Below are 46,645 nucleotides of genomic sequence, written 5' to 3'. Positions count from 1 at the left end.
TCACCAAGATGATAACAACTGATGGGATAATTATCCAAATATTCCTTTTAAAAAAAGACCGAATTCCGTAGTCATTCGAGCTCCTTTTATTACTAAATCCCAATCTCTGCTAATGATATTCCCTGTCTTCTTAACTGTCCAGCGACGCCTCTTAATTCGTAAAGCGACTTTTTGCCCACGGATTGGAAAGTCTTGGATGCTTACCTCTGGAAAGAAACCTTTGGATTCAAGGTCTTCTTTCTGATAACCCGAGGGTACAGTATTCTTTTCTTCAAGATAAATCTGAAGCTCTTTGTGCTCCTTTTCAACTTTGGTCAATTCGAAATATTCCAGAATACCTTCTGGTAAGAAAAAACTAATGAGACTTTGTTCGGATGGATTCAAGGGAAATTAGTATTGGTTGAGAATGCAAAGAAAAGAAATTATTCGATGCCCCCAACTATTTGACTTGACCCGAAAAATGCCTTTTCCAAACTGTTCCAAAATTCTTGGAACAATTACGGAATAGTGTTCCAACAAAAAAGCCTTCATACGTTGCGTATGAAGGCTTTTTGTGATTAATTGCTCCCTCTCCTGGGCTCGAACCAGGGACCCCATGATTAACAGTCATGTGCTCTAACCGGCTGAGCTAAGAAGGATTGTTGTTAATCGTGATGCAAAAGTAGTCCGTTTTTGAATATCATGCAAGTGTTTTCTATGAAAAAAAATACAAGATTTTAAATAAAATTGATTATTCCTTGATTTTCAGATTATTACAAAAAACATTTTTTTTCATTTTAATCGATTTAAAAACCACTTTTTACTTCATCGGAACGTGAACTACCATCTTTGTCTCGAAAAATTCTTCTTCAAAATAATCAGACAATTCAAATACTCTCGTCTTTTTCCCTAATTCTTTCAACTCCTCTTTCATATCGCCTCCTTTCAAATAAAGAATGCCATTATTCAATTTATTATAATTATTGATGTTTATCTTCCCTTTTACCCATCCGTAAAATGGTAGAAGGCGTGTAACGGCACGACTTACAATAAAGTCATATTCTCCATCTATTTCTTCTGCTCTGATTTGTTCTGCACGAACGTTTTCTAATCCTAACGCTTTTGCTACTTCATTGACTACTTTTATCTTCTTGCCAATACTATCTACCAAATGAAATTGGCAATGAGGAAACATGATGGCTAAAGGAATGCCTGGGAAACCTCCACCTGTACCTACATCTAGTATTTCACTGAAATCTTTAAAGGTTATTACTTTGGCTATAGCCAAGGAATGTAAGATATGTTTTTCATAAAGATTGTCCATATCTGTTCTCGAAATCAAATTGATTTGAGCATTCCAATGCGTGTATAATTCTCCCAACTGAGCAAACTGTTGTTTTTGCTTTTCTGTAAGCTGTGGAAAATACTTTTCTATTAATGTATGGTTGTTTGTCATGTTCATAATTTATTGTGTGATTGAGCGAATTGATTTTTACCCGCTGATTTTCAGAGATTTGTACGCAGATTTTTGGAGACAAATAGCTTCAGTGAAAATCTGCGATATTAATCTGTCATATCTGCGGGTAAAAAAATAATTTAATCGAAAAACTCATCATTCAAAACTCAAAACTCCCTCATTTCCATCTCATTTTTTTCTTTCTAGGAATCAAATTATTGGTTCCCATAATCAAAAAATAACTGGTAAATATAAAATCCCAAAAGGGTAATGTTACTGTATTGAGTGTCTTATCTAAACGATTGTTGGCCTTGGCAAATACAATCCACTGTGCTAATAATCTTATTCCAAAAACACCTAATACTCCATATAAAAGTACTGAGTGAAATGTAAATGGAATTAATACACCTAATAAAACCCAAGAAAATATCTGGGTAGAAGCTAGGCTTCCTAACACTAATTTGTTTTCAAAACGATAATATTTACTAACTGAAAGATGTCTTGTTTTTTGTCGATACCAAGTTTCCCACGTTGTTTTGGGTACGGAATACATAAATGTATCAGCGTTTAAACAAATAGCGGTGTTTTCAGCAGTCGCTACGTCGTTCATAAATAAATCATCATCGCCACCTACTATGTTTGTATGTTTTGCAAAGCCTTTGTTTTCAAGAAACAGTGATTTGCGGTACATCAAATTTCGTCCAACACCCATATAAGGTTGCCCTTTTAAAGCCAATGAAAAATATTGTACAGCCGTAATAAAGGTTTCGTAACGAATCAGCTTATTCAAGAAAGATTTTTCGGAATAATAAGGCGAAAAACCTAGCACAATCTGTTTTTCTGGCAATAAACATTCCGCCATTCCTTTAATCCAAAATTCATTCTGTGGGCGACAATCAGCATCTGTTAGCAATAATACATCATATTTTGCCGATTTGATGCCTAATGTCAACGCATATTTCTTGGCTGAAAGATGGTCAGGCGTTTTTTCTATTTGAATAAACCTTACGTGCTGAAACGCTCCACATTCGTGCATTAAATATTCGTGCGTACCGTCCCAAGAACGATCATCCATGATGATTACTTCAAAAGTAGGATAAGCCTGATTATCCAATAGCGGAATTAATGCTTTCAAATTTTCTAATTCATTCCATGCGCAAACAATTACTGATACGCCTTCGGAAGTATTTGCTTCATGAATTGGTGTTTCGTGCGTATTGACTTTGGCAAAAACGAACAAAATAAAAAATAGTTGAAGGCCAACAGAAAATATGTATATGCTAAATAGAAAGGGTATCAAGGTATTAAATATCAGTTGGTTAATCTTTTGGGAGTGCAAAGATAAGTAAAAGCCTAAAGGCTATGAGTAAAAGAAGAAAGATTTGTTGAGAAAACTCGTAATTTTGTAATCTTTTCGGTAAAATAAATTCAGAAAGGATCATTAAACGCAAAATCAATCAGTTTTGAGTCTTTTAAAAAATCCTTTTTGTTCAGCAAATGACTTTCGATATACTTAACAATGACCCTAATTCTAAAGCCCGTGCAGGCGTTCTTCAAACTGATCACGGACAAATAGAAACACCTATATTTATGCCTGTGGGTACAGCAGGCTCGGTAAAAGCTGTTCATCAGCGTGAATTAAAAGAGGATATCAATGCCCAAATCATTTTGGGTAATACCTATCACCTTTACCTCCGCCCTGGCTTGGATATTATTGAAAAAGCAGGTGGTCTGCATAAATTCAATGGATGGGACAGACCGATTTTGACAGATTCAGGAGGCTATCAGGTATATTCTTTGGCAGATACTGGTCGTAAAATCAAAGAGGAGGGCGTTACCTTCAAATCTCATATTGATGGCTCTAAACATTTTTTTAGTCCAGAAGGGGTGATGGATATTCAAAGAACGATTGGCGCAGATATTATCATGGCTTTCGACGAATGTACGCCATACCCTTGCGAATATGGTTATGCACGCGAGTCGATGGAAATGACGCACCGTTGGCTAAAACGCTGTTGCGACCATTTCGACCGTACCGAACCTAAATATGGTTATAGCCAAACGCTTTTCCCCATTGTTCAAGGCAGTGTTTACAAGGATTTAAGAGTAAAATCGGCGGAGGTAATCGCTAGTTTTGAGCGTGAAGGAAACGCCATTGGCGGACTTTCAGTTGGAGAACCTGCCGAAATGATGTACGAAATGACGGAATTGGTAACGGATATTTTGCCAAAAGACAAGCCTCGTTATTTGATGGGAGTGGGTACACCAGCCAATATTTTAGAGAGCATAGCTTTGGGTATAGATATGTTCGACTGTGTAATGCCTACTCGTAATGCCCGAAATGGTATGTTGTTTACTACCGAAGGGACTATCAATATGAAGAATGAGAAATGGAAGGATGATTTCTCGCCGATTGACACGGGGTTAGACTGTTATGCCAGTAATTTTTATACAAAGGCTTATGTTCGCCATTTGTTGAAAGCAGACGAAATGCTAGGGGCGATGATAGCGAGTGTGCATAACCTAAGTTTTTACTTATGGTTGGTAAAACAAGCCAGAGAACACATTATCGCAGGTACTTTCAAGCCTTGGAAAGACAGTATGGTTGTGAAATTAATGCAACGTTTATAATAACATTATGATAAAAATATTAAACATCGTTGGTGCAAGACCAAACTTTATGAAAGTAGCACCTTTGCACCGTGCTTTTGAACAACGTCCAGAGATTGAATCGAAAATTGTTCACACTGGTCAGCATTTTGATGCCAAGATGAGTGACGTTTTCTTCGAGCAACTTCAAATGCCAAAGCCTCATTATTTCTTGGGTGTTGGTGGTGGTTCGCATACGGAAGTAACAGCCAAAACGATGCTTGAATTCGAGAAGGTTTTATTAGTAGAAAAACCTGATTTAGTGTTGGTCGTAGGCGATGTAAACGCTACGTTGGCTTGTACGTTGGTCGCAATCAAATCTCATATTCCTGTGGCACACGTAGAAGCAGGTTTAAGAAGTGGCGACCGTTCGATGCCTGAAGAACTGAACAGAATCTTAACTGATAGTGTATCAGAATATTTATTTATTACTGAACAGTCGGGTGTGGATAATTTAAAGCACGAAGGTGTACCCGACGAAAAAGTATTTTTTGTAGGCAACGTGATGATTGATTCGTTGGTGCATTATTTAGAAAAAGCGAAGCAAACTAGCGTTTTGGATGATTTGAATCTGCAAAAAGATAGTTATGCAGTAGTGACTATGCACCGCCCTGCGAATGTAGATACACCAGAGGGTTTAGAAGCGATTTTGAATGTAATCGAAGATACTGCTCGTTATAAAAAAGTAGTGTTGCCTATTCACCCTCGTACGGCTAATAATTTCAAGAAATTTGGTTTATCTGAAAGACTTGAAGCTATCGAAGGCTTAGTTTTAACTGAACCACAGGGATATTTAGAGTTTTTGCAGTTGATGCAAAATGCCACTATTATTATTACAGATTCGGGAGGGATTCAAGAAGAAACTACTTTCTTACAAATCCCATGTTTGACTTTTAGGGATTCTACTGAAAGACCTATCACGGTTGAAATTGGTACGAACCAACTTTTAGCTGATTTAAATCCTGTAACAGTCCATGAAAAGTTCTTAGAAGTTTTAGCAGGAAAAACGAAAAAAGGACAAATCCCTCCACTTTGGGACGGACATACTTCAGAAAGAATTGCTGATATCTTAATTGAGAAATTAGCGTAAAAATAAGTACTTTAGTGAATCTTTTCTACGGATTCACTAAAGCACCTTTCATTATCCATTTATTCTAGTGATAAAAGCCCTTCTACTCTCTCGCTCAACATAGGAATTCATGCAATTTTACGCAGAAAAGGAAAAACCCATCTACCGTATAATAAAAATATTCAGTAATATATTGCTTAAAATTAAAAAGAAACTATATTTACCATCATATCTTAAACTTAACTTCCGATGAAAACAAAAACTACCACTAGTTTATTGCTTTTGTATTTGTTTCTAATAAGCAGCAATATCTTTGCTAAAGATATTACCATAGCTGACTCTTCAAAAACAAAAAACAATCATAAACTAGGTCTTTCTTTGAATCTTGGCACAACGCCAGGAATTGATTTAGCCTACGCATTAAGTCCTAAAGTTACTGCCCGTCTGGGTTTCAGTTATTTCAAATACAATGTCAATACCACTACTAATGCCTCTGACGAGGATGTGAAATTAGCAGGGGATGCAGACCTAGCAATGGCAGGTTTATCTTTTGAATACCACCCCTTCAAGAAAAGTAGTTTTAAGCTATTTGGTGGTGCATCGTATATCGACAAAGGAAAAGTATCGGTAGTAGTTACTCCCACAGGTACTTATACTTTTGGAAGCACGAGCTTTACGCCCGACGAAATTGGAAATGTTAAGTTGTCGGTAGATTATGGTAAAAGCATTGCTCCATTTGCTGGCTTAGGTTTTGGACGTACCATCCCAAAAAGTAGAATAGGCTTTGGCTTTGAGTTGGGTACTTATTACACAAAAACACCAGAGGTGATAATAACTGGTGAGAAACGACTCAGTAGCATGAGTGAACAACAAGCTATAGTACAAGAAAACATGAAAGATTGGCACTATTGGCCAGTTATTAATCTAAGACTAGCCATAAGATTAGACTAATTGAAAATTATTTAAACTTTATTCTAAGAAAATGAACATAAAATTTACTTCCTTCTTTCGCCCAATGATATATGTATTGTTTGGACTTACCTTAATTGTAGCTTGCCAGAAAATAAACCCTTTAGATGGTGTTGAGTTAGTAGTGAATGCCGATATTTATACCTCTCCAGTATTAATTAGATTTGTCAATGCCAAAAGTACAGCAACGAATCAACCTACAAACTTCTCTATTAAAGTCAGCGGTAAAGATGCTGGTTTAGTTGTTATGAGTGAAGGGGGCAAAGATTACAAAGCTGCAAATGGGCTAGTAACACTAGCATTGGACACCAAAACAATACCTACTCCTGCAAATCCTCTTTCATTTACAGTTTCTGCCGAAATTCCGGGTTTTACACCAGTAACACAACAAATAACCGTTACTGGAACCGATGCTAATGAATTTCAAGTTCAGGCAGTTGAATATGCAAACCCTGCAGAGGGAACCTCTGCAACAATCCAACAATCTCCTCTGACTGGAAACACAACTCCTGAAATTAGTCTTGTAACACCTAAAACATCAACCATGACTGAGGCATCAAAGGTTGCTATTGCAGCAGGAACACAGTTGTTAGATGCGTCAGGGAGTGTTTTAACAGGCACACAGCTTGAGTCTAGGGTTGCACATTATGGCACAGGCACAGAAAGTTCAATTTTGTCTTTCCCAGGAGGCTTCTCTGCTCCTAATGTTATTGGTACTGACGGAAAAGCTATTGATGGTGGAGTTGTTTTCCAAACGGCTGGCTTTATGGCAATCGATATGTTTGTTGGTGGGAAAGAAGTTAAAAGCTTCTCAAAGCCAGTTGGTGTGAGTATGGATTTAAATAATAGCTTAGTTAACCCAACAACTGGAAATGCAGTAAAGTCTGGTGAAACTATTCCTGTTTGGAGTTTAAATGAAGAAACTGGACAATGGCAATATGAAAGTTTAGCCACTGTTACAACAGGAACAGATGGTAAATTGAAAGCTGATTTCAATGTAACACACTTATCAGCTTGGAATGTGGACTGGTGGGTGAGTACTTGTTATAAACCCTTTACAGTGACGGTTAGAATGCCTAATCCAAGTGCAAGGAAAGTATATTGGGTTGAAATATTAGACGCTCGTGGGCAATATCTTAGTGGTTTATATTCTAATACTACTTGGAGTGCAGGGGTAGAATTATATGACGGTTTCACAACTACAATACCGAAAGTTCCAAATACTAGCGTCAAAATAGTAGTATTTAATGGACGCGGATACGATAAAGTAGCTGAAACGGGATTCTTTAATCCATGTAATACAAGCTCTATTACTGTTAATGTTGCCCCAGTTATAGTACCAGAAAAAATCAATGTAAATTTTGTAATGGATGCTAAATGTAGTAACAAAAGCCTTACTATTAAATATACAGGGTATGTATCTATTTATAAGCAGAGTGAAAATATTAGTAAGGCTATTAACATTTACGCTACTTCTGGAACAGCTACCGCTGTATTAGAAAACAATGTTCCTTATGTGGTGGTAGTTCCTTACGATGGTAAAAACTATTCTACAACGTTTACTCCGAGTAAAGGTACTACTACTTTCCCTCCAGAAAAGAGTATTACAGCTACTGCAAGCTATACTTCATCTACTAATACATTGAAGATTAGTGGAAAAATCACTATTGATAATTGTAAGTAGAGATTTAAATTAACTTGAAATAGCGTATAAATAATACTAGCAGTTAGTATTATTTATACGCTATTTCTCTATTAAGGGAGGATAAATCTTTAAGATTCATTGAACACAACATTAACCAATATAAATCATAAGATTATTAATGTCAAATCGTCTTTAAACCTTGGTTTTATTCATTTAATCAATCTTAACAACTAATCAATCCTCTGCTGCCTTCGTCTCTCTCAAATACAACTGTACTGTATTCTCTAAACCCAAATAAAGGGCATCGCAAACTAGTGCGTGACCGATGGATACTTCTAAAAGATTAGGAATGTTTTGTTGAAAATACCTAAGGTTATCCAAACTCAAATCGTGTCCTGCGTTCAAGCCTAAACCTAATTCGTTGGCTCTGGTAGCGGCAGTTACAAAATCACGAATGGCTAATTCTTTGTTTTTAAAGTAATGTTCTGCATAAGGTTCGGTATAAAGTTCGATGCGGTCTGTACCTGTTTCTTTTGCACCTTCTACCATTCTTACATCGGCATCTACAAAGATGGATGTTCGGATACCTGCTTCTTTGAACTGAGCAACTAAATCAATTAACTGACTTTTGTATTTTATGGTATCCCAACCTGCATTAGATGTCACTGCCCCTAAGGCATCGGGCACTAAGGTTACTTGCGTTGGCTTGTTAGCTAACACCAATTCTACAAACTTTTTCTCTGATGGGTTTCCTTCAATATTAAATTCCGTTGTGACCACTTCCTTTAAATCAAATACATCACGATAACGGATATGGCGTTCGTCTGGTCGGGGGTGTACTGTAATGCCTTCTGCACCGAAACGCTCGCAGTCTAAAGCTACTTTTACTACATTGGGGTTATCGCCTCCTCTTGAATTTCTTAAAGTAGCAATCTTATTGATATTAACACTTAATTTAGTCATACTGAAAAATGATAAAAGCTCCATATTTATGTATTTTACACCCATGATGGATAAAATACTGATACGCTAAGCCAAATAACTGATAACTGTTTTATTACCTTTGTAAAAGAACATTTATCCAAATAATAATGTTCTGTGAATGGGCCAAAGATACGTATTTTGAAAAAGAAACATTTTCAAAATTACATATTTTCAAAATCTCAAATAAAATCATGTCATTAAAAACCAATATTGAAAGCGGCATTAAAGATGCCATGCGTGCAAAAGACCAAGACCGTCTTCGCACTTTACGTGCTTTAAAAGCATTAATTCTGTTAGAAGAAACTTCTGGAAACAATGCCAGTGGAGACTTGCCAGCAGATGTTGAATTAAAATTATTGACAAAAGCTGCTAAACAAAGAAGAGATTCTTTAGATATATTTACAACACAAGGTCGTGCGGATTTGGCTGAAAAGGAACAAATCGAGCTTGCAATTATCGAGGAATTCTTACCAAAGCAATTAACAGAAGACGAACTTCGTGCTAAATTAGAAGAAATCAAAGTACGTGTAGGTGCTTCTGCTCCGTCTGACATGGGTAAAATCATGGGTGTTGCTACGAAAGAATTAGCTGGACTAGCAGACGGTAAAGTAATTTCTGCGATGGTGAAAGCTATTTTGAGTTAGTTTTTTGTTTTAAGGAAATCTTATCATAACAAAACGACCAGTTTTGCATAACCTTATCCGTAGGCACAGCACCTCTAACCGAGTATCTGTTGGGCTGTTAAATCAATTTTCTATTACTAGCAAGGGACTTAAGTCCCTCGCTAGTAATAGAAAATTGAGGATGAGGTAATTAATATAGGAAGATTCCTGTGTTACTCAATCTCGTATCTATGCAACCAATCGATATTTTCATACTTCTTCCAACCCTCTGGGGAGCTTATATTGGTTATCAACGAGGCATTATCATTGAAATCATTTCTATTATCGCTTTTGTAGTTTCTGTCATTATTGGTTTTCGTACATTAGGCTTTGCTAGCGACCTGGCTTCGCCTTATATAAGCAATAGCGTAACGAACAAAATCATGCCTTATATTGGTTTTGGAGCTGTTTTCTTCCCTATTGTCTACCTTATTAATAAACTAGGATGGACCTTACGAAAATCTATCCGTTATACCGTTTTAGGAAATTTTGATTCTTTTGCGGGTGCTGTTGTCGGAGCCTTCACTTGGGCTTTTGGTATCAGTATCTTCATCTGGTTAATTACCGCCATTGGCATTAAAATTCCCGCAAGTGATGCTGAAAAAGTTTATCTTTACCCACTGGTACAGCCACTCGCTCCGAAAGTAGTGGAAAAAGCCATCGATATAGTACCCAAACAAATTGATAAATTAAGCAAGTAAATTTGAGCCTGATTTAAGGATGAACACAATACTTATTCTGAATGCCCAAGTAGTTAACGAAGGCAAAATTCAATCGGTAGACGTTTTTGTAAAAGACGGATTCATTGAAAAAATTGACAACAATCTAGCTGGCTTAACTGCCGATACTGTCATTGATGCTAAAGGAAAATACCTTTTCCCTGGCGTAATTGACGACCAAGTGCATTTCCGTGAGCCTGGATTGACCCACAAAGCCTGTATTCATTCAGAGGCTCGTGCTGGGGTAGCGGGTGGTGTTACTTCCTTTATGGAAATGCCTAATACTGTTCCCAATGCTTTGAACCAAGATTTATTAGCTGACAAATACGATATTGCTGCTCGTACATCGTTGGCCAATTACTCTTTTTATATGGGTGCTTCTAATGATAATATTGAAGAGGTTTTGAAAACCAATATCCAGAATGTTTGTGGCGTTAAGGTATTCATGGGTTCTTCAACGGGCAATATGTTGGTAGATAATGAGAAAACTCTTGAAAATATTTTCTCTAAAAGTCCGATGCTGATTGCTACACACTGCGAAGACGAAGCAACGGTTCGCGCCAATACTGAGATTTATAAACAACGCTTTGGTGATAATCCACATCCGAGAGTACACCCTGAAATCAGGAATGTGGAGGCTTGTTATAAATCGTCATCAATGGCGGTTGAATTAGCCAAACGTCATAATGCTCGCCTGCATATTCTGCATATTACTACTGGCGAGGAAACAGCATTGTTTACGAATGAGATTCCTTTAAAAGAGAAAAAAATTACGGCGGAGGTTTGTGTGCATCACCTTTGGTTTGATGCGCGCGACTATGAAACCTTGGGGAATCAGATAAAATGTAATCCTGCCGTAAAAGCCGATGGACACAAACAGCAATTGTTAAAAGCGTTGTTAGACGATAGAATAGACGTAATTGCTACCGACCATGCTCCGCACACTTGGGCTGAAAAACAAAATCCTTATTGGTCTTCGCCATCGGGTTTGCCTTTGGTACAGCATCCTTTGAATTTGATGTTAGAGTTTTATAAAGAAGGTAAAATCTCTTTAGAGAAAATTGCAGAGAAGATGTCGCACGCTGTGGCAGATTGTTTTCAGATTGCTAAAAGAGGCTATATCCGCGAAGGCTATTGGGCTGATTTAGTCTTGGTAGATTTGAATGAAAGCACTACAGTTACCAAAGAAAATGTTTTCTACCAATGTGGATGGTCGCCATTAGAAGGACAGACTTTACATTCAAAAATCACGCATACAATCGTTTCAGGGCATTTAGCATTCCAAGACGGTACATTTGACGAAAGTGTTACAGGCAAAAGAATGTTGTTTGAAAGATAAGATTTGCTTTAGGCAATAGGCTGTAAGCTTTAGGCATTTTGTTTAGAGCTTACTGCCAAGATTGTACTATTAAAGAGTTTATTCCTTATTATATTATTAGTATGGCGTCAGCATATTTCAAAATTCCGCTGTTTGAGCGAAGCGAGTTTCGGAATTTCTTGACTTTCTTTTGTTACTTTTCTTGTGTCAAGACAAGAAAAGTAAGGTCTTACGAAAGGGAATATTATTTTTGAAGAAACAAACTTGGTATAGCAAAATTTACTTAATGATACTCATGGCATGACTACCAAGTTATTTTCAGAAGAAATAATATTATGTTAGTCATGCCATGAGTGTATATTAATATTTGCCTAAAGCCTACTTTTTGCCTTCTCCATATAATATCTACGAGTTCTTCCAATAATTATTCCACCTATTACACCCGGTGCAATCCAAACTACTAAACCTGGAATATAGGGAGGATTATTTACTACTAAAAATGCCGTTACGGTAGCGATATAAGCACCGCCCATTCTGGAAATATGGTTTTGAAACCAATATCTTGCTTGTACAGCTCCTGTATTATTGACAACCTTCTTCCCTAAAAATACCCTTAAATCTTCCGTTGCCATCAATAAAGAAAATACACCAAAAATAGTAAACAAAATAGCATAAAAAGCAACCCCTTTTTGATAGGCTAACACCCCAAAAGCCATCATAGCAAAAGCACTTACGATGGTTAAGATAGCACCAAACCAATCAACGAATTCAGGTTGTAGATTTTTCTTCATGCGTATTAGTCTCGCTCCCGTGAAAGTATTATAAAAACTAAAAACGGCAATACCAGTCAAGAAAATTAGGCGAAATTCCATTTTAAAGCGCATCAAAGCCGTTAATGCTACTAAGAACATCGCCCAGTAAAATACATTGCCCCAAAACACATGAGCTTTTCCTCCTTTTTTGGCAAACATGGGTACTAATCCAGTTGTTAAAGCTGTAAAGCCTGCAACGATATGAACATATAATGCCATTTTTAAAACTATTTCCATTTCAGTATTCGATTTGTGTTAAATGCTTGTTTTTTGATTGAGTCAAAATTAGCACTTACATACAAACCGATAAAATTCTTGGGAAAACGAACAAGATAATGGGATATTTGGCAATAATAGGGAAGTTTTAAGCCTGTTTGGGACATTTGACAAAGCTTTTCCTTCAATTTACTATTAGCTGGTGACTTAAGTCACCAGCTAATAGTAAATTGAAATAGCATTTCATTTTTAATAAATTTGCTTCGGAGCGAGAAGTCTTAAGCTTTTACCTCATCAATCAATGTTTTCAAAGCCTCCGCAGGATTATCGGTTTTCATAAAAGTTTCACCAATTAAAAAGCCTTTGTAACCCACGGTTTTTAATAATTTAATCGTCTCAGCTTGTGAAATACAGCTTTCTGAAATCTTGATACATTCAGCAGGAATTTTTTCGGCTAATTCCAATGATGCATTTACATTTTGCTCAGCAAAATTTTTGAGGTTACGGTTATTGACACCTATTACATCAATGTATTGATTTAAACTACGATTTAATTCTTCTTCGTCATGAATTTCCAAGAGAGTTTCCATCCCCAATTCTTTCGTCAGTTTTCCTAAATCTTGTATACGTTGAGGTGTCAAATTTGCCGCAATCAAAAGGATTACATCTGCACCCAAAGATTTTGCTTCAATGATTTGGTATTCATCTATCATAAAATCTTTACGAATCATCGGAATCGTCGGATTAGTACGACGAGCTTTCAGAAAATCTTCGCTTGAACCTCCGAAGAATTCAAAATCTGTCAATACCGATAAGCAAGCTGCACCAACTTTTACATAGCCAGCCGTTACTTCCTCCACCGTTACATTTCCATTGATGATACCTTTTGAAGGCGACTTTCTTTTAAATTCAGCAATGATTCCTGAAGATGCAGGATTAAGCAAACTTGTTTTTAAGGAATTATTCGTTTTAGCAAAAAAGCCACTTTTTTCTAACTCCTGAACAGAAACTTGTTCCTTACGTTGGGCTACTTCTTGTGCTTTATGGGCGATAATTTTATCTAAAATAGTCATTTGTATCTAAATATTTTACTGAATAAATTGCTTGAAACCCGCCAAGGCTTTACCACTTTCTAATGATTCTTTGGCCTTCAAAATGGCATCTGGTAAGCTCAAAGTATTATCTGCACAATATAAAGCCGTAGCGGCATTGGCGATTACAGCTTCTGTTTGGGCTTTAGTGCCTTTGTTTTCAAGAATATTGATTAATATTTTAGCCGATTCTTCTACCGTACTTCCTCCATGCAAATCTTCTTGTTTGCATCTTGTAAAACCCAACTGCTCAGGTGAAAAAGTCTCTTCTCCTTTTACCGTAATCAATTTAAAATCTGATGTCAACGACACTTCATCGTAGCCATCTAAGGCATAAATTACACCATAATTTTTATAAGATTTTTGGAGTAATTCCCCATACAATTTCAAGACATCTAAATTATAAACTCCTGTAATTTGCTTTTGTACCAAGGCAGGATTCAAGATTGGTCCAAGCATATTAAAGAACGTTTTCATGCCTAATTCTTTGCGAATAGGACCGACAAAACGCATGGCAGGATGAAACAATGGCGCATGTAAAAAGCAGATTCCAGAAGTCTCTATTTTCTGACGAAGGAAATCAGCATCATTACTAAATTTTACCCCAAGGTATTCTAATACAGTTGATGAACCCACAGACGACGACACGCCATGATTACCATGCTTTGCCACGTTCTGACCAGCTCCTGCTACTACAAAAGATGCCGTAGTTGATATATTAAAAGTGTCTTTGCCATCACCGCCTGTTCCGCAAACATCCATTGGGTCATAAGCGGAAAGGTCTATTGTGAGGGCTAATTCCAACATCGCATCACGAAATCCCGCTAATTCTGCTGAAGTAATGGGGTTCATCATATAGGTAGTCAGAAAAGCTGCAATATGGCTATTATTGGCTTCCCCTCTGGCTATAATTCCCAAAGCTGCTTGGGCTTCTTCTTGGGTTAAAGCATTACCTTCTGTTCTTTTTTGTAAGTAAATTTTCATACTAATTCGCTGTTAGCAATGGGCAATCAGCTATGGTTTATTTTTTGTATTAGATTTTAACCCAGTTCTCTACCATTTTCACGCCATATTCTGTAAGGTAGGCCTCTGGGTGAAACTGAACACCTCTTACATCATAAAGCGAGTGTGCTTCCGCCATTACATAGCCTTGTTCATCGAGTGCTGTTACTTTTAGTTCGGCAGGCATGGTCTCTTTTACGACTGTCCATGAGTGATAGCGACAAACGTTTACTTCATTGGGCACTCCTTGGAAAAGAATCTCTGATGGCTCTGTAATGATACATTTCGTAGTTACGCCATGCAATACATCGCCCATGTTGTGCAATTTAGCACCAAAGGCTTCTCCAATGGCTTGATGCCCAAGGCAAACCCCAAAAATAGATTTTGTTGGGGCATATTCACGAATGACATCTAATAAAATACCTGCTTCTTCGGGAATACCAGGGCCAGGTGAAAGCAATATTTTATCGTATTTACCTACCTCTTCTAATGAAATCTTATCGTTGCGGAATACATCCACTTGATTGCCTAAATCTTTTAAGATATAGACTAAGTTATATACGAAGGAATCGTAATTATCAAGGACTAATATTTTCATGATTGTATTTTTTAGCTATCAGCTTTGAGCTATGAGCCTTGAGCTGCATTCTTATTTTAATTAAACGGAAAGAATAAATCTTTTCAGCTGATTGCTCAAAGCTCATCGCTGACTGCTACTATCTAAATTCCCTCCGCCATATCCAAGGCTTTTCTTAATGCGCCTAATTTTAATTTGATTTCTTGCATTTCATTTTCAATCACCGATTTGGCTACTACACCCATTCCTGCCTGATAATAAAGTGTATTGTTTTTACTCATGAAAGTACGAATAGCGATGGCATGATTAAAATTTCCGACAAAATCCATGTAGCCAATTGCTCCCCCATAAATATGACGATTCACGTTTTCTAAGCGGTTAATGATACTCATCGCATTATGCTTTGGCGAACCAGAAAGCGTTCCCGCAGGGAAAGTATCCGCTACTAATTGCAGTGGATTTGTTCCATCCGTCATTTTGCCTGTTACCTTAGAAACCAAGTGGATAACGTGTGAGTAAAACTGTACCTCTTTAAACGTTTCTACCTTTACCACGTCCGAACTTCTTGACAAATCGTTTCTTGCTAAATCTACCAACATTACATGTTCAGCAGATTCTTTAGGGTCGGCTAATAATTCACGTGCCAATTCTGCATCTTTTTCATCATCACCTGTTCTTCTGAAAGTACCTGCAATGGGATGAATTTCTGCCATTCCATTTTTTATGCCAATTTGTTTTTCGGGCGATGCACCAAAAATTCTATACTTTTCGTAATCGAAATAGAACATATAGGGCGATGGGTTGATAGAACGCAAAGCACGATATACCTGAAAATCGTCTCCCTCAAAAGTACGGCTAAAACGACGAGAAGGCACTATCTGGAAAACATCTCCACGCAAACAATGTTTGATACATTCTTGGATAATTACCCGCATTTCATCATCCGTATAATTAGTAATTTCCTCTCCCGTTAATTTGAATGACTTTGTAGCATAATGAGGCATCCCTAAAAGCATTTCCAGAGATTCAAGTCCTTTTACACCATCTGTATTTTTCTTTTTTTCTCCTTCATATTCATGTTCGTAAAGGAACATCTCATCTTTAAAATGATTGATGGCTATTACATAACGATAAACATAGTAAATGATAGAAGGCATTTCCGTGTTTTCGTTTTTTTCCTGTATCTCAATATCTTCAAAATACTCTACGGCATCATAAGCAATATGCCCAAACATACCATTGGCCATCGGGGCATAATCAGGTTGACGTTCCCATTGAAAACGATTGGCAAAGTCCATCAAGGCTTTTACGGCATCTTTGCGGTGATTCAATTTGAAAGTTTCCGTCGTACCGTCTGGAAAAGTTTGGGTAACTACATCATTATCAACAATAATACTTGCTACAGGGTCGCAAGCAATATGGCTATAACCATGTTCTTTTCCATGATAGTCGGCACTTTCTAAAATAACCGAATTCTTGAACTTATTACGCAATTTCAGAAAGATTCCAACGGGCGTAATGGTATCGGCTAAACGTTTCTTTTGGGTTGTTTTTACTGAAAAAGTCATGCTTAATTAGTGATTGTTTGAAAGAGCAAAACAAAAAAGGCTTACTGGTTGAACAGTAAGCCTTTCGTGAAGAAAAATATCTTTATCGAAAATACATTATGATTCTGTTCAACGGACGCTTGCCAGTTGCCACCACCATGAAGTATTTTTGAATGTTGTTGTCATTTTTATGCATTTGATTTCACAAACTTAGTATTTAAAAATTAGATTCAAAAAATATTGTGAAAAAAATTGTGGATAACATATTTTTTCAGGTCTAATAAAGCGTTTATAATTTTTCATCTACTTGAAATCCAAAAAACATTTGTATATTCATTTCTGAAAATAAGTGAATAATATAGAAAATGAAAAGACTTAAAACTTGGGGTGAAAGAACTTTTTTTGAATATGACGACTCTAATGATTCTAAAACTGTAATTTATTATGGTGCTGACTTAAAATGGAAAGTCGAACTTCCTAAGAAAGACTATGAAAAACTAATTAAAGAGTTTGCAGGGAAAACAGTTCCAATAGGGACGAGTCTTGACAAACCACCTACGGGAAGTATGGGAGAATGGATAATCAAGAACTTAAGAACAAGCCAGATTGCCTATATTCTTGGAGCTATTTTGGTGGAAGATGGCTATGCTACTAAAAAAGGTTCAGAAATAATTTTTAAATAGAAAAGTATTATTCTTAAAACAAATAAATAATAAAGGCTTTAAGCAAATAAATGCCTAAAGCCTTCATTAAATATTCGTTTGATTACTCCAAAACCCCCACATAATTGAATGGCGTAATTCTTCTTAATTCATATTTTACTTTATCACTGATTTCCAAGCTATCGATAAATTCAGAAATTGTTTTTTCTGTAATTTTATCATTCTTACGTGTCAATGCTTTTAAGGCTTCGTAAGGCTGTGGATAGCTTTCTCTTCTTAAAATCGTTTGAATTGCCTCAGCCACAACCGCCCAATTGTCTTCCAAATCAGCGTTGATGGCTTCTTGGTTCAATTCTAATTTATTCAAACCACGCAATAAAGCCGTTAAAGCAATTAATTGATGACCAATAGGCACGCCTAAATTTCTTAATACTGTAGAGTCTGTTAAATCTCTTTGTAAACGAGAAACTGGTAGCTTTGCCGCTAAAAATTCATACAATGCATTAGCGATTCCCACATTTCCTTCTGAGTTTTCAAAATCAATCGGGTTTACTTTATGTGGCATTGCTGACGAGCCTACTTCGCCTGCTTTGATTTTTTGTTTGAAATAGCCCATCGAAACATACGTCCAAATATCACGGTCTAAGTCTAAAACGATGCTGTTCAATCGTTTTAAATTATCCATTAATGCCGCTAGGTTATCATAATGCTCTATTTGCGTCGTGTATTTGCTACGTACCAAACCCAATGAACTTACAAATGAATTACCAAATGCGATCCAATTGTTTTCTGGGTAAGCTACGTTGTGTGCATTGAAATTACCTGTTGCTCCACCGAATTTTGCAGAATATGGAATGGTTTTCAATAAATCCATCTGGCGTTCCATTCTTTCTACAAACACCATAAACTCTTTCCCCAAGCGTGTAGGCGAAGCAGGTTGTCCGTGTGTGTGTGCTAACAATGGTACATTTTTCCACTCTTCGGCCAAGGCCTCAATCTTAGCAATTACCTCTTCTAATTTTGGCACCAATACTTCGTTCATGGCTTCTAACAAAGACAACGGAATGGCAGTATTGTTAACATCCTGAGAGGTAAGTCCAAAGTGAATAAATTCTAGGTATTCGTTGATACCGAATTTATCTAGTTTATGTTTGATAAAATATTCAACCGCCTTGACATCATGGTTCGTTACTTTCTCGGTTTCCTTAATCCAAAGGGCATCTTCTTCAGAAAAATTAAGATAAATGTCGCGCAAGGCAGAAAATAAATCTTTATTGATTGATTCTAATTGAGGCAAAGGTATTTCACAAAGTGCAATAAAGTATTCAATTTCAATACGAACACGATATTTGATCAATCCAAATTCAGAGAAAAAAGGGGCAAGGCTTTCTACTTGCTTGCGGTAACGCCCATCGATGGGAGAGATTGCGGTTAATTGATTGAGTTGCATTTTTAATGAGTGATTGAGTGATTGAGCCATTGAGTGACGATTCCAACTCAAAATTCAATCCCCTCAAAATGTTTAAGGAAAGAACAAAGGTACAAAAGAATTATTGAGCTACGATTTAGGAAATCATTTTCGTATTCATTTTCATAAATTTAATACGAATTATCGCTAAAAAACACCAAACTTGCATATTGATTGATACTTTTATTGCTTTAGTTGAGCACAAATTATATTTTTTAAAACGAATTCGGCTTTGTCATGCTTCTGAATCCCAAATTGTTAGCCACTTTATTGGCTATCGTTATTGCAGCATTTATTACGGCTTTTCTTTCTTTTCTACCAGAATCGAATGGTAATGTTCTGTTTGTCAGTTTTGTTGCTTCGTTAATTGTAGCAGGAATTCTTATCTACTTCGTATTAGATTATTTGGTTTTTCAAGAAATCAACAAGATGTATGATTCCATCAATCGTTTAAAAATCAAAGATTTTGGTGTCACTCGAAAGAAGTTATATAAAAACAATAACCCGTTGAAGAAACTGAATGACGAGCTGTTTGTATATGTATCCAAAAAAGAACAGGAAGTAACCGAGCTTAAGCGTCTGGAAAAGTATCGTCGTGAATTTCTAGCGAATGTTTCACATGAATTAAAAACGCCGATTTTTGCTGCACAGGGCTTTGTACATACGTTGTTGGATGGTGCGATGGACGATGAAAATGTTCGTGAACGCTTTTTGATAAAAGCTGCCAAGAGTTTAGACGGATTGGATATTTTGGTAAAAGATTTACTGACGCTCTCACAAATGGAAACAGGTGATATCAAAATGCACCGAGAGCGGGTAGACATCAAACAGATTACCAAAGAAGTATTTGAACAACTGGAAGGGAAGGCAAAAGCTAAAAATGCTACCTTACAAATTAAGTCGCCACAGACGCAGGTTTGGGTAAAAGCCGATTCGCAACGTATTGGGCAAGTAATAACAAATTTGGTAGAAAATGGCATTAAATACGGCAATGAAAACGGGACAGTTATTGTAAATTTTGAAGAAGATAAAAAAGACTGGAAAATATCCATTAAAGACAATGGACCGGGGATTGCCCCAGAACATTTAAATAGAATTTTTGAGCGATTTTATAGAGTAGATAAAGCCCGCAGTCGTTCGGATGGTTCATCTGGCTTAGGCTTAGCCATTGTAAAACATATTTTAAATGCCCATAGAACCAAAATTTCAGTAGCTTCAAAGCCTGAGAAGGGCACAACCTTTTCGTTTAAATTAGAGAAATCGGAGGTTGTGGGTTAGGATATATAATTTATTAATCTTCAAACAAAAAACCTTACCCTCAATTTTCAACAAAAAACATCTAAAAACTTGCCTTAAAAATATAATAAGTATAAATTTGAAACAATAATGTAGCTACATAGTTCACCGACACCAAAATGCCTATTTTGCCTGTCTTTACTAATCCACTTAAAATATTATAGTAAAAAAATTATTTCCAAATCTGATAGACCCTCTTTTTGATTTATAACTAAATCAAAAAATCAATGTTGCATTGCTATTTCTAATTTGATTGGCAAACGCTTAATATTGGCTCTAATTTGATGGCAAAATAGTTATTTTAATTAAGTATTATAAATATTCTAATTATCTATTATAAACTAAAAAACACCCTATTTTATGTTACGTAATACTCTCGTATTTACCTGTCTATTATTTTTTATATTCAATGTAAAATGGGGAGGAGATGTTAATGCACAAAGCTGTGTGCTTACACCAAATAACTCTTCCTCTAACCCCACCCTTTCAGGCAATTTTAACTGGCTTAGTCCAAGCTTTGGTATCAAGTGGGCAGATAATAATATTAATATTAATCCTATTACATCCCCTTTCTTTCAATCCAACAATGCAAATCTTAATTATATTGTTTTTGGACAGAATTACTCTTATAATGATGGTTGGGAATTGCTACAAAAAAATGTAAGCCTTGGAGATGCAAATGGAGCCTCTATTTCTCATCCATATATGATTTTCTATAATCGTTTTACAGGATTATTACGAGCATTTTTATCCGTCAATACTCGTGGAAATGCCTACCAACGTGCTAATGTTGAACTCTATTTTTCTAATAATGGTGTTTCAACAGGTGCATTATCAACTGTTGGTTATCCTGTAGCTTTAGATAAAGTTAGTAATAAATCTTTACACTCTATTGTAAATGCTAAAAATACGCCAGGGGATTGGTTTGTTGCAGAGTTTCCAATCAGTTATGATCCCTGTACTTGTATGAATTATTCGGAACTTATTTTTAAAATATCATCAACTCAGGAAAGTAAGCTTACTGGAACAATTGTATCAAATGGAACTCTAGTAGCTCAAGATATTGCCCCACCGCAAGATAAAAGTGTGACACTGGGTAATATTAGTGTAAGCGATGTTACTAAATTGGCTAAAAATGCTATGGAAACTTACAATAGTTTGGATAAGTTTAAAACTAGTATGCTAGAAACCCATGACTCTAAATGGGAAAAAATAGCAGTCGATATTATAGCAAGACCAAACCCTAAAACAGGTAGCCTTCAAGGAGTAATAAGTACACTAAAAGCTACAGACCCATCAAAATCTAAACTAGAAACTTTGGTGTCTGATGCCAAAGTTCTAGGATTTTTAAAAACGGGACTTAATGCTCTTCCATACGTGGGACTTGCACTCAGTGCCATTGACTTTTTTACTGGTGGTGGGCAAGCAGCAGGACCACAAGAAGTAAAAATAACACCTATGGCCATTAAAATGAATTCTGAACTAACTGGAACAATTGTTAAAACGGATCCTTGGTCTGATATTATTATAGCCAATCCTGGTTCAAATCAAACTTCACTAAATAGTCAACCATCACCAATTATTGCTGCAAGAAAACCGATTTATAACAATACCATGGGGGTTGTCAACTTATTACATACACCTATAGTAGCTTATCGAAAAAAAAGCCGAACAGGTCACTTTCTTGTAAGACAAAATACATACGATACTCGGGGTGGAAAAGTTACGACAGATCCATATGTAGATTATAGAAGAACGATTGTTGACTATGATTTTAAAATTACTAATTGGCTTTCAATGAGTAATATTATGGTAAACCCTGCTCATAAAATGGTTATTCAAGATATCAAAGGTGCTATTGTAATAGAAGGTCAAATTAGTGATACAGATCTTCTAAAAAATGGCTTAGGAACAGGTAATTTACAATTTGACTATTTTGATTCTGCAGAAAAAACATATGGCTTTAGAACCGAGTATGCAGATTTAGGATGCCTTTCTAGGACAGTAGCTAAAACTTCTGATATATGGAGTCAAGGTACAGATGGTACGTTAAGTCCCCTAAGACCTATTGATATAGGAACATCAGATATACCTTCAGGTTCTGCCAAAATGGAAAGAGCAGATGGGCAAATGCCTTTTAGGGGTTGGGAGGTAGATAAAGCAGGAATTGAAGCACAAAAAAATAGAGTTTTTATAAAATTGATTATAAATTTCAAACGTACAGATGACCCAAATGCTCAGAACGTATTATGGGTAGGAAAATTTCCTGTGGAATTAGTAGAACGAAATGCTACAACAGATTCTCCGTATGGATATGATTTAAATAATCCTGAACTTGGTTGGAATACTACTTCAGATGGCTGTTCAAGAGAATTTGGTTCTTCTGTTTTTGGGGAAGATAATCAAGTATTTATTCCTGCAACCGCAGAACAGGTAAATGTTTACTGTTCTTCAACTCAATACATAAACAATTCAAATGCAAGTGGTAGAGTTTCGGCTGAGATTTTTCAAGATTGGGGAACATGTACTTCACCAACACCATCAATTACATCAAATCCGACTAGCATAAGTGCTGGACAAAGTGCTACATTAACAGCAACTGGTTGTAGTGGAACTATTACTTGGAATGATGGAACAACGGGTTCTTCTAAAACAGTTAATAGTGCAGGTACTTATAATGCTACTTGTACCAATTCAGGATGTAGTGCAAGTAGCAATGGGTCTATAACTATATCATCTGCAACCGTGACTTCTTGCAATTATTCAGAAGGTCAATTATTAACAGATTGGTTTGGTGAAATTGTTAGAGCATATAAATGTGGTACAAAATGGTATGCTAAATCAGATGCAGGGTCATTTAAACCAAAATCTTGGTTAGAAGCTACTGGTCGTTTTTCAACATCAGAGACCAATTGTTTTGAACAAGAAGACCCTCGTCCAGCAGGTTGTGCAGCAACATGTACTTCACCAACCCCATCAATTACAGCAAATCTGACTAGCATAAGTGCTGGACAAAGTGCTATATTAACAGCAACTGGTTGTAGTGGAACTATTACTTGGAATGATGGAACAACGGGTTCTTCTAAAACAGTCAATAGTACAGGTACTTATAATGCTACTTGTACAAATTCGGGATGTAGTGCAAGTAGCGCTGGGTCTATAACCATCTCATCTGCAACAGTGACTTCTTGCAATTATTCAGAAGGTCAATTATTAACAGATTGGTTTGGTGAAATTGTTAGAGCATATAAATGTGGTACAAAATGGTATGCTATGGCTGATGGTGGGTTATTTAAACCAAAATCTTGGTTAGAAGCTACTGGTCGTTTTTCAACATCAGAGACCAATTGTTTTGAACAAGAAGACCCTCGTCCAGCAGGGTGTGCAGCAACATGTACTTCACCAACCCCATCAATTACAGCAAATCTGACTAGCATAAGTGCTGGGCAAAGTTCTACATTAACAGCAACTGGTTGCAGTGGAACTATTACTTGGAATGATGGATCAACAGGTTCTTCTAAAACAGTCAATAGTACAGGTACTTATACTGCTACTTGTTCCAATTCGGGATGTAGTGCAAGTAGCGCTGGGTCTATAACTATATCGTCTGCAACAGCTACTTCTTGCAATTATACAGAAGGTCAATTATTAACAGATTGGTTTGGTGAAATTGTTAGAGCATATAAATGTGGCACGAAATGGTACGCCAAATCTGATGCAGGGTCATTTAAACCAAAATCTTGGTTAGAGGGCACTGGTCGTTTTTCAACATCAGAAACCAATTGTTTTGAACAAGAAGACCCTCGTCTTGCAGGTTGTGCAACAGGAAATAGCATTTCTATTAATAATCCTAGTAGTAGAAAAGCTATTATTTCAGAAACACTTGACGCTTACCAAAATAAGGAAGCTAGTGATAGACTTATTGTGTCTCCTAATCCAACAGATGGAAAAGTAAAAGCTGAATTTAGTATAGCCGAAGCACAAGCTATTCGTTTATCTGTAATTGATATCCAAGGAAAAATTATTAGTATTCACGACAAAGATGCTGATATAGGATACAATGTATTGGAATTAGATTTGCAGCATCTAGCCTCTGGTACTTATTTAATTCAACTACATTTAGGAAACAAACAATTGGTAACTAAGATTATTAAATTATAATAGTTGATGCATCATCAATTTTGACCAAATTTATTTTAACAAAAAAAATCCACTTATGACTAAGTGGATTTTTTTTGTTAAATGTAAGCAAGTATTTTACAACGCTCCCGCACCCTCTTTCAATTTCTCAGCGTTTTCTGCAATTCTTAATTGTTCGATAAAATCACCAATTTCACCATCCATTACTACTGGTAAGTTATACACCGTATAGCCAATACGGTGGTCGGTTACTCTACCTTGTGGATAATTATAAGTACGGATTTTATCAGAACGGTCACCAGAACCAATCATTGAGCGACGGTCGCCTGCAATAGACTCTTGTTGTTTCGCTGATTCAATATCGTAAAGTCTTGAACGTAAAACGGTCATAGCCTTTTCAAAGTTTTTAATCTGCGAACGCTCATCCTGACACTGTACTACTAAACCCGACGGGAGGTGAGTAACCCTCACGGCAGAATAAGTCGTGTTTACAGACTGTCCACCTGCTCCAGACGAACAGAACGTATCTTTACGAATATCGTTCATATTAATCTGTACATCTACTTCATCTACCTCTGGTAAAACAGCCACAGTCGCCGCCGAAGTGTGGATACGTCCTTGAGATTCTGTAGCAGGTACACGTTGCACACGGTGAACACCCGATTCAAATTTCATTTTACCGTACACATCTTCGCCTTGAATATTAGCAATGATTTCTTTATACCCACCAGATGACGCTTGTGTATAATCCATCAATTGAAACTGCCATCCTTGGGTTGCACAGAAACGTTGGTACATTCTGAAAAGGTCTCCTGCAAAAATCCCCGCTTCGTCACCACCCGTTCCAGCACGAATCTCCATGATGATGTTTTTAGAATCGTTCGGGTCTCTAGGAATCAACATTTCCTTAATAATTTTCTCGTATTCTTCTTTCTGAGGCAACAATTCTTCTAATTCCATTTTAGCTAAAGCACGAAATTCTTCATCTTTTTCAGTAGCTATTACGTCTTTTGCCCCTTCAATATTCGAGAGGATATTTTTGTACTCATTATATTTTAAAACTATCTTTTCAAGGTCTTTATACTCCTTACTGATGGTTTTATATTTCTTCATATCCGATACTACTTCGGGTTGCGTCATTTGCTGAGCAACCTCTTCAAATCTTTCACGGATGGCCTCTAATTGTTCTAACATATTTTTTCTTATTTCGGAAAGTTCAACAGCTTGATATTAGCAATTATAACCGAAGAATACGGCTACCTAAAAATCAGGGTGCAAAGATACAAAATTCTTTATATTCAATAGGGGTAAATGTTTATCTGATTGTCTTTTGCTTAGATACCCAAGTAAATAGGGCTACACTTATATTAAACCTTTTACGTTATTTAATCTCTAAGTACTATATTTTAAACTCCAAACGTCATGAAAAAGCTAAAAATTCATAAAACATTTCAATTGCTTTTTTTGTCATTAGCAATTCTTTTGTTGGTAGCGTCTTGTGGGCCATCTTATGTTCGAGTTGATAGTCGCCGCCCTTATCCATATAGGTATGGGTATACATATCCAAATTATCCTAGATATCGCTATGTAGTTCCTCCGCCAAGGCGAGTAATAATAGTACCAAGAAATGTTCCGCAAAGACCATATCATGGTAATGGACGATACAATGGTAGAAGAGGAAGATACTAAAATTATCCAGATAAATAATAGGAAGTCGTGATGCTTATCACGACTTTTTTCATGTTTCAGCCTTATCTTTACACAAATTTAGCAGATTACTTCCCAAAGACAACATGAAACAGCAACATCCATATTTTACTTTTTTTACAAGAACCTTTTGCTTGTTTATTATGGCTAATCTCTTTTTAATCAGTTGTGATTTTAAGCGAATCGATACTACAGCCGCTGTTAAAGAATTGCATGAACGAGAAGTAAAACGCATTACGCCCGGACAGTTTACCGCACAAGTAGACGAATGGGGGAGTGTTATTGTAAAAAAACTCAATGCTGATTTAGCAAAAAACTTACAAGATGCTACCTTGAAAGACTCTCTAGCCAAAGCATATCGCGTAGAAATCACTTCGGGAAGCCCCTTGAAATTAAAGAATCCTGCTTGGGATAAGAAAATCAATGAAACACTAGATGCTTATCAATATAATGTTGAACATAACATTGCGCAAGTTGATAATATCCAAAAATCTGAAGACGAATCGTTTTTTTATTATACTTCTCCTATTAAAGGGAGTCAGTCTTTAACAAAACTTAGCAAAAAGCAATTGATTGATATTGGCAAACAAGCTAAATTGGATAGTTTGGATTTGAAAAAAGAAGGAGATTTTCTAGGACTATGGGTTATTAAATTTTCAAAGAAAGAAGTAGTAAGACTAGCCGACCCAAAACATTTGAAAGTGTTGAGTGAAAAATAGCAAAGCCTGATTAACTAAAAGGGATAGCCAAATAGATTTGGCTACCCCTTTTAGTTAAATTATTATTTTGGTATGTCCTTTAAGCTGTCTAATCACACGTTGCCCTTTCCTGATTGAAATTATCTACGACGACGCTTCTTTGCTTTTACTTTTCTAGTGCTTTTTTTAACCTTCACAGCCTTCGTTCTAGTCTTTTCTTCTAACTCCATAATTACCGAAGCAGCATTTTCTTTGCTTGTTTCATAAGCATCATTTAATACTTTATTTGAAGCCTGTAGTTTGGTATAATCTTCTAACAAATGATTATACTTTAAAACAATCGGTTCTATCACCTCTTTAAAGTCTGTTTGGCATTTCACCAACTCTTCGTCTTTCTTTTTACTTTGACTTTTCAACGTAAAATTCAAACTACTTAATTCGGCATTCTCTTCATGGAGTTTAGAAAGTTGAATTCCTTGACGTCGATTTTGGTCTTGTAATTCAACAAGCTTCTTTGACTCAGTACAAGCAAAAAGGCTAATCATTAGAAAAGCCATCATAATAAATAAACTTTTTTTCATTTTTATATTTAGGGTTAATTTGTGTCTAATAGACCTACAAATATAGTATAATTCTGATTAGTATTTTATTGTCAAATTAATACCTATTCCAACAAATAACTATTTGTTAATTTTTAGAAAGCCAATCATTATGAATACTTTAGCCACGAAAACAAACATTTTTTTCTAAAAAAACCTTGATTGCCGAACTTTCTTGATTAATTTTGCCTTAAATCTATATAATTAATAGAGTAATAGAAGTGCTTTTGACTGCTCTTTTAGAGAAGAAAAAGGCAAAAACGACCAGATATCATGCAAAGTTTCAGAACTGAACTCGAAAATCCGCTTGTAGAGAAAGATATTATTGACTTGGCTCGCAAAATAGAATTATTCCGTGAAGGGAAAATTCACGAGGAAAAATTCCGTAGTCTTCGTTTGGCAAGAGGGGTATATGGCCAACGCCAACAAGGTGTACAGATGGTTCGTATCAAGCTGCCTTATGGAAAAATGACTTTCAAACAGTGGAAACGTATTGCTGATATTTCAGATGAATATTCTACAGGAAATCTTCATTTAACTACTCGTCAGGATATACAAATTCACTTTGTTTCTTTGGATAGAACACCTGAATTATGGTCGAAATTAGAAGAAGACGATATCACGCTTCGTGAGGCTTGTGGAAACACTGTTAGAAACGTAACAGCTTCGCCTTCTGCGGGTATTGACCCTAAAGAACCTTTTGATGTTAGTCCTTATGCAGATGCTACTTTCCGTTATTTCTTGAGAAACCCGATTTGTCAGGAAATGGGTAGAAAGTTTAAAATAGCTTTTTCAAACACTGACGAAGATACTGCCTTAACTTATATGCACGACATGGGTTTTATTCCTAAAATCCAAGATGGGCAACGTGGTTTTAAAGTAGTATTAGGTGGAGGATTAGGAGCACAGCCAATGTTGGCTAAAACATCGTTTGACTTTTTGGCTGCCGACCAAATCATTCCTTTCTTAGAAGCAACCTTAAGAGTATTTGATCGTCATGGCGAAAGAAACTCTCGTCATAAAGCACGTATTAAATTCTTGATTCAAAAAATTGGTTTTGAAAAACTAACTGAATTGATTCAAACGGAATGGACAGCTTTAAAAAGCAAATCGGTTGAAGTAGATGTAGAAGCAGGCAAGTGGACTGTAACAGATGAAGAAATGCCATCTAAAACTGCTTCAGAAGTAACGATTACTAACCAAGAAGCTTACGATTTATGGAAAGCAACCAATACTTTTGAACAAAAACAAGCTGGTTTCTATGGCGTATATGTAAGAATCTTGAACGGAAATATTCACTCGACTACTTCACGTTCTTTAATCGAACAATTAGAGGGATACATTGCTGATGACGTAAGAGTAACCATCAACCAAGGGTTGATGTTGAAATTCGTTCCTGAAGCTAATCTACCTTATGTATATTCAGTATTAGAAGCACATGGTTTTGCAGCAGCAGGTGCTAATTCAATGGCAAACATTACAGCTTGCCCTGGAACAGATACTTGTAATTTAGCGATTTCAGATAGTACAAACATTACTTCTAAATTAGAAGCTGTCATTACAGAAGATTTCCCTGAGTTGATTCATAATAGCGATATTAAAATCAAGATTTCTGGCTGTATGAACTCATGCGGACAGCATGGTATGGCCAATATTGGTTTCCACGGTTCGTCTCTGAAAGCGGCTGATAAGCGTGTTTTACCTGCCCTACAAGTATTATTAGGCGGTGGAACAGTAGGCGATGGCGTTGGGCGTGTGGCTGATAAAGTAATTAAAGTGCCTTCAAAACGTGGACCACAAGTATTAAGAGTAGTATTGAATAATTATGAAGAAAACGCACTAGAAGGCGAATACTTCAATGATTATTATGACCGTCAAGGCGAAAAATACTTCTATAACTTGTTGAAACCAGTTGCTGATTTAACTACGTTGAAAGAAGATGATTTTATCGACTGGGGTGCTTCTGAACAATTCCAAACAGAAATTGGTGTTGGTGAATGTGCCAGCGTAATAATAGATTTAGTAGCAACATTATTGCTAGAGTCTGTTGAGAAAATGGAGTGGACAAGAAATGCTTACGAAGAAAATCGTTTGGCAGATTCAATCTACCATGCTTATAGCGTATTTGTAAGTGCAGCTAAAGCTTTGTTGTTAGACAAATCAGTAAGTGCATCTACACAAAGTGGTGTAATTGACAAATTTGACGAGCATTTTGTGGCAACAGGTGAGATTTCTTTGAGTGGTCAAACATTTAAAGAATTGGTTTTACAAATCAATCAAAATGAGCCTTCGCAAGAATTTGCTACCAAATATGTAGAAGATGCTGAGGCGTTCTTGGCATTGGCAAAAGCTTATCGTGACCAATTGACTTTGGCATAATTTACCTTATTTGAAATCAATCATCAATGGTGAGTGGATAGGCGTTATTCTGAGCCCTATTTATTCACCATTGTATTTATATAGATAAAAATGACTGGTTTAGAACATTTCAATACTTTAGACCCCAAACCCAAACTAACAGTAGTGGGTGCAGGGCCGGGTGACCCAGATTTGATAACTGTTAAAGCAATCAAGGCTTTGAAGGATGCAGATGTGGTGTTGTATGATGCTTTAATTGCTAATGAATTATTAGATTATTGTAAGCCCGAAGCAGAAAAAATATACGTAGGCAAACGTCCAGGGGAAAGCCATTCCCAAGATGCCATTAACTTTTTGATTGTTGAAAAAGCCTATATGTATGGCCATGTTGTGCGTTTGAAAGGCGGTGACCCTTTTATTTTTGGGCGTGGCATGGAAGAAATAGAATATGCTAAAGGTTTTGGTTTAGAAACAGCATACGTTCCGGGAATTTCATCGTCGGTAGCGGCTGCGGGTTATGCCAATATTCCTTTGACTACCAGAGGTGTAAGCGAAAGCTTTTGGGTAGTTACAGGCACTAAAAGTGATGGTTCATTATCAAACGATTTGCTGATGGCATTACAAACCAGTGCTACAATTGTGGTACTGATGGGTATGAATAAGTTGAGTATGATGGCTGAAATTTGTAAGACGATGGGAAAGGGAAATCTCCCAGTTGCCATCGTACAAAACGGCACTAGCAGTCAACAAAAAGTGGGCATTGGCGTAGCAAAAGATTTGAAAGAAATCGCTGAAAGCAATCAATTGTCAAATCCAGCCGTCATTATTTTGGGCGAAGTAGTAAAATATGCCAGCTTGACGGAATTATCAACACTATCAAACAATACGAACTGTAATCTGTAATCATATTTCACAAAAAAATCTCTCAATATGCTTTTGGCGTGTTGAGAGATTTTTTATGTGATAACGTATAATGATACTAAAACAACTCGCCAGTGCGGTATTTAGGCACAATGCCCAAATGTACATAGGCTCTTTCTGTGGCTTCTCGTCCACGAGAGGTACGTTTTAAAAATCCTTCTTGAATCAAAAACGGTTCATATACTTCTTCGATGGTTTCTGCTTCTTCTCCACAAGCCGTAGCAATGGTAGATAAACCAACAGGCCCACCTTTGAACTTTTCCACAATCGTTGTTAAAATACGAATATCCATTTCGTCTAGCCCATTTTGGTCAACATCCAACGCTAGCAATGCCATTTCTGCAATTTCTATCGTGATGATACCTTTCCCTTTTACTTGGGCAAAGTCACGTGTTCTCCGCAACAGGTTATTGGCAATACGCGGTGTTCCTCGACTACGACGAGCAATCTCAAAAGCTCCTGCATCATCAATCGGCGTATTCAAAATCTGAGCTGAACGCTTAACGATACTTGTTAGTAATTTAGCATCATAATACTCTAAGCGACAGTTAATGCCAAACCTAGCTCTTAGGGGTGAAGTAAGCATCCCTGCACGGGTAGTTGCACCAATTAATGTAAAAGGATTAAGCGAAATTTGTACACTTCTGGCATTTGGTCCAGAGTCTAACAGGATGTCAATCTTATAATCCTCCATGGCTGAATATAAGTATTCCTCCACGATAGGATTGAGCCTGTGGATTTCATCAATAAACAATACATCAAAGGGCTGTAAGTTGGTTAGCAAACCTGCTAAATCAGAAGGTTTGTCTAATACAGGGCCAGAAGTAATTTTAATATTGGCTTTTAGCTCATTAGCAACGATGTTGGATAAAGTGGTTTTCCCTAACCCCGGAGGACCGTGCAAAAGAACATGGTCGAGGGCTTCTTCTCGTAACCGAGCAGCCGTAACAAATACCTGTAGATTTTCGAGTACTTTATCCTGTCCGGCAAAGTCATCAAAAGAAAGCGGTCTTAATGCTCTTTCGATTTCCTTTTCCACCGACGAAAGTGTTTCTTTATTACCTTTTAAATAATCTTCTCTCATATGTTGATGGAAGCTAATTGAAAAACATTTGCTATAATCTTATATTTTTCAATTAATTCCCTTTGATTGATTCATTCCGAATGTTCAAAAATACGCCATTTTCTAATCTGATAAAAACATTCTGAAAAGGCTTTAGCTTTTAACCTTTTTTGAGCATGATATTAGAAAATTTTACCTTAATTTGTACAATTATTTCTTGACAAAAAACCATTAACTATATTAACTTATAAATTTAACAATGAATTCAGCACTTCTAGGTGAGTTTGTCGGTACGGCAGTATTAATTTTTTTAGGAAATGGTGTTGTTGCTACTGTATTATTAAAAGGTTCAAAAGGCGAGAACAGTGGTTGGATAGTCATCACCGCAGGTTGGGCATTTGCAGTAACAATGGGCATTTTTGTTTCTACTAAGTTTGGTAGTCCAGCAGCCCACTTGAATCCAGCTGTTACAATTGCCGAAGCTGTAAAGTCTGGCGATTGGTCTAATGCTTTTGGCTTCATCGTTGCCCAAATTTTAGGCGCCTCTCTCGGTGCTATTTTGGTTTGGCTACAATACTTACCTCATTGGGCTATTACTGAAGACAAAGGCTTGAAATTAGCCTGTTTCAGTACAGCCCCAGCTATTAGAAGTGCCTTTCCCAATTTTCTCGCAGAATTGCTTGCTACAGCAGTAGCCATTGTTGCCTTGGGCTCATTTGGTACTATTGAAACAGGCTTAGGACCTTTTGTCGTAGGTATTTTGGTTTGGTCAGTCGGACTTTCTTTGGGTGGAGCCACGGGTTATGCCATCAATCCTGCCAGAGATTTAGGTCCCCGAATAGCCCATGCTATTTTACCCATTGCTGGCAAGGGTTCTTCCGATTGGTCATATGCTTGGGTTCCTATTGCTGGGCCTATTGTTGGGGCGATAATAGGGGCATTAATTTTAAATTGTATAAAATAAACTTTGCTTATTAATTGTTATTATTTAATGTGTGGCTTAATTTATGCTATCAATTCTCGTAGATTATTTTCTTATGATAATTCGGTGAAAGATAAAATATTGATTATTAGCTAGAAGATATTCCTGTCAACATTTTATATTTTTATATCATTGGCCTTTTGTTTTATGTAAGATTGATAAAAAATCATTATCTTACTGTAATAATTTTTCAATCGCCATACTATATCAAATTGAATAGAAAATCATGCTATTTTCTATTCATTGCCATAAAAGTATCTGTTGAAAGTTTAATTTTCCACTAAAAATTTATTTGCCTGATTCTTAATAAGTAAAATGAAAAAAATGTTAATAGACGAAGTACAAAGCAAAAACTTTAAAGAGTTTAGTCATCTTACAAACTTGGCTTCTTTACTTTGCGATGTACCTTTGGCTTACATAACACTTTTTGATGAAAATTTAGCATATCCTACTAACACGCCCCATTTGGATGGTAACGAGCAATCGTTCGCGTCAAACTTACTCTTACTCTGTAAAGAAGTAATCAAATCAAAATCAAGCATTATTATTGAAAATACCCTAAAGCATCAATCTTTCTTTAGTGGTGTATTCCCATTTGCCGAAACTGCTATTCTTTTTTATGCAGGTTTTCCGATTAATAATGCCCAAGGCAAAGGGTTGGGAGTACTTTCTTTATTAGGATATGAAGCAAAAACACTAAGTAAAAAACAAGAACAAGCCATAGAAAGCTTGTTAGCCGAAATTGCTAATAAACTCACGAATAATACGGTTCTTGATAGCTATCATTCGTTTGTTAACAGTTCGCCTGATTTAATTGCAACCTTAAATACAGAACTGAAATTCATTAATGCCAATACTTCATTCCATCAGGTATTAGGTTGGGAACACAACGAAATTATAGGAAAATCGATAGATGAATTAATTCATGCAAATGATAAATTATCAAGCATCAATCGACTAAAAAATATTTTATTGACTAATAGCTCTAGTCAGTTTGTTAATCAAATTAAAACGAAAGAAGGCGGCTATAAAACAATTGAATGGTTTGTGCTTTCTAGTGCCAATAGTACTTTAAATATCTTTGGTAAAGACCATAGTCAATTACAGCAAAGTGAAATAAACGTTTCTAGGCTTACTGAAATACTGGATATCACGAATAATGTAGCGCGTGTTGGCAGGTGGGAAATAGATATAGAGAAAAAGACTTTCTTTTGGTCAGCAATTACACGGGAACTACACGAAGTTGACCCTGACTATGAACCTACTTTTAAAGAATCTCTGTATTTCTTTAGAAATGGTAAAAGTAGAAAGGCTATTATCAGAGCCATTATCAAAGCCATTAAATATGGCGATGATTTTGACTTAGAAGTACAAATCATTACACAGAAAGGTTTAAAAAAATGGGTAAGGGTAACGGCAAAGACAATTATTGAACAGCATAAATGTGTTCGATTATATGGTACTTTTCAAGATATTCACGAGAAAAAAGTAAAGGATAAGCAAATATCTTTGAGCGAAGAAAGGTTCAGACAAACCTTTGATAATGCTGCAACAGGTATGTTTATTGCCGAACTTGCCACGAGTACATTTATCGAAGTAAACGAGGCTTTTTCATCCATTACTCAATATGACAAAACAGAACTTTTGTCATTAAATATCAGAGACTTAATACATCCTGATGATTTAAAGATGAGTGATGATTTCTTTTTAAAACTCTTGTCGGGGGTATCGTCAGTTATCTCTTTTCAGAATCGTTACATTACTAAAAATAATACAAACGTTTGGGTTGAGCTAGTAGCAACCATCGTCAGAGACCATAAAGGAAAACCTCTTAACGTAATCGGGCAAGTACAAGATGTTACTGCTAAAAGAACGTGGGAACGCAAACTGTTATTAAGTGAGGAAGAACATCGCGGCTTCTTTGAAAACTCACAAGGTCTGATGTGTACGCATGACCTTGAAGGAAGCTTTTTAACTGTTAACCCTGCGGGCGCAGCCCTATTAGGCTACACTACAGATGAATTTTTGACTAAAAGTCTATTTGATATTACCCCTGAAAGGACTAGAGATAAAATACAAAGGTATCTTGAATCAATTGCGGTGAATCATTCATACAAAGGGTTAGTGAAGGTTGTACATAAAAATGGGTCGTTTAGAACTTGGCTTTCAAATAATGTATTAGCTGAATTGTTAGATGGCAGAAAATATGTTATCGGAAATTCTGTCGATATGACAGAACGGATTAAAATGGAGCGTGAGTTGATAAGTGCCAAAGTATCAGCAGAAAGAAATGCCCATGCGAAGGATGTTTTTCTAGCCAATATGAGCCATGAAATACGTACGCCGATGAATGCCATTACAGGTTTTGCTAATCTATTAAAAGAAACCAAATTAGATTCGGAACAAAAAGAGTTTGTGTCAAATATTAATACTGCGGCTGAGAATCTTTTAGGAATAATTAATGACATTCTGGATCTTTCTAAAATTGAATCAGGTCATTTAGTGATAGAATCTGTTCCTTTTAATCTTCATGAACTGGTTAAGAACGTAAAAGCAGTACTTACTTATAAAGCACTTGGCAAAGGCTTGGAACTAGACTGTTTTGTGCCTGATAATATTCCAGTAACGGTAATTGGAGACCCAACAAGGCTGAATCAGATTTTTTTAAACCTTACCAATAATGCCATCAAGTTTACCGAAAAAGGTTCGGTAAAAATAGTATTAGAATTACAATCAGAAACAGACGAAGAATATTCGATTTTATTCAAAATCATGGATACGGGTATAGGAATATCTCAAGATAAACAAACCATCATTTTCGACCGTTTCGCTCAGGCGAACTCGGATACTACCAGAAAATATGGGGGTACGGGCTTAGGGCTAAGTATTTCTAAACTATTAATAGAAAAACAGAAAGGTAATATCTTTGTAGAAAGTCAGCCAAATGAGGGGTCAACTTTTTATTTTAACCTAACTTTTAGAAAGGTAAATGATAAGGTAGTGTTTGAACAAGAAACACATCTTTTACCGATAGACCCTACTCATAAAGTAAAAATATTATTAGCAGAAGACAACGTATTAAATCAAAAGCTTGCATTAAAAGTATTAGAGCGATTTGGCTTTTTCCCTGACCTTGCTGAGAATGGAAAAATAGCAGTGATGAAGGTGCAAAAACATGAATATGATGTAATTTTGATGGACTTGCAAATGCCTGAGATGGACGGCTATCAGGCGACAAGCTATATTAGGAATACACTTAAAAATAATACGCCCATTATTGCCCTGACGGCACATTCATTAATAGGCGAAAAAGAAAAGTGTTTGGCTATTGGGATGAATGATTATATTACCAAACCTTTTTCACCAAAAGATTTGTTCAACAAAATAGTAGGCTTTATTAATGTCAAAGTACACGAAAATATAAATAAAGTATTAGGATAAAATTTGATGTCATGTTTAAATGGCATGAATAATGCTTGGATTGACATAGGTTTTTTATCAAAATTTGACGATTGCTAAAAATAAAGAGTAGTTAATAAATGATATGAACCCTTGTTCATAATTTTTTTTGAGTAAACCGCAAATTAATTTTTGTTTTCCAGCATAAATTTCTTTGCAAAATACGAAGTCACACTTTGGAATAGTTATTATTTTTGACTGATTGTTAGCATTATTTGATAGTATCTACTAACAATATCCATTGTCGGCTCCTTATTATTTTATTAAATATACTTCGATCATGGAGAAAAATGTATTACCCATACCAGCAAATGAAGATTTGCGGTTAAAGGCATTGGATGAGTATAATATACTTGATACTTTGCCCGAAGAAGAGTTTGATAGGCTTACAAAATTAGCATCTGTAATATGCGGAGTACCTATTTCTTTGATTTCGTTAATTGATAAAGATAGACAATGGTTTAAGTCTAATGTAGGTTTAGACGCTATTCAAACAGCTAGAGATATTTCATTTTGTCAGTACACTATAGTAGGTGATACAATTTTTGAGGTAGAAGATGCTCTTTTAGATGATAGATTTAAAAATAATGTACTAGTTAATGATTTTCCCAATGTTCGATTCTATGCTGGTTATCCTCTGATTGACCCTGATGGATATGCCCTTGGTTCGCTTTGTGTTATTGATCATAAAGTAAAAAAACTCAATGAAGATCAGCAGTTAGCATTAACGATTTTAGCGAAGGAAGTAGCGGCACAGCTTGTGGCTAGAAAAGAAAGAATGGTACTCAAAAACTACGAGAAGCTATTCTTAGAGTCGAGAGACATGATTTGTATTGCAAAAATTGAAGGATATTTTAAAAAAATAAATCCTGCATTTTGCAAAACGCTCGGATGGGATGATGTAGATTTAATTGATAAATCATTTTTTAATTTCATTCATCCAGATGATATTGAGCCAACAAAACAGGAAATAGATAAACTAGAAAAAGACACTACTAGCTCATTAAATTTTACACATCGTTTTAAAACGAAATCTGGCGGTTATAAATTCTTGGAATGGGTAGCTACACCTGATAAAGAAACAGGAACAATTTATGCCATTGCCAGAGATATTACCGACTATAAGCGATTAAAAGTTGAAGTTGAAAAGCTTTCTGAAATTCAGAATATTATTCTGGATGGCACAGAGTATTCTATCATTTCTGTTGACCCTAATAATAGTATCATTAAAACATTCAATCGTGGTGCTGAATTGATGCTGGGGTATAAAGCTGAGGAGGTGATTGGTAAAGTTACTCCTGAAATTATTCATGATAAAGACGAAGTAGAAAAACGAGCCAAAGAATTATCAGAAGAACTACATACCACGATAGAACCGGGGCATGAAGTATTTCATGCGAAGGCTAGATTAGGAGTGGCGGACTCTAATGAGTGGACTTATATTAGAAAAGATAAATCTAGGTTGACAGTAGAACTTTCTGTTACCTCTTTAAGAGACAACCACAATGTCATTACTGGTTTCATGGGTATTAGTAAAGATATTACCGAGAAAAAGGTTTGGGAAAACCAACTTTTAATGAGTGAAAACAGACATAGAGGGTTCTTTGAGAATACGCAAGGACTCATGTGTACTCATGATATTTATGGTAACTTTCTGACGATAAATCCTGCGGGAGCAGATTTGATTGGCTATACTAAAGAAGAAGTTTTAGAAAAAAGTTTGTTTGATATTGTTCCAGCATCTTCTATCAAGGGAGTAAAAATGTATCTTCAAGAGATTACGGCTACTGGTAGAAGCAAAGGTCTGATGAAGGTAATCCATAAAAACGGGTCGCATAGAACATGGCTATATAATAATGTACTGTCTGAGCTTATTGATGAACAACAATACATAATTGGAAATGCTGTAGATATAACAGATAGAATTTTGATGGAAAAAGAATTAATAGAAGCAAAAGAAACGGCTGAACAAAATGCCCTTGCGAAAGATACCTTTTTGGCTAATATGAGCCATGAGATTCGTACGCCTATGAATGCTATTATTGGCTTTTCTAACTTATTGAAGGATACTGAATTAGAAGAGGAACAACGTGATTATGTATCAAATATCAATATTGCTTCTGAAAACTTATTGGGAATTATCAATGATATTCTTGATATTTCAAAAATCGAATCAGGCCATATTGTTATTGAAAAAATATCTTTCAATATCAAAGATTTATTGAAAAATGCCAAAGCTGTTTTAAATCATAAAGCCAAAGAAAAAGGACTGGAATTAAGCAGCATCATTGATGAAAATATTCCTACGTTTGTTATTGGTGACCCTACACGTTTAAACCAGATTTTACTCAACCTTACGAATAATGCTATTAAATTTACTGAAAAAGGTAGAGTAAAGATTTTAGTGGAGTTAAGCAAAGAGTCTTCCACAGAATGTGTAATTTTGTTTAGTGTAATGGACACAGGAATAGGCATTTCAAACGAAAAGCTAGATTCTATTTTTGACAGATTTACTCAGGCAGATAGCGATACTACTAGAAAATATGGAGGAACGGGCTTGGGTTTAAGTATTTCCAAATCATTAGTGGCACTTCAAGATGGCCAACTATGGGTGGAAAGTAGCCCAGGCAAAGGCTCAACGTTTTGTTTTAGCTTACCATTCGGTATAGATGTTAAGGACAAAGTCAACGATAATGATGCTAAAAACTCAGTACTTAAAAGTGACCGACAAATAAAAGTACTTTTGGTAGAAGATAATCCCTTGAATCAAAAATTAGCCTTAAAAGTACTGTCTAAGTTTGGTTTTGATGTTGATTTAGCTGAAAATGGAAAAATTGCCATTGAAAAGGTAAAAATAAATGAATATGAGGTAATTTTGATGGATTTGCAAATGCCCGAAATGGATGGGTATCAATCTACTGAATATATTAGAAAACAATTACAAATAAACACGCCAATTATCGCAATGACTGCACATTCATTGGTTGGAGAAAAGGAAAAATGTATTTCGATTGGTATGAATGACTATATCCCAAAGCCTTTTGTCCCTCAAGAATTATTTGAGAAAATCATAAATTATGCAGAACAAAACGATCAAAACAAAGTTAATACTATGGAAGAAAATCTAGATGGAATCGTGGATTTATCCTATTTACAGGAATTATCTGATGGTAACAAAGAGTTTGAGCAAGAGATTATTGAGTTATATTTAAGCCAAATGCCTATTGAGTTTGATATCCTTAGAAAAGCTATCAGCGAAGTAAATTACCCAGGCATTAAAGCGACAGCTCATAAATTAAAATCTTCTTTCTCATCAATGGGCGTCAATGAAGGTGGCATTTTAAAGTCACTTGAAAGCAAAGCTTTAGCCAAGGAAGATATCGAAATCATAAAATCTGAATTTGCTCAATTAGAAATTATTTTAGCAAAAGCTGTTAAAATACTTCAGGGAATATTAGCAGAATAAAAAAAGGAGGGTTTAGCCCTCCTTTTTTTATTTTAAAATTTCTCTGGCTATCACCATCTTCTGGATTTCAGAAGTGCCTTCATAAATCTGTGTTATTTTTGCATCCCGCATCATTCTTTCTACATGATATTCTTTCACAAAGCCATATCCTCCGTGTATTTGTACAGCCTCGATAGTAGTATCCATCGCCACCTGCGAACAAAATAGTTTCGCCATTGCCGCCGACTCTACGTAACTTCGATGCTGGTCTTTATCAAAAGCTGCCTTGAAACAAAGTAAACGAGCGGCCTCAATACTAGTCGCCATATCAGCAAGTTTAAACTGGATAGCTTGGTGTTCAGCAATGGCTTTACCAAATGATTTTCGCTCTTTTGCATATTTTATGGATAATTCATAAGCCCCAGAAGCAATGCCTAAAGCCTGAGCTGCAATGCCAATTCTACCACCATTTAAGGTTGACATGGCGAATTTAAAACCAAAACCGTCGGCACCAATTCTATTTTCTTTCGGCACTTTCACGTCAGTAAACATCAAAGAATGCGTATCTGACCCTCTAATTCCTAATTTTTTCTCTTTCTTACCTATCTGGAACCCTTCCATACCTCGCTCGACAATCAAACAATTGATGCCTTTGTGCCCTAATTCTGGATGCGTTTGTGCCATTACCAGATATACGCTAGCTCTACCGCCATTGGTAATCCAGTTTTTAGTACCATTCAGTAGGTAATAATCCCCCATATCCTCTGCAATAGTGTGTTGAGAAGTAGCATCTGAACCCGCTTCTGGTTCTGATAGAGCGAATGCTCCGATGATTTCCCCTTTTGCTAGAGGAACAAGGTATTTTTGTTTTTGTGCTTCCGTGCCGAAAGCCTCTAAACCATAACAAACCAAAGAATTATTCACAGAAACCATTACGGAAGCAGAAGCATCTACTTTAGATAATTCTTCCATGGCTAATACATAAGAAATAGTATCCATGCCTCCGCCTCCATATTCGGGCGAAACCATCATTCCTAGAAAGCCAAGCTCTCCCATTTTCTTCACTAATTCTTCAGGAAAATATTCTTTTTCATCACGTTCAATTACTCCGGGGAGTAACTCTGTTTGAGCAAAATCACGAGCAGCTTGTTGTACAGCTAGGTGTTCTTCAGATAACTGAAGATTAAAGCCTTGAAAGATTGAATCACTCATGTTAAATAAAGTTTTAAATTTTTGAGATTAATATCCAAATATATAAAATAGTATGCTTGCATAACAATTTACCCGACTTTATTTTTTTCTTCTTCATTGATGTTCTTAAAAGTCCACAAAAAAACATGAGTCATCCCGAATTTTCTCATAAATCAGTAAATTTTAAAAGATTTCAGAGATTTTGGATTTATACTCGACCTTACTTTTTGCCTTGATGCAAAAAGTAACAAAAAAATCAAGAATTCCTAAACTCGCTCCGCTCAAACAGTAGGAATTCGTTGCCCATCAATCATAAAAAAGCGGTCGAAATTAGTTTTTCGACCGCTTTTTTATGATTTTGAAATTCGGGATGACTCATGTTTCTATTATTATACTAATGCTTGTTTCCAATCTTCTATTAAATCATCAATGCTTTCTAATCCAACGGATACCCTAAGGAGGTTCTCTGGTGTAGGGCTATCAATTCCTTCTACAGATTTACGATGTTCTATTAAACTTTCTACACCTCCTAAGCTAGTTGCGGTAGTGAATAGTTTAAGCTTTCCCGTTACAGCCATAGCATTTTGTGCATCGCCTTTTATTTGTACTGAAAGCATGGCACCAAAACCATTGAGCATTTGCTTTTTAGCAATTTCGTGTTGAGGATGGCTTGCTAATCCTGGATAATGAACAACCTCTACCTGTGGATGTGTACTTAGAAAATCCGCTAGTTTTTTTGCATTATCTGTCTGAGCTTTTACTCTTAATACTAACGTTTTGATACCTCTGGCTACCAACCAAGATTCAAAAGGAGAAGGTACACCACCTGTTAATCTTTGAATGGTACGTAGTTTATTTGATAGTTCCCCTTCTTCTTTAATGATTAATGCACCGCTTAATACATCGCTATGTCCACCGAAATACTTGGTAGTAGAATGCATCACGATATCTGCACCTAAATTGATAGGTTGCTGTAAAACTGGTGTTGCCCACGTATTATCTACTGCTACCAATGCACCAATTTCTTTCGCTATTTTGCTGATGGCTTCGATGTCAGTAATTTTTAATTGTGGATTAGAGGGCGTTTCTATCCAAAATAGTTTTGTATTGGGCTGGATAGCCGCTTTTACGGCTGATAAATCTGTCATATCGACGGTAGTCAATGATAAGCCCCATTGTCCAAATACCTCTGTAATCAATACATTTGTAGCATAATAAGCATCGTCTGGCGTGATGATGTGGTCACCTGATTTTAGGCTTTGAAACAATGCCGTAGTGGCAGCCATACCCGAAGCAAAAGCCAAGCCTACGGCTCCATTTTCAAGCAATGCCATACTTTTTTCTAAGAGTTGACGATTGGGATTATCCGCTCTTGAATAAACGTATCCATGTGCATAAGAGCCGTCAGTTTCACGCTCAAAAGTAGTTGATAAATAAATAGGCGAAATAACAGCTCCTGCATTGGCATCATGCATTTGGGTTGACTGTATCGCTAGTGTTTCGATTTTCATGCGTATAATGAAGTATTTGTATCTTATTTTCAAAATAACAAAATCTGTTCATCATATCACAGTACAAAGGCTAATTTAAGGTATGTTATCTTTCATTATTAATAAATAATATCTTATATTGTTTAGCAATAATTCAGCAAACACTAAATTCAAACTGATTCATTTTTACCCCTTTGAATCAGTCAATATTAATAATACTCCTTGGGGAGGAGTCTAAACTATGGAAAATAATTCTAGACGGGATTTTCTCAAGAAAAGCTCATTGGCTGCTGCGGGTTTCTATATTGTACCTCGCCATGTATTAGGAGGAAAAGGGTTCATTGCTCCCTCAGATAAACTCAATATTGCGGCTATCGGTTGCGGAGGCAAGGGCTGGTCGGATATCCTAGGGGCTTACGATAGTGGTAGGAATAATATTGCTGCCCTTTGTGATATCGACGACAGGCAAATGAAGCAATCGGTTGAGAAGTTCCCTTTGGCTAAAAAGTACAAGGATTTTCGCATCATGCTTGAGAAAGAAAAAGACAATATTGATGCTGTAACGGTTTCTACGCCCGACCATACACACTACGTATCGGCAATGGCGGCAATGAGTTTGGGCAAGCACGTATATGTACAAAAGCCATTGGCACATAATATTTACGAAGTTCGTAAAATGACTGAAGCTGCTGTACAGCAAAGAGTAGTAACACAAATGGGAAACCAAGGGTCTTCAGGTGATGGCGTACGAAGAATGATGGAATGGTATAAAGCAGGGTTAATCGGTGAAGTATCACGCGTACACGTTTGGACAAACCGTCCTGTGTGGCCACAAGGAATTGCGAAACCAACTGCTAAAGTAGAAGTACCTAAAGAGGTAGATTGGGATTTATGGCTAGGACCAGCACCTTGGGAAGACTATCAGCCGGGTTATCATCCATTCAACTGGCGTGGTTGGGTAAATTACGGCACTGGTTCTTTGGGCGATATGGCTTGTCACATGATGGACCCACCTTATAGAGTATTAGGCTTGGGGTATCCTTCAGAAGTAGAATGTAGTATTGCCAATACTGCTTGGACAGAACCCTTCAAAGAAGGCTATTTCCCTGAAAGTTATCCTGCGGCTTCAATGATTCACTTGAAATTTCCACGAAAAGGCAAATCTGATGTAAAAATGACTTGGTATGATGGCGGATTAATGCCTGAGCGTCCTGATGAAATTCCAGCTGATGTAAAGCTAGGCGACTGGAGTGGCGGTGTTTTATTGTTAGGTACTAAAGGCGTAATGATGTGCGGCGTTTATGGCTCAAACCCTACGTTGTGGGGCAATGATAGTTTAAAAGCCAAGGGCGAAAAACTACCAATAACGATAGAAAGAGTAGTGGGAGCAGACGGTGCGGGGCATTATCAACAATGGCTACAGGCTTGTAGAGATGGTTACGGTAAGCATAAGCCTTTGAGTTCTTCTTTTGATTATTCAGGACCAATGTCAGAAGCTGTTTTGATGGGTAATTTGGCGATTAGAAGTTACTTCTTCCGTTCTCCTAAAAAAGACAAGCAATGGCTACAAGAATTTGATTATAACGGCAGAAAGAAACTGCTTTGGGATGGTAAAGAAATGAGAATTACCAATTTCGACGAAGCTAATCAGTTTGTGAAAAGAGAATATCGTGAGGGGTGGAAGTTGTAGATGTTATTAGCCTCATATTGTTGGTTTTCTAACCCATTCACAAATATAAAAAAGTTCTGTTAAAAGGAGTAAACTAAGTTTTAGTTATGTAATTTGTATACTGAAGCTGTTTAAACTTTCGGTTTCTGAGGTGAAAGTATTGTATTTTTGAATTGATTTTTTCAAAATTTGCGAAGCATAGCATCGCTACGTTGAGTAAATTTTGGAACAAGCTATGCTAAAAGACTTAGTTTAACCCGAAAGGGAAAGTTTAAACAGCTTCTATATTATTTATGATCCAAAAGTGCTTAAAATGCCTTTTAATAGGTTGTTTTAAGTGCTTTTTTTTATTGAATATTTTTAATAGTGGCTTTTGTAGAGGTTTACCTAAGCTCAAAATTCACATAAAATATTGACTAGTTCTTAGAGTTAACTAGAAATTCGTCAGTTAAGCTAGATAAGAAATAAATTTGCCAATAGAAGGTTGCTAATATCACACTATCAAATATAAAGTAATAATAGGATAAGAATGTAAAAAAAATTAATTTGCGTGAAAATTTCACGAATATGCTAATAAGATTTGTATTAAATAATGTTCTGTCTTTCGGTAAACAGAAAGAGTTTAATCTATTTCCTAATAAACGATTAGGAACTCTGAGAGAACACATATATAAATTTCAAGATTTTGAAGTTTTGAAACTTTCTGCAATATATGGAGCAAATGGTGCTGGTAAATCTAATCTTATTCATGGGTTGGCTATGCTGAAATATTTGGTTTTAGAAGAACATATTCCATCAAAATTAAAAAATGGGCAATTCAAGTTCCAAAAAGAAAAATCAGATACTGCTCAGTTAATTGCCATAGAGTTTATGCAGGCAGATACAACTTTTTATTATGGCCTAGAAATAAAAAATGGTATTGTTTTAACTGAAGAATTATATGAATCTGGATTAGGAGCCAAAGAAGATATTTTAATCTATGAACGGGAAACAAATTCTTCTGAAAAAACAAGTATTCAATTTTCAGAAAAATTCGAGAAAGATGAAAGAAGTCAAATCATAAAAGAGGTTTTACTACAAGAGTTTGTTAAACCCCATAAGCCTATTTTGAAATTACTTGCTAACAGAGACAATGAGAATTTGAAAATTGTAAAAAAAGCATTTGATTGGTTTGAAAATTCTTTAACGATTATTATGCCTGATTCTAAAGCAACTGCTTTACCACAGCGAATGGATTTAGATAATAATTTTAAAAACTTTGTCGATAGAATAATGAGTTCTTTTAATATTGGCATTACAGAATTGTCAATACGAAAGATAGCCATAGAAGATTACTTTGGTAAAAACGACCAAGATGAGCTTGAAAGAATTAGAGAGAAGATAGAAGAAGCGCCAACTAAAATAGTTTCCGCTCGACTAAATAGTGGTGAAGAATTAAATTTCGTTAAAGAGGATAACCAGATTTTTGTAAAAAGTATACAACTGAGTCATAAGGGAGCAGAATCAATGATTGTGACGTTTAATATGAATGAAGAATCTGACGGTACTACTAGGCTATTAGATTTTACCCCTGCTTTTGAAGGACTAATCAGTGAAAATAAAGTATTCGTAATTGATGAAATTGAAAGAAGTATCCATCCTTTATTGATAAAAGAATTGGTTAAAAAGTTTTCGTTAGATAATGAAACAAAAGGGCAACTCATATTCACAACTCATGAATCCAATTTATTAGACCAAGAAATTTTCAGGCAAGATGAAATTTGGTTTGCTGAAAAAGATGATTCAGGAAGTACAGATTTATACTCTTTGAGTGCTTTTAAAGAACATAAAACAATCGATATTCAAAAAGGGTACTTAAATGGTAGATACGGCTCTATCCCTTTCTTAGGAAATTTACACGACTTAAACTGGCATCATAATGTTACTGAGGAACAGACCCTTTAACCGAGAAGAACCTGAAAGAAGTGCCACAAAAATCTACATATTTTGTGAAGGTAAAGATAGAGAATTCAAGTATTTTCAGTACTTCGAAGGTATTGATTCAAGGTTGAATCTTATTGTACATGAGTTAAATTCAAGTGATAATAATTCGCCTAAGGGTTTATTGCTATTGGCAAAAAATTCTCTGATAAAAAGTAGTGAGAATTTAGAACCTAAATATGATTACAGAGAAGGTGACAAAGTATGGATTGTTTTAGATACAGATGAAGATAAAACTGATAGCCGTAAGCCTCAATTAATAGAAGTAAGAGACTATTGTAATAATAGAGTAAATTGGAATGTTGCTCAAAGTAATCCATGTTTTGAGGTTTGGTTATATTATCATCAAGAGAATGAAAAACCAAATTTTGAACGTTTAGAGATATGTAATGAATGGAAACCGTTTGTTGGTCAGACAATTAAAGGAGGGTTCAATCCTCGGAAACATCCGATTCTTATTCAAAATGCAATTACTAACTCTAAGCCACATTTTGAAATAGATGAGATCGGGTTTCCAATAATAGCAACAACAGAAGTATTTAAACTCGCCAATGATATATTATCTATAGGAAGAATTAGAGACAAAATAGAAAAAGAATTACAAGATATTGACTAGTCCAAGTCTCTTTTAAACTGACAAAATTATGACTAAGAGAAAAGTCTCTTTTATTATTCTTTAATCTTTGAATTTATATATTAGACGTTTTTAACATATATAATCTTGTTTTCGTACAATTTATTAGGCTATTTTCCTGAAATTGTAAAGTCCACAAGCTGTTTTCATAAGATTTTCTCTGAATCCGAATCTGTAATTACGATTTT

General features: G+C 36.0%; 35 protein-coding genes and 1 tRNA gene. 20 read left to right on the top strand and 16 right to left on the bottom strand.

The genetic code is table 11. The features are described 5' to 3' along the window. Positions 1-30: 30 nt before the first annotated feature. The 4 genes from VB264_RS19845 to VB264_RS19830 all read right to left on the bottom strand — a co-directional run bounded on the left by VB264_RS19845 (position 31) and on the right by VB264_RS19830 (position 2,675). A complete protein-coding gene (locus VB264_RS19845) occupies positions 31-384 on the bottom strand; it encodes an ISAon1 family transposase N-terminal region protein (protein ID WP_323252224.1) in 354 nt (117 codons plus the stop codon). A 180-nt stretch (positions 385-564) separates the two neighbouring features. After that, a tRNA-Asn gene (locus VB264_RS19840) sits at positions 565-638 on the bottom strand. Between the two features lie 161 nt (positions 639-799). Continuing rightward, a complete protein-coding gene (gene rsmG / locus VB264_RS19835; protein ID WP_323252222.1) occupies positions 800-1,441 on the bottom strand; it encodes a 16S rRNA (guanine(527)-N(7))-methyltransferase RsmG in 642 nt (213 codons plus the stop codon). Positions 1,442-1,613: 172 nt separating this feature from the next. After that, complete coding sequence (locus tag VB264_RS19830) at positions 1,614-2,675, bottom strand: glycosyltransferase (protein ID WP_323252219.1); 1,062 nt, start codon at positions 2,673-2,675, stop codon at positions 1,614-1,616. Between the two features lie 257 nt (positions 2,676-2,932). Between VB264_RS19830 and tgt the strand changes: the two genes are divergently transcribed. The 4 genes from tgt (at position 2,933) to VB264_RS19810 (ending at position 7,806) form a co-directional block, all read left to right on the top strand. Further along, positions 2,933-4,066, top strand: a complete 1,134-nt coding sequence (gene tgt, locus VB264_RS19825; RefSeq protein ID WP_323252217.1) for a tRNA guanosine(34) transglycosylase Tgt — start codon at positions 2,933-2,935, stop codon at positions 4,064-4,066. A gap of 7 nt (positions 4,067-4,073) precedes the next feature. Continuing rightward, positions 4,074-5,174: a non-hydrolyzing UDP-N-acetylglucosamine 2-epimerase gene (wecB, locus tag VB264_RS19820; protein ID WP_323252215.1), complete on the top strand. Its 1,101-nt coding sequence runs from the start codon at positions 4,074-4,076 to the stop codon at positions 5,172-5,174. A gap of 228 nt (positions 5,175-5,402) precedes the next feature. Further along, on the top strand, positions 5,403-6,104 hold the full coding sequence (locus tag VB264_RS19815) for a hypothetical protein (protein ID WP_323252213.1): 702 nt from the start codon (positions 5,403-5,405) through the stop codon (positions 6,102-6,104). Positions 6,105-6,135: 31 nt separating this feature from the next. Further along, entirely contained in the window at positions 6,136-7,806 is a 1,671-nt protein-coding gene (locus VB264_RS19810; protein WP_323252210.1) for a hypothetical protein, read from the top strand. 195 nt (positions 7,807-8,001) lie between these two features. Here the strand turns inward: VB264_RS19810 and VB264_RS19805 are convergent, their stop codons facing one another. Next, entirely contained in the window at positions 8,002-8,730 is a 729-nt protein-coding gene (locus tag VB264_RS19805; protein ID WP_323252208.1) for a pyridoxine 5'-phosphate synthase, read from the bottom strand. A 212-nt stretch (positions 8,731-8,942) separates the two neighbouring features. Between VB264_RS19805 and VB264_RS19800 the strand changes: the two genes are divergently transcribed. From VB264_RS19800 to VB264_RS19790, 3 genes are all read left to right on the top strand, one after another. Then, entirely contained in the window at positions 8,943-9,395 is a 453-nt protein-coding gene (locus VB264_RS19800) for a GatB/YqeY domain-containing protein (RefSeq protein ID WP_323252206.1), read from the top strand. 209 nt (positions 9,396-9,604) lie between these two features. Then, a complete protein-coding gene (locus tag VB264_RS19795; protein WP_323252204.1) occupies positions 9,605-10,114 on the top strand; it encodes a CvpA family protein in 510 nt (169 codons plus the stop codon). A 19-nt stretch (positions 10,115-10,133) separates the two neighbouring features. Further along, positions 10,134-11,471 carry a dihydroorotase gene (locus VB264_RS19790; protein ID WP_323252202.1) on the top strand — a complete coding sequence of 446 codons (1,338 nt, stop codon included), beginning with the start codon at positions 10,134-10,136 and terminating at the stop codon, positions 11,469-11,471. A gap of 350 nt (positions 11,472-11,821) precedes the next feature. Here VB264_RS19790 and VB264_RS19785 read toward each other — a convergent pair whose 3' ends face one another. From VB264_RS19785 to VB264_RS19765, 5 genes are all read right to left on the bottom strand, one after another. Then, complete coding sequence (locus VB264_RS19785) at positions 11,822-12,499, bottom strand: DUF2306 domain-containing protein (protein ID WP_323252200.1); 678 nt, start codon at positions 12,497-12,499, stop codon at positions 11,822-11,824. A gap of 257 nt (positions 12,500-12,756) precedes the next feature. Next, on the bottom strand, positions 12,757-13,551 hold the full coding sequence (gene trpC / locus VB264_RS19780; RefSeq protein WP_323252198.1) for an indole-3-glycerol phosphate synthase TrpC: 795 nt from the start codon (positions 13,549-13,551) through the stop codon (positions 12,757-12,759). 15 nt (positions 13,552-13,566) lie between these two features. After that, positions 13,567-14,553 carry an anthranilate phosphoribosyltransferase gene (trpD, locus tag VB264_RS19775; RefSeq protein ID WP_323252196.1) on the bottom strand — a complete coding sequence of 329 codons (987 nt, stop codon included), beginning with the start codon at positions 14,551-14,553 and terminating at the stop codon, positions 13,567-13,569. A 49-nt stretch (positions 14,554-14,602) separates the two neighbouring features. After that, positions 14,603-15,169: an anthranilate synthase component II gene (locus tag VB264_RS19770; RefSeq protein WP_309921626.1), complete on the bottom strand. Its 567-nt coding sequence runs from the start codon at positions 15,167-15,169 to the stop codon at positions 14,603-14,605. Positions 15,170-15,291: 122 nt separating this feature from the next. Then, positions 15,292-16,716 (bottom strand): anthranilate synthase component I family protein, encoded by a 1,425-nt coding sequence (locus tag VB264_RS19765; protein WP_323252194.1) that lies wholly within the window; start codon positions 16,714-16,716, stop codon positions 15,292-15,294. Between the two features lie 344 nt (positions 16,717-17,060). On the opposite strand from VB264_RS19765, the gene VB264_RS19760 reads away from it, so the two are divergent. Continuing rightward, the gene (locus tag VB264_RS19760; RefSeq protein WP_323252192.1) at positions 17,061-17,378 is read left to right on the top strand and encodes a hypothetical protein; all 318 of its coding nucleotides are present in this window, start codon (positions 17,061-17,063) and stop codon (positions 17,376-17,378) included. An 82-nt stretch (positions 17,379-17,460) separates the two neighbouring features. Here the strand turns inward: VB264_RS19760 and purB are convergent, their stop codons facing one another. Continuing rightward, positions 17,461-18,807, bottom strand: coding sequence for an adenylosuccinate lyase (gene purB / locus VB264_RS19755; protein ID WP_323252190.1), 1,347 nt, complete (start codon positions 18,805-18,807; stop codon positions 17,461-17,463). Between the two features lie 255 nt (positions 18,808-19,062). Between purB and VB264_RS19750 the strand changes: the two genes are divergently transcribed. Together VB264_RS19750 and VB264_RS19745 are read left to right on the top strand one after the other, a co-directional pair. Then, a complete protein-coding gene (locus VB264_RS19750; RefSeq protein ID WP_323252188.1) occupies positions 19,063-20,103 on the top strand; it encodes a sensor histidine kinase in 1,041 nt (346 codons plus the stop codon). A 378-nt stretch (positions 20,104-20,481) separates the two neighbouring features. Next, the gene (locus VB264_RS19745) at positions 20,482-24,282 is read left to right on the top strand and encodes a T9SS type A sorting domain-containing protein (protein ID WP_323252186.1); all 3,801 of its coding nucleotides are present in this window, start codon (positions 20,482-20,484) and stop codon (positions 24,280-24,282) included. A 96-nt stretch (positions 24,283-24,378) separates the two neighbouring features. Here the strand turns inward: VB264_RS19745 and prfA are convergent, their stop codons facing one another. Then, a complete protein-coding gene (gene prfA / locus VB264_RS19740) occupies positions 24,379-25,455 on the bottom strand; it encodes a peptide chain release factor 1 (RefSeq protein WP_323252184.1) in 1,077 nt (358 codons plus the stop codon). 228 nt (positions 25,456-25,683) lie between these two features. On the opposite strand from prfA, the gene VB264_RS19735 reads away from it, so the two are divergent. Continuing rightward, positions 25,684-25,950: a hypothetical protein gene (locus VB264_RS19735; RefSeq protein ID WP_323252182.1), complete on the top strand. Its 267-nt coding sequence runs from the start codon at positions 25,684-25,686 to the stop codon at positions 25,948-25,950. A 104-nt stretch (positions 25,951-26,054) separates the two neighbouring features. Next, positions 26,055-26,687, top strand: a complete 633-nt coding sequence (locus tag VB264_RS19730) for a hypothetical protein (RefSeq protein WP_323252181.1) — start codon at positions 26,055-26,057, stop codon at positions 26,685-26,687. 119 nt (positions 26,688-26,806) lie between these two features. On the opposite strand, the gene VB264_RS19725 is transcribed toward VB264_RS19730, so the two are convergent. Next, positions 26,807-27,247, bottom strand: a complete 441-nt coding sequence (locus VB264_RS19725; RefSeq protein ID WP_323252179.1) for a hypothetical protein — start codon at positions 27,245-27,247, stop codon at positions 26,807-26,809. 291 nt (positions 27,248-27,538) lie between these two features. Here VB264_RS19725 and VB264_RS19720 point away from each other — a divergent pair, with 291 nt between their 5' ends. Both VB264_RS19720 and cobA read left to right on the top strand, forming a co-directional pair. Beyond that, a complete protein-coding gene (locus VB264_RS19720) occupies positions 27,539-29,644 on the top strand; it encodes a nitrite reductase (RefSeq protein ID WP_323252177.1) in 2,106 nt (701 codons plus the stop codon). A 90-nt stretch (positions 29,645-29,734) separates the two neighbouring features. Beyond that, positions 29,735-30,526, top strand: coding sequence for a uroporphyrinogen-III C-methyltransferase (gene cobA / locus VB264_RS19715; protein WP_323252175.1), 792 nt, complete (start codon positions 29,735-29,737; stop codon positions 30,524-30,526). Between the two features lie 76 nt (positions 30,527-30,602). Here the strand turns inward: cobA and ruvB are convergent, their stop codons facing one another. Next, positions 30,603-31,628, bottom strand: a complete 1,026-nt coding sequence (ruvB, locus tag VB264_RS19710) for a Holliday junction branch migration DNA helicase RuvB (protein ID WP_309923761.1) — start codon at positions 31,626-31,628, stop codon at positions 30,603-30,605. A gap of 238 nt (positions 31,629-31,866) precedes the next feature. On the opposite strand from ruvB, the gene VB264_RS19705 reads away from it, so the two are divergent. From VB264_RS19705 to VB264_RS19695, 3 genes are all read left to right on the top strand, one after another. Then, a complete protein-coding gene (locus VB264_RS19705) occupies positions 31,867-32,571 on the top strand; it encodes an MIP/aquaporin family protein (RefSeq protein ID WP_323252173.1) in 705 nt (234 codons plus the stop codon). A gap of 333 nt (positions 32,572-32,904) precedes the next feature. Continuing rightward, positions 32,905-36,030, top strand: coding sequence for a PAS domain S-box protein (locus VB264_RS19700; protein WP_323252171.1), 3,126 nt, complete (start codon positions 32,905-32,907; stop codon positions 36,028-36,030). Positions 36,031-36,328: 298 nt separating this feature from the next. Further along, a complete protein-coding gene (locus VB264_RS19695) occupies positions 36,329-39,514 on the top strand; it encodes a PAS domain S-box protein (RefSeq protein WP_323252168.1) in 3,186 nt (1,061 codons plus the stop codon). 27 nt (positions 39,515-39,541) lie between these two features. On the opposite strand, the gene VB264_RS19690 is transcribed toward VB264_RS19695, so the two are convergent. Together VB264_RS19690 and VB264_RS19685 are read right to left on the bottom strand one after the other, a co-directional pair. Continuing rightward, the gene (locus VB264_RS19690; RefSeq protein WP_309923754.1) at positions 39,542-40,705 is read right to left on the bottom strand and encodes an acyl-CoA dehydrogenase; all 1,164 of its coding nucleotides are present in this window, start codon (positions 40,703-40,705) and stop codon (positions 39,542-39,544) included. Positions 40,706-41,073: 368 nt separating this feature from the next. Further along, entirely contained in the window at positions 41,074-42,195 is a 1,122-nt protein-coding gene (locus VB264_RS19685; protein WP_323252164.1) for a trans-sulfuration enzyme family protein, read from the bottom strand. Between the two features lie 220 nt (positions 42,196-42,415). Between VB264_RS19685 and VB264_RS19680 the strand changes: the two genes are divergently transcribed. The 3 genes from VB264_RS19680 to VB264_RS19670 all read left to right on the top strand — a co-directional run bounded on the left by VB264_RS19680 (position 42,416) and on the right by VB264_RS19670 (position 46,439). Then, entirely contained in the window at positions 42,416-43,864 is a 1,449-nt protein-coding gene (locus VB264_RS19680; protein WP_323252162.1) for a Gfo/Idh/MocA family protein, read from the top strand. A 546-nt stretch (positions 43,865-44,410) separates the two neighbouring features. Beyond that, the gene (locus tag VB264_RS19675) at positions 44,411-45,787 is read left to right on the top strand and encodes an AAA family ATPase (protein ID WP_323252160.1); all 1,377 of its coding nucleotides are present in this window, start codon (positions 44,411-44,413) and stop codon (positions 45,785-45,787) included. Continuing rightward, on the top strand, positions 45,762-46,439 hold the full coding sequence (locus VB264_RS19670) for an RloB family protein (protein ID WP_323252158.1): 678 nt from the start codon (positions 45,762-45,764) through the stop codon (positions 46,437-46,439). The genes VB264_RS19675 and VB264_RS19670 overlap by 26 nt, the downstream gene beginning before the upstream one ends. Positions 46,440-46,645 lie beyond the last annotated feature (206 nt).

Origin of the sequence: Arcicella aquatica (genome assembly GCF_034928825.1) — a bacterium.
Lineage (GTDB): Bacteria > Bacteroidota > Bacteroidia > Cytophagales > Spirosomataceae > Arcicella > Arcicella aquatica.
Note: the sequence above shows the minus strand (reverse complement) of the source record. Positions and strands in the feature narration are given on the sequence as shown.

Excerpts from the sequence above, each read along its gene's own strand:
- tgt (WP_323252217.1), top strand. The coding sequence starts at position 2,933 with ATGACTTTCGATATACTTAACAATGACCCTAATTCTAAAGCCCGTGCA.
- wecB (WP_323252215.1), top strand. The coding sequence starts at position 4,074 with ATGATAAAAATATTAAACATCGTTGGTGCAAGACCAAACTTTATGAAA.
- VB264_RS19765 (WP_323252194.1), bottom strand. The coding sequence starts at position 16,716 with ATGACTTTTTCAGTAAAAACAACCCAAAAGAAACGTTTAGCCGATACC.
- VB264_RS19730 (WP_323252181.1), top strand. The coding sequence starts at position 26,055 with ATGAAACAGCAACATCCATATTTTACTTTTTTTACAAGAACCTTTTGC.
- ruvB (WP_309923761.1), bottom strand. The coding sequence starts at position 31,628 with ATGAGAGAAGATTATTTAAAAGGTAATAAAGAAACACTTTCGTCGGTG.
- trpC (WP_323252198.1), bottom strand. The coding sequence starts at position 13,551 with ATGACTATTTTAGATAAAATTATCGCCCATAAAGCACAAGAAGTAGCC.
- VB264_RS19705 (WP_323252173.1), top strand. The coding sequence starts at position 31,867 with ATGAATTCAGCACTTCTAGGTGAGTTTGTCGGTACGGCAGTATTAATT.
- VB264_RS19725 (WP_323252179.1), bottom strand. The coding sequence starts at position 27,247 with ATGAAAAAAAGTTTATTTATTATGATGGCTTTTCTAATGATTAGCCTT.
- VB264_RS19785 (WP_323252200.1), bottom strand. The coding sequence starts at position 12,499 with ATGGAAATAGTTTTAAAAATGGCATTATATGTTCATATCGTTGCAGGC.
- VB264_RS19685 (WP_323252164.1), bottom strand. The coding sequence starts at position 42,195 with ATGAAAATCGAAACACTAGCGATACAGTCAACCCAAATGCATGATGCC.
- VB264_RS19800 (WP_323252206.1), top strand. The coding sequence starts at position 8,943 with ATGTCATTAAAAACCAATATTGAAAGCGGCATTAAAGATGCCATGCGT.
- rsmG (WP_323252222.1), bottom strand. The coding sequence starts at position 1,441 with ATGAACATGACAAACAACCATACATTAATAGAAAAGTATTTTCCACAG.
- VB264_RS19790 (WP_323252202.1), top strand. The coding sequence starts at position 10,134 with ATGAACACAATACTTATTCTGAATGCCCAAGTAGTTAACGAAGGCAAA.
- VB264_RS19735 (WP_323252182.1), top strand. The coding sequence starts at position 25,684 with ATGAAAAAGCTAAAAATTCATAAAACATTTCAATTGCTTTTTTTGTCA.
- VB264_RS19760 (WP_323252192.1), top strand. The coding sequence starts at position 17,061 with ATGAAAAGACTTAAAACTTGGGGTGAAAGAACTTTTTTTGAATATGAC.
- VB264_RS19690 (WP_309923754.1), bottom strand. The coding sequence starts at position 40,705 with ATGAGTGATTCAATCTTTCAAGGCTTTAATCTTCAGTTATCTGAAGAA.
- cobA (WP_323252175.1), top strand. The coding sequence starts at position 29,735 with ATGACTGGTTTAGAACATTTCAATACTTTAGACCCCAAACCCAAACTA.
- VB264_RS19745 (WP_323252186.1), top strand. The coding sequence starts at position 20,482 with ATGTTACGTAATACTCTCGTATTTACCTGTCTATTATTTTTTATATTC.
- VB264_RS19810 (WP_323252210.1), top strand. The coding sequence starts at position 6,136 with ATGAACATAAAATTTACTTCCTTCTTTCGCCCAATGATATATGTATTG.
- VB264_RS19700 (WP_323252171.1), top strand. The coding sequence starts at position 32,905 with ATGAAAAAAATGTTAATAGACGAAGTACAAAGCAAAAACTTTAAAGAG.
- VB264_RS19815 (WP_323252213.1), top strand. The coding sequence starts at position 5,403 with ATGAAAACAAAAACTACCACTAGTTTATTGCTTTTGTATTTGTTTCTA.
- VB264_RS19720 (WP_323252177.1), top strand. The coding sequence starts at position 27,539 with ATGCAAAGTTTCAGAACTGAACTCGAAAATCCGCTTGTAGAGAAAGAT.
- VB264_RS19675 (WP_323252160.1), top strand. The coding sequence starts at position 44,411 with ATGCTAATAAGATTTGTATTAAATAATGTTCTGTCTTTCGGTAAACAG.
- VB264_RS19805 (WP_323252208.1), bottom strand. The coding sequence starts at position 8,730 with ATGACTAAATTAAGTGTTAATATCAATAAGATTGCTACTTTAAGAAAT.
- prfA (WP_323252184.1), bottom strand. The coding sequence starts at position 25,455 with ATGTTAGAACAATTAGAGGCCATCCGTGAAAGATTTGAAGAGGTTGCT.
- trpD (WP_323252196.1), bottom strand. The coding sequence starts at position 14,553 with ATGAAAATTTACTTACAAAAAAGAACAGAAGGTAATGCTTTAACCCAA.
- VB264_RS19680 (WP_323252162.1), top strand. The coding sequence starts at position 42,416 with ATGGAAAATAATTCTAGACGGGATTTTCTCAAGAAAAGCTCATTGGCT.
- VB264_RS19695 (WP_323252168.1), top strand. The coding sequence starts at position 36,329 with ATGGAGAAAAATGTATTACCCATACCAGCAAATGAAGATTTGCGGTTA.
- purB (WP_323252190.1), bottom strand. The coding sequence starts at position 18,807 with ATGCAACTCAATCAATTAACCGCAATCTCTCCCATCGATGGGCGTTAC.
- VB264_RS19750 (WP_323252188.1), top strand. The coding sequence starts at position 19,063 with ATGCTTCTGAATCCCAAATTGTTAGCCACTTTATTGGCTATCGTTATT.
- VB264_RS19795 (WP_323252204.1), top strand. The coding sequence starts at position 9,605 with ATGCAACCAATCGATATTTTCATACTTCTTCCAACCCTCTGGGGAGCT.
- VB264_RS19770 (WP_309921626.1), bottom strand. The coding sequence starts at position 15,169 with ATGAAAATATTAGTCCTTGATAATTACGATTCCTTCGTATATAACTTA.
- VB264_RS19670 (WP_323252158.1), top strand. The coding sequence starts at position 45,762 with ATGTTACTGAGGAACAGACCCTTTAACCGAGAAGAACCTGAAAGAAGT.